Below are 43,039 nucleotides of genomic sequence, written 5' to 3'. Positions count from 1 at the left end.
ACTCGCCGACCGCATCGCCGTGCTCCACAACGGCACCCTCGCCGCCGAAGGCACCGCCGAGGAACTCAAGCGGATCGTCCCCGGCGGACACGTCCGGCTCCGCTTCACCGACCCCGCCACCTACCGGTACGCCGCCGGCGCCCTCGGCGACATCACCCGCGACGACGAAGCCCTCGCCCTCCAACTCCCCAGCGACGGCAGCCAGCGCGCACTGCGCGCCATCCTCGACCGTCTCGACGCCGCAGGTGTCGAAGCGGACGAACTGACCGTGCACACCCCCGACCTCGACGACGTGTTCTTCGCCCTGACGGGCAACACGGACCAGCCCAAGGAGACGGCCCGATGACCTCCCTCTCGTTCGCCGTGCGCGACTCGGCCACCATGCTGCGCCGCAACCTGCTGCACGCCCGGCGCTACCCGTCCCTCACCCTGAACCTGCTGCTCACGCCGATCATGCTGTTGCTGCTCTTCGTCTACATCTTCGGCGACACCATGAGTGCCGGTATCGGGGGCGCCGGCCCGGACCGCGCCGCATACATCGCCTTCGTCGTCCCCGGCCTGCTGCTGATGACCATCGGCAGCACCACGATCGGCACCGCGGTCTCCGTCTCCAACGACATGACCGAGGGCATCATCGCCCGCTTCCGGACCATGGCGATCCATCGCGGCTCGGTGCTCATCGGGCACGTGATCGGCAGTGTGCTGCAGGCGGTCATCAGCGTGGTGCTCGTCGGCGCCGTCGGTGTGGCCATCGGCTTCCGCTCCACCGACGCCACCGTCCTGGAGTGGCTCGCGGCCTTCGGACTGCTCGTGCTGTTCGCGACCGCGCTCACCTGGATCGCGGTCGGCATGGGCCTGGTCAGCCCCAACGCCGAGGCCGCCGGCAACAACGCGATGCCCCTGATCCTGCTGCCGCTGCTGTCCAGCACCTTCGTCCCGCTCGACGCGATGCCGGGCTGGTTCCAGCCGATCGCCGAGTACCAGCCCTTCACCCCGGCCATCGAGACCCTGCGCGGCCTGCTGCTCGGCACCGGGATCGGCCACAACGGCTGGCTCGCCCTCGCCTGGTGCTTCGGCCTCGCGGTGCTCGGCTACTTCTGGTCGGCCTCGAAGTTCAACGACGACCCGAAGTAGCCCCCCCGGGGCGGTGCCCCGCGCGACAAGGCCGTAGCCCCCCGGGCCCATGCCTCGCGCGCCAAGGCCGTGGCCCCCGGGCCAAAACGCCCCGCGCGACAAGGCCGAAACGCGCCCCCCAGCGCGCTCGCGAACCCTTGACAGTGGTTCCACGCGCGTCAAATCTGGGCGCAGACCGCTCGCCCCAAGGGGAGGCGAAGATGCCTGCAGCGCGGGAATCTCTACTGGACGCCGCCTACACGGCGCTCGTGCGCCGGCCGTGGTCCGCCGTACGGATGGTGGACGTGGCCGCGGCGGCCGGAGTGTCCCGGCAGACGCTGTACAACGAGTTCGGCAGCAAGGACGGCCTCGCCCGGGCGCTCGTCAGGAGAGAGGCCGACGGATTTCTCGCCGGGGTGGACCGCGCTCTCACCGGGCACAGCGATCCCCGCGACCGGCTGACCGCCACCGCCGAGTGGACCGCTTCAGCGGCCCGGGAGAACCTCCTCGTGCGCGCCATGCTCACCGGCTGCTGGAGTGAGCGGCTGCCCGCTCCGGCCCTGACGGCCATGCCGTCCACCTCCGCCGTGCCGGCCCAGCGCCGCGCCGACGGGCCGCTGCCCTCACCCGGCGACTTCGTCGCCCTCGTCCGCGATCGGGCCGTCGGTCTCCTGGCCGCCCCCGGCACGGCCAAGTCCGACTCCGCCGACCTGGCCCGCTCCTGCGAACTCGCCGTCCGGCTGGCCCTGTCGTGCGTGGCCGCGCCACCCGGCGAGGGCGGCGTCGCCGAACTGGTCCGCAGCGCCCTTCAACGGCAGGCGGGGTGACGGAGCGTCAGTGTGCCGACCCCGACAACTGGAGCCCGATCACACCGACGATGACGAGACTGATCGACACGATCTTCAGTGTGGACACCAGGTCGCCCAGGAAGATCATGCCGTAGATGGCCGTTCCCGCCGCCCCGATGCCGGTCCACACCGCGTACGCGGGACCCACGTCGAGCCGTCTGAGCGCCAGGGTCAGCAGTCCGAAGCTGCCGAGGGCGAAGATGCAGAACGCGACCGTCGGCCACAGCCGGGTGAAGCCGTGCGACAGCTTCAGACACACCGCGAAGCCGGTCTCGAGCAACCCGGCCACGATGACCAGCAGCCACGCCATGAGTCGTCCTCCCGTATCCCACGTTCAGTGACCGCTTCGTCAGTTCCGTCGCGCTCGTCAGGCAGTGGCCAGGCTTGCGTCCGGCTTGGGTGCGATTATGCACTTACCGTCCGCACGCCAGGACAAACAACGCGGAGGTCAGTCGCCTTCCTTGCGCTCGCGCGTGGCCAGCAGACGGCGCAGCGAGTACAACCGCGCCGGATCCGCGTGCCCCTCGGCCACCCACGCGTCGAGCGCGCAGTCCGGCTCGTCGTGGCTGCACGCGCGCGGGCAGCCCTCGGTGCCCGGCTCCAGGTCGGGGAAGGCGTGGATGACCTGGGACGGGTCCACGTGGTGCAGCCCGAAGGACCGCAGGCCCGGTGTGTCGATGACCCAGCCATCGCTGCCCGCCAGCGGCAGCGCCAACGCCGAGGTGGTGGTGTGGCGCCCGCGGCCCGTCACCGCGTTCACGTGCCCGGTCGTACGCCGCTGCTCCTCCGGAACCAGCGAGTTGACCAGAGTCGTCTTGCCGACGCCGGAGTGGCCGACGAACGCGGTGATCTTGCCGTCGAGCTGCTCGCGCACGCGGGCGAGGGCTGTGCCGTTCTGCAGTTCCTCGCGGCTGGTCACGACGTAGGGGATGTCGAGGTGGCCGTACAGCTCCAGCAGCTTGTCGGGCGGGGCGAGGTCCGACTTGGTCAGGACCAGCAGCGGCTCCAGGCCGCCGGCGTAGGCGGCGACCAGGCAGCGGTCGATCAGGCGAGGGCGGGGCTCCGGGTCGGCCAGGGCGGTGACGACCGCCAGCTGGTCGGCGTTGGCCACGACCACGCGCTCGTAGGGATCGTCGTCGTCCGCCGTGCGGCGCAGGACGGAGGTGCGCTCCTCGATGCGCACGATCCTCGCGAGTGAGTCCTTCTTGCCCGTCAGGTCGCCCACGATGGCCACCCGGTCGCCGACGACCGCGGCCTTGCGGCCGAGCTCGCGGGCCTTCATCGCCAGGACCACACGGTCCTCGACGAGGCAGGTCAGACGGCCCCGGTCGACGGTGAGCACGAGGCCCTCGGAGGCGTCCTCGTGCTTGGGGCGGATGTTCGTCCGGGGCCGGGTGTTCCGGCGGCCCGGACGGGTGCGGATGTCGTCCTCGTCGGTGTGCTTGCCGTAGCGGCGCATGACGTGATCCCCGCGTCCTACGCCCCGAGCATCCCGGTCCACAGATCGGGGAAGTCGGGCAGGGTTTTGGCCGTCGTCGCCACGTTCTCGATCTGCACGCCCTCCACCGCGAGTCCGATGATCGCGCCGGCCGTGGCCATGCGGTGGTCGTCGTAGGTGTGGAAGATCCCGCCGTGCAGCCGGCGCGGGCGGATGTGCAGACCGTCGGCGGTCTCCGTGACGTCGCCGCCGAGTTCGTTGATCTCCTTGGTCAGCGCCGCCAGCCGGTCCGTCTCGTGCAGCCGCAGGTGGGCCACGCCGCGCAGGGTCGACGGGGAGTCCGCGAGGGCGGCGACCGCCGCGATGCCCGGCGTCAGCTCGCCGACCTCGCCCAGGTCGACGTCGATGCCGTGGATCGAGCCGGAGCCGGTGAACACCAGCCCGAACTCGGTCAGTTCGCAGGAGCCGCCCATCTCGGTGAAGATCTCGCGCAGCCGGTCACCGGGCTGCGTGGTGCGGGAGGGCCAGTCCGGGACGACGACCTTGCCGCCGGTCACCAGTGCCGCCGCGAGGAACGGCTGGGCGTTGGACAGATCCGGCTCGATGACCAGGTCCCGGCCGAGCAGGGCGCCCGGCGAGACCCGCCAGACGTTCGGCTCGCCACCCGACTCGGGCGTGTCCACCTGGGCGCCGACCGCGCGCAGCATGTCCACGGTCATGCGGATGTGCGGCATGGAGGGCAGCGTGGCGCCGGTGTGGCGGACCTCGACGCCCTGGTTGAAGCGCGGCCCGGACAGCAGCAGGGCGCTCACGAACTGGGACGAGGAGGAGGCGTCCACGGTGACCGTGCCGCCTTCGAGGGCGCCGCTGCCGTGCACGGTCATCGGCAGGGCGCCGCGGCCGTCGTCGTCGATGCGGGCGCCGAGCTGACGCAGCGCGTCGATGACGCCGTTCAGCGGACGCTCGTAGGAACGGGGGTCCCCGTCGAACCGGACGGGGCCGTCGGCGAGCGCGGAGACCGGCGGCAGGAACCGCATCACCGTGCCGGCGTTGCCGACGTCGACCGTGGCCGGGCCGCGCAGGCCCGTGGGGATCACCCGCCAGGCCTCGCCGGTGCCGTCGGGGCCCACGCCTTCCTCGATCTCGATGCCCATCGCGCGCAGCGCCCCGGCCATCAGCAGGGTGTCCCGGGAGCGCAGGGGGCGGCGCAGCCAGCCGGGCTCGGAGGCGAGGGAGGCGAGGACCAGGGCACGGTTGGTGACCGACTTGGACCCGGGCACGTGGACCGTCGCGTCGACGGCTCCGCTCGCGTGCGGGGCGGGCCAGAGGGCGGTGTCTGCGGTGTTCGGGGCCATGGCCCCACTTTATAAGCCAGCCGACTTCCGAGTGCGGCGCCGTCGGCGCCGGTCGCGCCCGCGTGGTGGAGCCGCACACGCCGGGGGCCACGTGCCCCTCGGGTCGGCCGTCACATCTCCAGCAGCCAGCGCCCGCCGCCGATCAGCGAGCACAACGACACCGCGTGGAAGAGGAAGAACCACAGCCCCGCCGGTACGTGCGTCAGCCGCGACAGCTGGTCCGCGTCCGAGTCGCCCGCCCCGCCCCGCGCCCGCTTCGCCTGGAGTTCGAAGGCCGGGCGGACTCCGCCGATCAGCAGGAACCACACCACCGCGTACGCGAACGCCGCCTGGACCTGGGGCCCGGCCAGCCAGGACACCAGCACGAACAGGCCGCCGGTGACGAGCATGGTCAGGGCGCCGTAGGCGTTGCGGATCATCACGAGCATGGCGAGGAGCAGGGCCGTGGCCAGCCACAGCAGGAGCGTGATCCGGCCCGAGCCCAGCAGGGAAGCCCCGCCGAGGCCCAGCAGGGGCGGGGCCGTGTACCCCGCGGCCGCGGTGAGGATCATGCCGATGCCGTGCGGCTTGCCGCGGCTGACGGTCAGGCCGCTGGTGTCCGAGTGCAGGCGTATGCCGGTGAGGGTGCGGCCGGTGAGCAGGGCCACGAGCCCGTGGCCGCCCTCGTGGGCGATGGTGATGGCGTTGCGGGAGATGCGCCACAGGCCGTGCGGGACCACCACGGCGAGCGCGGCGCCCAGGGTCGCGAGCACCACCCACAGGTCGGGATCGGGCTGCGTGCCGGACACCTCGTCCCAGAGGGAGGCGAGCGAGGCGGTTGCGGTGCTGTCCATGTGCGGCGTTGGCTCCCTGCGGTCGGATGGAATCTGGCAGTGTGGCACGTATGTGCGGACGGTATTCAGCGAGTCGTAGGCCAGAGGATCTCGCAGGAATCTTTGAGATCGAGAAGTGGGAGCCCGAGGAGACCCTCGCGCCGGACTACAACGTGGCGCCCACCAAAGAGGTCTACGCCGTCCTGGACCGCCCCCTGAAAGACGCGGACGACCCGCGGCCGGTTCGGCAGCTGCGCACGCTGAAGTGGGGGCTCGTCCCGTCCTGGTCGAAGACGCCCGAGGGCGGCGCCCGGATGATCAACGCCCGCGCGGAGACCGTCCACGAGAAGCCGTCCTACCGACGCGCCTTCACCTCCCGGCGCTGCATCCTGCCCGCGGACGGCTACTACGAGTGGGTCACCGGTACCCAGGAGCGCGAGCTGGAGGTCGAGGGCAAGAAGAAGCGGCCCCGCAAGCAGCCGTACTTCGTGACACCGGCCGACGGCTCGGTCTTCGCGATGGCCGGGCTGTACGAGTTCTGGCGTGACAAGACGCTGCCGGACGACCACCCGCAGGCGTGGTGGGTGACGTGCTCGGTCCTCACCACGGAGGCCGAGCAGAGCCCTCTCGCGGTGTCCCCGGCCGACGGCCCCCGGGCACTCGCCGAGATCCACCCCCGGATGCCGCTGATGCTGACGCCCGACCGCTGGAACGCCTGGCTGGACCCGTCCCGCACGGACGCCGACGACCTGCGCGAGCTGCTCGCCCCGCCGCCCGCCGGGCTGATGCGGGCCTACCCCGTCGCCACGGCCGTCAGTAACGTCCGCAACAACGGGCCGGAGCTGCTGAAGGAGCTGGAAGGGCCCGAAGAGGGCACACTCTTCTGACGTGACGCATGTGACGAAGACGGCCCGCACGACCACCGAGACCGTCGAGACCGAGGCCGGAACCGCCCGTATCACCTGGCACGAGGCGAAGAAGGCCCGGTTGGTCCTCGCCGTGAGCCACGGCGCGGGCGGCGGCATCGAGGCCCGCGACCTGACGGCTCTGGCCGAGGTCCTGCCCGCCCACGGCGTGACCGTCGCCCGGGTGGAGCAGCCCTGGCGGGTGGCCGGGAAGAAGCTGGCACCCGCGCCGAAGACCCTGGACGCCGGCTGGCGCGGCATCTGGCCCGCGCTGGCGAAGTCCGGGCTGCCGGTGATCTCCGGCGGGCGCAGCGCCGGGGCCCGGGTGGCCTGCCGCACCGCGACCGAGCTGGGCGCCCACGCCGTGCTCGCGCTCGGCTTCCCGCTCCACCCCCCGGGCAAGCCGGAGAAGTCCCGCGCCGACGAGCTGCTGGGCTCCGGGGTGCCCACCCTGGTCGTGCAGGGCGGCAACGACCCGTTCGGGAAGCCGGCGGAGTTCCCCGAGGGGACGTACGCGCTCGTGGAGATCCCGTACGGGGATCATGGCTTCGCCGTGCCGAAACGGGCGGACCTCTCGCAGGACGAAGCCGTGGCGGTCATCACGGACGCGGTCGTGGAGTGGACCGGGTCACTCGGGTAAAGCTTCGGGAATGCCGGGGCGGCGGTCACTGTTGTGCGGGACGTACGTGCTGGAGACCAGCGCCGACGTCTTAGGAGAGGGAGTCCGCCGCATGGGTTCGACCATCTGCCCGACCCGCAGCAGCCGCGCCGACCTGGACTGGACGGTGCTGCACGCGGCCAGGACCGCCCCTATTCGGGCGGCGGGCGGACCGGATCGTCGTCTATCCTCCGATTCGGGTGAGACCGGTCTCGGTCTCACGAGAACACTCGAGGAGGTGGGTCCGGTCACTGGGACCGACGCAGGGACCGAAAACGGCCGGTCGGAGCAGCCCGAGGGCCAGGGCGGCACGGGCGCGGAGACGGCCGCGGAGCGCAGCGCGCGCTTCGAGCGGGACGCGCTCGAGTTCCTCGACCAGATGTACTCGGCCGCGCTGCGCATGACGCGCAACCCGGCCGACGCCGAGGACCTGGTGCAGGAGACGTACGCCAAGGCGTACGCGTCCTTCCACCAGTTCCGCGAGGGCACCAACCTCAAGGCGTGGCTGTACCGGATCCTCACCAACACCTTCATCAACTCGTACCGCAAGAAGCAGCGCGAACCTCAGCGCTCCGCGGCCGAGGAGATCGAGGACTGGCAGCTCGCCCGCGCCGAGTCGCACATGTCGACGGGCTTGCGCTCCGCGGAGTCGCAGGCGCTCGACCACCTGCCCGACTCGGACGTGAAGCAGGCGCTCCAGGCCATCCCCGAGGAGTTCCGCATCGCCGTCTATCTCGCGGACGTCGAGGGGTTTGCCTACAAGGAGATCGCCGACATCATGGGGACACCCATCGGTACGGTGATGTCCCGGCTGCACCGGGGCCGCCGTCAGCTGCGCGGCATGCTGGAGGACTACGCCCGTGACCGCGGGATGGTCCCGGCCGGTGCCGGAGAGTCGAACGAAGCGAAAGGCTCGGGGTCATGAGCTGCGGAGAGCCGCACGAGACGGATTGCAGCGAAATCCTCGATCATCTCTACGAGTTCCTCGACCGTGAGATGCCGGACTCGGACTGCGTGAAGTTCGAGCACCACTTCGAGGAGTGCTCGCCCTGCCTCGAGAAGTACGGGCTCGAGCAGGCCGTGAAGAAGCTCGTCAAGCGCTGCTGCGGGCACGACGACGTGCCGGGCGACCTGCGGGACAAGGTCATGGGGCGGATCGACCTGATCCGCTCCGGCCAGGCCGTCCCCGAGCAGGACGTCACGGCCTCGCCCGCCACGCCACAGGAGTCCTGACCCTCCTGCGCGTTTCAACTACCCCGCCTCTGCAGGGGTAGTCACCCTCGAACACGTCACTCGAACGTGCTAATTCGCGGGTTATCGCCCCACGAACCCCCCTGCCGCCGCCCTAGGCTCCGATGCCTGACGGACATGGCCGGGGGAGGGGCTCATGGAAGCGGTACCGGCACGGGCACGTGTCTACATCGCCTGTGCCGCCATGGCCGCGCTGCTCTGCCTGCTGCCACTGCCGGGCGTCCGCACGCCCTGGTGGGCGGCCGCGCTGCTCGCGGCGCTGTACGCGGGGTGCGAGCGCGTGGCCCGGTCCCGGTTCGTGGGGATCTCCCACCCGGCCGGGACCTTCTACCCCGTACTGCTCGCCGGCGCCTTCCTGTTGCCTGCGCCCGCCGCGGCGCTGGTGGTCGTGCCCGGCGCACTGCTCTCGCAGGTCGCGCAGCGGCCCGTGGCGCTGCGGCGGGTATGGCGGGCCGCACAGCTCGTCCTCGGGGTGTGGGCCGCGGCCGAGGTGCACCGGCGGCTCGGTGGGCGGGACGCGGTCGCGGCGGGCGACGTCCCGTACGCCCTCGGTCCGGCCGGAGCGGCCGTGCTGGCGTTCTGCCTGGTGCTCGCGCTGCTCGACGGCGGCATCCTGGCCGTGGCGGAGCGGGTGCCGGTACGGCGGGCCTGGCGCGGCCTGGTGGCCCGCTCGCTCGCCCCGATCGCCGTGCACGGCCTCGCCGGGCTGATGATGGCCGTCCTGTGGCGCAGCCCCTACGGGCCCGTCTCCGCGCTGCTCGTCCTGCTGCCCATGTGCGTCTCGTGGTGGGCGTTCGCGCAGTACCACCGGGAACGCGCCGCCCATCAGGCGACCATCCGGGCGCTGGTGCAGGCCGTCGACATCAAGGACGGGTACACCCGCGGGCACAGCGAGCGCGTCGGGCAGGCCTCGATGATGATCGCGCGCGAGCTGGGCATGGCCGACGAACGCGTGGAGGTGCTCCGCTTCGCCGGGATCCTGCACGACGTGGGCAAGCTGGGCGTGCCCACCCGGCTGCTCAGGAAGGACGGGCCGCTGACACCCGAGGAGCGGCGGGTGATCGAGCTGCACCCGGAGTACGGGCACGAGATGGTGCGCGGCATCGGCTTCCTCGGCGAGGCCCGCGCCGCCGTGCTGCACCATCACGAGCGGCTCGACGGCAGCGGCTACCCCTACGGCCTGGTGGGCCGTCAGATCCCCGAGTCCGCACGGGTCGTGGCCGTCGCGGACGCCTTCGACGCCATGACCTCCACCCGCAGCTACAGCAGGGCCCGGCCCGTCTCCGTGGCCCTGGCGGAGCTGGAGCGGTGCGCGGGCAGCCAGTTCGACCCGGTGATGGTCGCGGCGCTCGTCGAGGCCGTCGGGCGTACGGGATGGCACCCCGCCGTGACCGCCGACGACGAGGAGACCCGCCCGTCCCGCGTGCCCCCGCCCGGCACCCGTCTGGCCGGCCGTCCGGGAGCGCACCGATGAGCGCGTACCGGCCGCCACCGCTCCTCACCCTTGTCCACGCCTGCGCCGCCCTCTTCGCGACCGGCTCCCTCGCCGTCACCTCCCACCACGGCCTGGACGAACCCCGGGTCGCCCTCGCCTTCGGCGTCCTCGTCACCGTCGGCGAGCTCACCCGGCGCAACGGCGCCCGGGTCCGGGAACCGGCGCCCCTCGGGGCCGCCGCGGCCCTCTCCTACGCCCTGCTCGGGGAAGCCGGCGGAATGGCCACCCACCACGGCCCCGCCCAGGTCGTCGCCGTCGTGCTGGCCGCCTCCCTGCTCGGCAGCGTCCCGCACGTCGCCCGCGGGCAGGGGCCCACCCTCGACCACCTGGCGCGCCGCGTGCTCACCGTCGGATTCGTCGCCGTGTGCTTCCAGCCCCCGTACAACCGGGGCATGTTCGACGACTGGAGCGGTCCCGCCTACGCCCTGCTGCTCCTCGCGCTGCTGTCCCTGACCGCGCTGTGCGACGCGGTGTTCGCCGCCGCCCTGTCCCACACCCGCACCGGCTGGCCCTTCGGGCCGGTGCTGCGGGACGAGCTGCGGGCCGTGTACGGCATCGGGTCCGCCGTCATCGCGACCGGGGCGGTGATGGCGCTGGCGGTCGCCGTGGTGGGGCTGTGGGCGCTGCCCGTCTTCTCCGTACCGCTGCTGCTCGCCCAGATGGCGTTCCGCCGGTACGCCGCCGTCCGGGCGACCTACCGGCAGACCATCGCCTCCCTCGCCCGGGCCACCGAGGTCGCCGGATACACCCCGGCCGGGCACGCCCGGCGCGTCGCCGTGGTCAGCAAGGCGGTGGGGCGTGACCTGGGGCTGACCGAGCCCGAGCTCGCCGTGCTGGAGTACGCCGCGCTCATGCACGACATCGGCCAGCTGAGCCTCGTCGACCCCGTTCCGTCGGGCGCCACCGCCGCGCTGCCCGCCGCGGAGCAGCGGCGGATCGCCCTGCTCGGCGGAGCCGTCGTACGGCAGACGGGCGTCGACGAGGCGGTGGCCGTGGTCGTGGAACGGCAGGCCGACCCCTACGCCGAGCAGCCGCTCGCCGCGCGAATCGTCCGGGCCGTGAACGCGTACGAGGAGAAGTCCCGGGAAGGAGGGCCCGGCGGGCCGCTGACGGCGCTGGAGGAACTCCGGCTCGCCACCGCCGGGACGTACGCCCCGGAGGTGGTGGAATCACTGGCCCGCGTACTGGCAAGGAGCAGTCTGACCCTGCCCGTGGCTGGGTAACCCATGGGTAATGAGCGCCCTCGAGGCCGTACGTGGTTGGATGCGAAGGAGAAGGTGTCCGGGGGCTCGAAACACAGCTACGGCCAGCCCACCGCACGGAACTGGCAGGCGGGAATCGTGAGGATCTTCGGCAAGGGACGGCACCGGCCCTCCGCCTCCTGGCGGCAGGCCACGGACCGGGCGTTCACCCTCATCGGCGACGGCCGGTACGAGGACGCAGGCGCACTGTTGACACGTGCCGCCGATCTGGAGCCCTGGCTTTCCGAGTCCTGGTTCAACCTCGCGCTGCTGCACAAGTTCCGGCACGACTGGGAGCAGGCGCGGGCGGCCGGACTGCGGGCCGTGGCACTGCTCGACCGGGACACCGGCGCGCCCGACTGGTGGAACGTCGGCATCGCCGCGACCGCGCTTCAGGACTGGCCGCTGGCCCGGCGTGCCTGGCAGGCCTACGGACTGCGGGTGCCGGGGGCGGCCAACGACTCCGGTGAGCCCCTCGGCATGGACCTCGGCAGCGCGGCCGTGCGGCTGTCCCCGGAGGGGGAGGCCGAGGTCGTGTGGGGGCGGCGGCTGGATCCCGCGCGGATCGAGGTGCTGTCCATCCCGCTGCCGTCGTCCGGGCGGCGCTGGGGAGAGGTCGTCCTGCACGACGGGGTGCCGCACGGGGAGCGGACGACCGCCGCCGGGCACACGTACCCGGTGTTCGACGAGATCGAGCTGTGGGCTCCGTCGCCCGTGCCGACGTGGGTGGTGCTGCTGGAGGCGGCGACGGAGGCGGACCGGGACGCGCTGGAGCAGCTGGCCGCGGACGCCGGGTTCGCCGCGGAGGACTGGTCCTCGTCGGTGCGGTTGCTGTGCCGGATGTGCTCGGAGTCCCGGATGCCGTCGGACGAGGGCGACGGGGAGCATCTCGATCCGCACGATCACAGTGAGCCGGGGCATCCCGGGCCGCTGGGGCACCGGACGGACGGGCAGCTGTGGGTTCCCGAGCGGGAGTGCGGGTTGGCTGCGCCGGCTGCGCTGGTCCGGGGGTTGCTGGACGGGTGGGTGGCGGACAGCCCGGATTCTCGTGACTGGCGGGATCTGGAAGAGGTCTGTTAGCGCCGTTGTCGGGTGCGGTTGCGTCGTGGTCGTTCGCGCAGTTCCCCGCGCCCCCTGAGGGGGCGCCTTCCCCGTACCCTGTATCAGCATCCCGGGTTGGATTTGTTCAGGAAGGCGTACGGACGTCATGGCTCAGCAGGACACCGATCAGCAGCGTGCGGGCGTGCTCCCCGTCGATGACGAGGGGTACGTGATCGACACGGAGGACTGCGAGGAGCGCGAGGCTGCCTGGCGGGAGCGGGGGACCTCGCGGCCGATCACGGTCGTCGGGAACCCGGTGCTGCACAAGGAGTGCAAGGACGTCACCGACTTCGGCGACGAGTTCCAGCAGCTCGTCGCGGACATGTTCGCCAGCCAGCGCACCGCCGAGGGCGTGGGCCTCGCCGCCAACCAGATCGGCGTCGACGCGAAGGTCTTCGTCTACGACTGCCCCGACGACGAGGGCGTCCGGCACACCGGCGTCGTCTGCAACCCCAAGCTCGTCGAGCTGCCCGCCGACAAGCGCCGCCTGGACGACAGCAACGAGGGCTGCCTGTCGGTGCCCACGGCGTACGCCCCGCTCGCCCGGCCCGACTACGCCGAGGTGACCGGGCAGGACGAGAAGGGCAACCCGATCAAGGTGCGCGGCACCGGATACTTCGCTCGGTGTTTGCAGCACGAGACGGACCACCTGTACGGCTACCTGTACATCGACCGGCTCTCCAAGCGCGAACGCAAGGACGCCCTGCGGCAGATGGCCGAGAACGAGCCCCGCTACCCGGTCGTGGCCAACGACTGAGACCTCAGCCTCACCAGGCGCACGGCGTCTGTTCGGGTTTCCCACCCCGAACAGGCGCCGTTCGTCTGTGCCGTTCGCCTGTCCGTCGCACGTTCGATCGCTTCTGCTCCTCAGCGATCCGCTCGTAGTCACACAACGGGAGGTTCCCGGCACTGTGAGGTAGTGAATGAAGCAAATGCGTTCCCAGAACGGTCAGTTGTAGTGCTGAATGGGATGAGCGGGGTATGCAACGGCGCACGCCCGGCACGAAGGGAGGGGCGCCCGCGCCAACTGGCGGCTGAGAGGGGTTAGTTCGTGCATGCTTTGTCACACGGCACCACATCGACACCGGTCACGATCGCAGTTCCACCGTCGCTCTCTGTCCCGGTGATCGAGGCGGAGTTTCCCCGGCAACTCCACCCGTATTGGCCGAAGTGCCAGGAGAAGACCCGGGCCTGGCTGCTCGAAAAGCGGCTCATGCCGGCGGACAAGGTGAAGGAATATGCCGACGGCCTTTGCTACACCGACCTCATGGCCGGGTACTACATCGGCGCCTCCGACGAGGTCATGCAGGCGATCGCCGACTACAGCGCGTGGTTCTTCGTCTGGGACGACCGTCACGACCGCGACATCGTGCACGGCCGTCCTGTCGCCTGGCGGCGGCTGAGGGACCGGCTGCACGCGGCCCTCGACTCCCCCGGGGAGCACCTGCACCACGAGGACCCACTGGTCGCCGGGTTCGCGGACAGCGTGCTGCGGTTGTACGCGTTCCTGCCCCAGACGTGGAACCTCCGGTTCGCCCGGCACTTCCACGCGGTGATCGACGCGTACGACCGGGAGTTCCACAACCGCACCCGGGGAATCGTCCCGACGGTCGAGGAATACCTGCAACTGCGCCGGCTCACCTTCGCACACTGGATATGGACGGACCTGCTGGAGCCGGCCGCCGGCTGTGAACTCCCCGACGCCGTCCGGAAACACCCGGCGTATCGGAGGGCGGCGCTGCTGAGCCAGGAATTCGCCGCCTGGTACAACGACCTGTGCTCACTCCCGAAGGAAATCGCGGGCGATGAGGTGCACAATCTCGGAATCAGTCTCATCACCCATGAGGGGCTGACCCTGGAACAGGCCGTCGTGGAAGTCAGGCGCCGAGTCGAGAAAAGCATCACCGATTTCCTCGACGTCGAGCAGGAAGCCTTACGGTTCGCCGACGACCTCGCCGACGGATCCGTGCGGGGAAAGGAACTGAGCGCCGCCGTGCGGGCCTGCCTGAGCAATATGCGGAACTGGTTCAGCTCCGTCTACTGGTTCCACCACGAGTCCGGCCGGTACATGGTCGACAGCTGGGACGACCGGTCCACGCCCCCGTACGTCAACAACGAAGCGGCAGGTGAGAAATGACCGTCGAGTCTGTGCAGCCCGAAACCCCGCCGGCCGTGGAGCTGCGGGAGCCTCCCCGGGCGGGCGGAGGTGTCCCCGTGCTCGGGCACGGCTGGAAGCTGGCCCGCGACCCGCTGGCCTTCATGTCCCGGCTGCGCGAGCACGGCGACGTCGTGCGGCTGAAGCTCGGGCCGAAGACGGTGTACGCGGTCACCGCCCCGTCCCTGACCGGCGCCCTGGCGCTGAGCAACGACTTCATCATCGCCGGACCGCTGTGGGAGTCCCTGGAGGGCCTGCTCGGCAAGGAGGGCGTGGCCACGGCCAACGGCCCGCGCCACCGGCGCCAGCGGCGCACCATCCAGCCCGCCTTCCGGCTCGACGCGATCCCCGGCTACGGCCCGATCATGGAGGAGGAGGCACACGCGCTCACCGAGCGCTGGAAGCCCGGCGAGACGATCGACTGCACCTCCGAGTCCTTCCGGGTGGCCGTGCGCATCGCGGCCCGCTGTCTGCTGCGCGGCCAGTACATGGACGAGCGGGCGGAGCGGCTGTGCGTCGCCCTCGCCACCGTCTTCCGTGGCATGTACAGGCGGATGGTGATCCCGCTCGGACCGCTCTACAACCTGCCCCTCCCGGCCAATCGCGAATTCAACCGGGCATTGGCCGATTTGCATCTCCTCGTCGATGAGATCGTCGCCGAGCGCCGGGCATCCGGTCAAAAGCCGAACGATTTGCTGACGGCATTGCTGGAGGCGAAGGACGAGAATGGCGACCCGATCGGGGAACAGGAGATCCACGATCAGGTCGTCGCCATCCTCACCCCCGGCAGCGAAACCATCGCCTCCACGATCATGTGGCTCTTGCATATGCTCGCGGAGCACCCCGAACACGCCGACCGGGTGCATGACGAAGTGCAAGCCGTCACCGGTGGGAGGCCGGTGGCATTCGCAGACGTCCGAGGACTCAGGCACACCAACAATGTCGTCGTCGAGTCCATGCGTTTGAGCCCGGCCGTCTGGATTCTGACCCGTCGGGCGGTGCGGGACACGGAACTCGGTGGATACAGTATTCCGTCCGGGGCGGACATCATCTACAGCCCGTACGCGATCCAGCGCGACCCGAAGTCGTACGAGCGGCACCTGGAGTTCGACCCCGACCGCTGGCTTCCGGACCGGGTCAAGGACATCCCGAAGCACGCCATGAGCCCCTTCAGCGTCGGCAACCGCAAGTGCCCCAGCGACCACTTCTCCATGGCCCAGCTGACGCTGGTCACGGCGGCGCTGGCCACCCGGTACCGCTTCGAGCAGGTGGCGGGGTCGAAGGACGCCACGCGCGTCGGGATCACACTGCGGCCGCACGACCTGCGGGTGCGGCCGGTGGCGAGGTGAAGGCCCGCGGGCTCAGGCCGCCTCGGGACCCCTGAACGTCCGCCGGTAGGCGTTCGGGGTCGTCCCGACCGCCCGGACGAAGTGGTGGCGCAGTGTGGCCGCGTTGCCGAACCCCGTTCGGCCGGCGATCGCGTCCATGGTCTCGTCCGTCGCCTCCAGCAGCCGCTGGGCCAGCAGCACGCGCTGGCGCAGGATCCAGCGGTAGGGAGTGGTCCCGGTCTCCTGCTGGAAGCGGCGGGCGAAGGTGCGCGGGGACATGAGGGCGTGGGCGGCGAGCTGCTCGACGGTCACCTCCTCGTCGAGATGGCGCTCCATCCACGACAGCACCTCACCGATCGTGTCGCCCTCGGGCTGGGGGAGCGGGCGCTCGATGTACTGGGCCTGGCCGCCGTCGCGGTGCGGCGGCACCACCATCCGCCGGGCGATCTTGTTGGCGACCTCGGTGCCCTGCTCCTTGCGCACCAAGTGGAGGCAGGCGTCGATGCCGGCGGCCGTGCCCGCGGAGGTGATCACCGGATCCTCGTCGACGTAGAGCACGTCCGGCTCGACGACCACGTGCGGGTACTGCCGTGCGAGGTCCTTCGCGTGCTTCCAGTGCGTGGCGCACCGGCGGCCGTCCAGCAGCCCGGCCGCGGCCAGCACGAAGACACCGGAGCAGACGCTCAGCACGCGCGCTCCGCGGTCGACCGCGGAGCGCAGGGCGTCCAGCAGCTCCGGCGGGAAGTCCCGGGACGCATAGCTGTGCCCCGCCGGCACGGCGATCAGATCGGCCGTCTCCAGCCGCTCCAGGCCGTGCTCCACCTGGAGTGAGAAGCCCGAGTTCATCCGCAGCACCGGGCCCTCGGCCGAGGCGACCGCGAAATCGTAGACCGGCAGGCCTTCGTCGCTCCGGTCCGTGCCGAAGACTTCGCACACCACACCGAGTTCGAAGGGGTTCACGCCGTCGAGGAGGGCGACGGCCACGTTCTGCAACATGGATCCAGTGTGCCTCGCCGGTGGCAGTAATTCGAGGGTCTACGGCAGTACTGCCACTGACGGTAAGGAGCAATCGGCGCGACAGTGGTGTCCATGAACACGAACCAGATCGAAGCACTGATCGGACTGACCGCCACACTCGGGATCCTGGTCCTCCTGATCCTCCCGTCCGTGATCGGCCTGGTGCGCGACAGGCGCATCGACCGGCAGATCCGGGAGGCTCAGGAGGCCCGCGGAGAGCTTCCGGCTCAGAAGTCCTCGTCCAGGTCGACGGTGCCCTCCACCGCCACCTGGTACGCGGAGGGCCGCCGCTCGAAGAAGTTGGTCAACTCCTGAACCCCCTGGAGCTCCATGAAGGAGAAGGGGTTCTCCGAGCCGTAGACCGGAGCGAAGCCGAGGCGGGTGAGCCGCTGGTCGGCGACGCACTCCAGGTACTGCCGCATCGACTCGGTGTTCATGCCCGGCAGGCCGTCACCGCACAGGTCGCGCGCGAACTGCAGCTCGGCCTCGACGGCCTCCCGGAGCATGTCCGTCACCTCCTGCTGGAGCCGGTCGTCGAACAGCTCCGGCTCCTCCTTGCGGACGGTGTCGACCACGTCGAAGGCGAAGGACATGTGCATCGTCTCGTCGCGGAACACCCAGTTGGTGCCGGTGGCCAGGCCGTGCAGCAGGCCCCGGCTGCGGAACCAGTAGACGTACGCGAAGGCGCCGTAGAAGAACAGGCCCTCGATGCACGCGGCGAAGCAGATCAGGTTGAGGAGGAACCTGCGGCGGTCCGCCTTGGACTCCAGGCGGTCCAGCTTGTCGACCGAGTCGATCCACTTGAAACAGAACTCGGCCTTCTCGCGGATCGACGGGATGTTCTCCACGGCGTCGAACGCGGCCGCGCGGTCCTCCGGGTCGGGCAGATAGGTGTCGAGCAGCGTCAGGTAGAACTGGACGTGCACGGCCTCCTCGAAGAGCTGACGGCTCAGATACAGCCGCGCCTCGGGGGAGTTGATGTGCTTGTACAGCGTCAGCACCAGGTTGTTCGCGACGATCGAGTCGCCGGTGGCGAAGAAGGCGACCAGCCGGCCGATCAGGTGCTGCTCCGCCGGTGACAGCTTGGCGAGGTCGGTGACGTCCGAGTGGAGGTCGACCTCCTCCACGGTCCAGGTGTTCTTGATGGCGTCCCGGTAGCGCTCGTAGAAGTCCGGGTAGCGCATGGGGCGCAGGGTGAGCTCGAAGCCGGGGTCGAGAAGGTTCTGGGTGCTCATTACTGGCAGGCCTCGCAGGACTCGGGGTTTTCCAGGGAGCAGGCGACCGCTTCGGGATCCGGGGTGGCCTGCGCGGGGACGGTGGCCCGGGCGGCGCGGGCGATGCGGGTCGCCGGGCGCGAGCGCAGGTAGTACGTCGTCTTCAGCCCGGACTTCCAGGCGTAGGCGTACATCGAGGAGAGCTTGCCGATGGTCGGCGTCTCCAGGAACAGGTTCAGGGACTGGGACTGGTCCAGGAACGGGGTCCTGGCCGCCGCCATGTCGATCAGGCCGCGCTGCGGGATCTCCCACGCCGTGCGGTAGAGGGCGCGCACGTCCTCGGGGATCCAGGCGAAGTCCTGCACCGAGCCGCTGGCCTCGCGCAGGGCCTCCCGGCTGCGGGCGTCCCACACGCCGAGCCGCTTCAGCTCGTCCACCAGGTAGGAGTTGACCTGGAGGAACTCGCCCGACAGCGTCTCGCGCTTGAACAGGTTGGACACCTGCGGCTCGATGCACTCGTACACGCCCGCGATCGAGGCGATGGTGGCCGTGGGGGCGATCGCGAGGAGCAGGGAGTTGCGCATGCCGGTCGTGGCGATGCGCTCCCGCAGGGCCGCCCAGCGCTCCGGCCAGGTCAGCTCGGCGTCGTAGTGGTCGGGGTGCAGCACGCCCCGGGCCGTACGGGTCTTCTCCCAGGCCGGCAGCGGGCCGTTGCGCTCGGCCAGGTCGGCGGAGGCCTCGTACGAGGCGAGCATGATCCGCTCGGCGATGCGGGTGGAGAGGGCCTTGGCCTCGGGCGAGTCGAAGGGCAGGCGCAGCTTGAAGAAGACGTCCTGGAGGCCCATCGCGCCGAGGCCGACCGGACGCCAGCGGGCGTTGGAGCGGCCCGCCTGCTCGGTCGGGTAGAAGTTGATGTCGACGACCCGGTCGAGGAACGTCACGGCCGTACGGACGGTCTCGTCCAGCCGCTCCCAGTCCAGGCCGCCGGTCGATGTGTCGACAAAGGAACCCAGGTTGACCGAGCCCAGGTTGCAGACCGCCGTCTCTCCGTCGCTGGTGACCTCCAGGATCTCCGTGCAGAGGTTGGAGGAGTGGACGACGTGACCCGGCTCGGCCGTCTGGTTGGCGGTGCGGTTGGCGGCGTCCTTGAAGGTCATCCAGCCGTTGCCGGTCTGCGCGAGGGTGCGCATCATGCGGCCGTACAGCTCACGGGCGGGCAGGATCTTCCTCGCCAGGCCCTTCGCCTCGGCCGCCCGGTACGCGGCGTCGAACTCCTCGCCCCACAGGTCGACCAGCTCGGGCACGTCCGAGGGGGAGAACAGCGACCACTGCGCGTCGGCGTTCACGCGCCGCATGAACTCGTCCGGCACCCAGTGCGCCAGATTCAGGTTGTGCGTGCGGCGGGCGTCCTCGCCGGTGTTGTCGCGCAGCTCCAGGAACTCCTCGATGTCGGAGTGCCAGGTCTCCAGGTAGACCGCGGCCGCGCCCTTGCGCCGGCCGCCCTGGTTCACCGCGGCGACCGAGGCGTCGAGGGTCTTCAGGAACGGGACGATGCCGTTGGAGTGCCCGTTGGTGCCGCGGATCAGCGAACCGCGGGCACGGATGCGGGAGTAGGCGACCCCGATGCCCCCGGCGTGCTTCGACAGCCTGGCCACCTGGTGGTACCGGTCGTAGATCGAGTCCAGCTCGTCCTTGGGGGAGTCGAGGAGGTAGCAGGACGACATCTGCGGGTGCCGGGTGCCCGAGTTGAAGAGGGTGGGGGAGGAGGGGAGGTAGTCGAGGCGGCTCATGAGCCCGTAGAGCGACGCCACCTCCTCCAGTGCGCGGGTGGTGTCGTCCTCGGCGAGGCCGCTCGCCACCCGCAGCATGAAGTGCTGGGGCGTCTCGACGACCTTGCGGGTGATCGGGTGCCGGAGCAGGTAGCGGCTGTGCAGCGTGCGCAGGCCGAAGTAGCCGAAGCGGTCGTCGGCGCCGGTGTCGATCAGGGCGTCGAGCCGGGCCGCGTGCAGCCGCACGAACTCCGCGGTGCGGTCGGCGATGAGGCCCTCGCGGTGGCCGACCGCGACGGACTCGGTGAAGGACGTGACGCCCTGCGAGGCGGCCTCCTCGCGGATACCGATGGTCAGCAGCCGGGCGGCCAGCCGGGAGTAGGCGGGGTCCTCGGAGATCAGACCGGCCGCGGCCTCCGTCGCCAGCTCCCGCAACTCCGCTTCGTCCGCGGCGGCGGACCGGCCGCGCAGCGCGGCGGCGGCGACCCGGCCGGGGTCGGCGTCGGGGAGGTCGGCGGTCAGCTCGGTCAGGGTCCGCAGCAGCGCGGTACCGGGAGCGTCGTGCTCCTCCTCGGCGGCTGAGACCGGTTCGGCTGGCGCGATGGTCACGTGGGGCTCTCCCTCGCTCGGCACGGGGGCCTCGTCGAGGGCAGGGGGCAGCACACGAGCGCACGCGGCGTCGCGTCCACCGGCCCATTCCACGAGGCCCGGACGTCAGGGCACACCGGCCGGGTGGCCGGGTGCGCTGTCGGCAGGTCCTCGGACTGACTCCCATGCGCCTATGTGGGCATGGGTACACCGTTGCGGGACAGTTCCGGATTCCCACCGGATTCCCCTGCGGCGACAGCGAGCATGAGCATACATCTTGTGCCGGGCTCGGTTGGCACCCCCAGATGTTGTGTCGGGGTGGTGTCGGAGCGTCAGCTTTACGTGACAGCGGGCCGTCGTGACACTTGGTCACGACGGCCCGCTGCGGGGTGTTCGTTTGTGGGTCGAAACCCTGGAATCAGTGCGCGGATCCCGCGGTCGCAGGCGGAAGCTCCACCTGGACCCCCGGGTCGCCCGCGTCCGCCGTGTAGTCCTCCGGCTTGGTCTCGTCGACGCCGTCGGGGGCCTTCAGGGCCTTCAGGACGAAGGTCAGGATCACCGTCACCACCACGTTCAGGACGAACGCCGTGAGGCCGATGTAGCCGATCTCGCCGATGCCCGGGATCTCCTTCGCGGAGCCGCCGAAGTGCTTCTGGGTCGGGGAGGCGACGCCATACGCGGCGACCGTGCCGTAGATCATGCCGACCGCCCAGCCCGCGAGCAGCGCCCAGCGGTGGAACCAGCGGGTGAACAGGCCGCCGACCAGGGCCGGGAAGGTCTGCAGGATCCAGATGCCGCCCAGCAGCTGGAAGTTGATGGCGACCGTCTTGTCCATGGTGAGGACGAAGGCCAGCGCGCCGACCTTCACCAGCAGGGAGACCAGCTTGGAGACCTTGGTCTCCTGCGCCGGAGTGGCGTCCGGCTTGATGAAGTCCTTGTAGATGTTGCGGGTGAAGAGATTCGCGGCCGCGATGGACATGATGGCCGCGGGCACCAGCGCGCCGATGCCGATCGCCGCGAACGCCACGCCCGCGAACCAGTCCGGGAACATCGTCTCGAACAGCTGCGGGATCGCCAGCTGCCCGTTCTGCACCTTGATGCCGGCCGCGATCGCCATGAACCCGAGCAGCGCCAGCAGACCCAGCATCAGCGAGTACAGCGGCAGGATCGTGGTGTTGCGGCGGATCACCTCACGGCTCTTCGAGGACAGCGTCGCCGTGATCGAGTGCGGGTACATGAACAGCGCCAGGGCGGAGCCCAACGCCAGCGTGGCGTAGGTCCACTGGCCCGGCTCGGCCGGTGTCAGGGCACCGCGCGGCGCGCCGGTCGCCGGGTTGGTCTGGCTGTACGCCTCACCGGCCTTGGCGAAGATCTCGTCGAAGCCGCCCAGCTTGATCGGGATGTAGATGATCGCCACCGCGATGACGATGTAGATCAGCGTGTCCTTCACGAACGCGATGAGCGCGGGGGCCCGCAGACCCGACGAGTACGTGTACGCCGCCAGCACGCCGAAAGCGATCAGCAGCGGCAGGTCCTTGATGAACCAGTTGGTGTTCTCACCGCCGCCGACGCCCATCACGTCCAGCACGGCCTGGATGCCGACCAGCTGGAGCGCGATGTACGGCATCGTCGCCAGGATGCCCGTCACGGCCACCGCCAGCGACAGGCCCTTCGAGCCGAAGCGGCCGCGGACGAAGTCGGACGTCGTGACGTAGCCGTGCTTGTGGGACACCGACCACAGGCGGGGCAGGAAGGTGAAGATCAGCGGGTAGACCAGGATCGTGTACGGCACGGCGAAGAAGCCGGCCGCGCCCGCCGCGTAGATCGCCGCCGGGACGGCGACGAAGGTGTACGCCGTGTACAGGTCGCCGCCGAGCAGGAACCAGGTGATCCAGGTACCGAACGAGCGGCCGCCCAGGCCCCATTCGTCCAGGCTCTGCTCGTTCTCGGCCTTGCGCCAGCGCGCGGCCAGGAAGCCCATGACCGTCACGGCCAGGAAGAAGAAGATGAAGACGCCGAGCGCGACTCCGTTCACGCCGTCCTTCACTGCGACGCACCGCCCTTCGCGGCCGAGCGGGCGCGCTGGTCACGCTGCCACAGCTTGTAGGCGATCATCGTCAGGACGGTGGAGATGAGCACCCACGCCATCTGGTACCAGTAGAAGAACGGGATCCCGATGAAGGCCGGGTCGGTCTTGGCGTACGAGCCGACCCACAGCATGGCCACGAACGGCGCTATGAGGCAGACGGCGATGACGACGCGCATGGGCGTCACCACCGGCCCTCCACTGGCTTCTGGGGCTTGCGACATCAGGCGGCTCCGTCCCCTTGGTGATCACCTGTGTAATGCGCAGGCAATCTAGGTCAGGGCGCGCCCATAGCGGAACCCCTCGTCCGCAATGCGGTACCCAACCGAAACCAGGCCTCAGCAGTGACGCAGGGGCCGCGGGGTGCCGTTAGTCGGCGGGCCGCTTCAGTCGCGCCACGAACTTGTACCGGTCGCCCCGGTAGACCGACCGCACCCACTCCACCGGCTGGCCGCCCCGGTCCAGCGAGTGCCGGGAGAGCATCAGCATCGGCAGCCCCACGTCCGTGCCGAGCAGACCGGCCTCGCGCGGCGTGGCCAGGGACGTCTCGATGGTCTCCTCGGCCTCCGCGAGATGGACGTCGTAGACCTCGGCCAGCGCCGTGTAGAGGGACGTGTACTTCACCAGCGAGCGCCGCAGCGCCGGGAAGCGCTTCGCGCTGAGGTGCGTGGTCTCGATGGCCATCGGCTCGCCGTTGGCCATGCGCAGCCGCTCGATGCGCAGCACGCGTCCGCCGGGCGTGATGTCGAGCAGCCCGGCCAGGCGGTCGTCGGCGGTGATGTAGCCGATGTCCAGCAGCTGTGAGGTGGGTTCGAGGCCCTGGGCGCGCATGTCCTCGGTGTACGAGGTCAGTTGCAGCGCCTGCGAGACCTTGGGCTTGGCGACGAACGTGCCCTTGCCCTGGATGCGCTCCAGCCGGCCCTCGACGACCAGTTCCTGCAGCGCCTGGCGCACGGTGGTGCGCGAGGTGTCGAACTCCGCCGCCAGGGTGCGCTCGGGCGGGACCGGCGTGCCGGGTGCCTGGGTCTCCGTCATGTCGAGCAGGTGCTTCTTCAGGCGGTAGTACTTGGGCACGCGCGCGGTACGGACGGGCACCCCGTTCTCGTTCTCCGCACTGCTGACGTCGGTGCTCATGCTCCGCCTTCCCGGCTGGGTCTGCCGACACGATCCCACTTGTATACCGTCGGCGCCTCTTTTGGTCTAGTCCACCAATCACTGTGGTCTACCCGCAGTATGCCGTGCCCACCCGGGTTTTCGCTGGCTTCTTACTTAAAGGTTCCTGCATATGTAGGTCGCATAACGGCTGGTCAGGGCTGTAACGCGACCCTTGACAGGCTTTCTGGTCTGGTCCAAGCTCCCCGTACTGGTCTACACCATTGGTCCAGGCCCGGCCCCACGTTCACTGCGGGGAGCCAGGGGGGTTGTGGGATCCCTGAGGAGGGTGGCGTGAAGCGCAAGCTGACAGCCGCGATCGGTATCGCGGGCATGATGGTCTCCATCGCGGCGTGCGGCGGCGAGGGCGGCGGGGGTTCCGACAAGGGCGCGGACGCCAAGGAGCTGACCGTCTGGCTCACCGTCGACGCGCAGAACAACTGGCCGGAGCTGGTGAAGGCCGCCGACGCCGCAGTGAAGAAGAAGCACCCCGGCGTCAAGATCAACCACGAGTACTACGGCTGGCCCGACAAGAACGCCAAGCTCGACGCCGTCCTCGCCACGGACAAGGCCCCCGACGTGGTCGAGATGGGCAACACCGAGATGCTCGGCTACATGGTCAAGGGCGCCTTCGCCCCCCTCGACCAGGCCAAGTTCGACAACTCCGACGCCTGGCTGGACGGCCTCAAGGCCTCCGTCACCTACGAGGGCAAGACCTACGGCGTCCCGTACTACGCCGGCGGCCGCGTCGCCAACTGGCGCAAAGACGTGGCGGCTTCCGTCGGGGTGAAGTCGGCGCCCAAGACGTACAAGGAGCTCACCGCCGCCCTGGACAAGATCCAGAAGAAGCAGGGCGACAAGTACAACGCCTGGTACCAGCCCACCCGCGACTGGTACGCGGCCATGTCCTTCGTCTACGACGCCGGCGGCGCCATCGCCACCGAGTCCGGCGGCCAGTGGAAGGCCTCCCTCTCCTCGCCCGAGTCCCTCAAGGGCCTCACCGAGTTCAAGAACGTCGTCGACTCGTACATGCACGGCGACAAGACCAAGGACGAGTCCGACCGTTACATCGTCTACGGCCAGGGCAAGTCCGCCATGATCTTCGCGGCGGCCTGGGAGGGCGCGACCGCCGAGGACCCGAAGAACGACAAGACCGGCAAGCTCAAGGGCAACCTCGAGAACTTCGTGATGCCCGGCCCCTCCGGCAAGAACATGCCCGTCTTCCTGGGCGGCTCCGACCTCGCCGTGCCGGTGAAGTCCGACGCGCAGGCCCTGGCCGCCGAGTGGATCAACGCGCTCACCGGCTCCTCCGGGCAGAAGGGCCTGATGGCCAAGGGCAACCTGCCCAACAACAAGACCGACCTCGCGACGCTCAAGAACGACCCGAAGACGGCGGTCCCCGCCACCGCGGCCGAGTCCAACTGGTTCGTCCCGATGGCCCCCGGCTGGGGCCAGGTCGAAAAGGCGCAGATCCTGCAGACCATGCTGCAGAGCATCGGCACCGGCAAGAAGTCCGTCGAGGCCGCCGCCAAGGACGCGGACGCCGCGATCGACAAGGTCATCAACACCAAGTGACCTGCGCGCGGGGCTCCCTGGCCTGCGGAGCCCCGCCGCCGTCAAGACCTGAGGGACCGCCGAGGAGCGCGCGATGAGTGCCGCAGACACCACCACCCCCGCCAAGGTGCCGCCACCGCGGCAGGCACCACCGCCGCCCCCGAAGGACCGGCGGCCCCGCGGGCAGCGCACGTCGGGCGGGGCCTCCGCGCCCTGGCTGCTGCTCGCGCCCTGCCTGCTGATCCTCGCCCTGGTCATGGGCTATCCGCTGGCCCGCCTGGTCACCCTGTCCTTCCAGAAGTTCGGCCAGTCCCAGCTCTGGGGCTTCCAGCCGGCCGAGACGGTCGGGTTCGACAACTTCGCCAAGGTGCTGGGCGACGGCGAGTTCTGGGCCGTCGTCCTGCGCACGGTCGTCTTCGCCGCCGGCGCCGTCGTCTTCACGATGGTGATCGGCATGGCCCTCGCCCTGCTGCTCCAGCGGGTCTCCGGCTGGCTGAAGATGCTCATCAACATCGTGCTGGTGGCCAGCTGGGGCATGCCGGTGATCGTCGCCACCACGGTCTTCAAGTGGCTCTTCGACTCCGACTACGGCGTCTTCAACGCGCTGCTCAGCAAGCTGCCCGGCGTCGAGATGATCGGCCACAACTGGTTCGCGAGCGGCCCCGAGGGGCTGGCCGTGATCATGCTGCTGGTGATCTGGGGAGCCGTGCCGTTCGTGGTGATCACCCTCAGCGCCGGTCTCACCCAGGTCCCCAAGGAGCTGGAGGAGGCCGCCCGCCTGGACGGCGCCGGCTCCTGGGGCGTCTTCCGCTATGTCACCCTGCCCGTCCTCAAGCCGATCATCGTGATGCTCACGACCCTGTCGGTCATCTGGGACATGGGCGTCTTCCCCCAGGTGTTCGTCATGCGCAACGGTCACCCCGAGCCGGAGTTCCAGGTCCTCAACACCTACTCCTACGACCGGGCGTTCGTGGTCAACGACTACGCCCAGGGCTCGGCCATCGCGCTGATCACCGTCCTGCTGCTGCTCGGCGTGGTCGCCGTCTACATGCGGCAGATGCTGAAGATCGGAGAGGTCGAATGAGCACGCTCGCCGGAGCCGGCCGCCGTAAGTCGCGGCTCGGCTGGAACCTCCTCGGCCTCCTCGTCTTCGTCGTCGCCGGCTTCCCGCTCTACTGGATGCTCAACACGGCGTTCAAGCCCGCCAAGGACGCGATCGACTCGGATCCGAGCCTGCTGCCGACCGGCATCACCTTCGACAACTTCGGCCGGGCGCTGGACATCGCCGACTTCTGGGGCCCGGTGGGCCGCAGCCTGGTGGTGTCGCTGGCCGTGGTCGTCATCGGCATGGTCGTCGGGCTGCTGGCCGCGCTCGCCATCTCCCGGTTCGCCTTCCGCGGCCGCAAAATCGTGATCGTGGGCATCCTCGCGGTCCAGATGGTCCCGCTGGTCGCCATGATCATCCCGGTGTTCCTGCTGCTCAACGACCTGGGCCAGTACGACCGGCTGACCGGCCTCATCATCACGTACCTGACGTTCATCCTCCCGTTCACCGTGTGGACGCTGAGGGGCTTCATCGTCAACATCCCGAAGGAGCTGGAGGAGGCGGCCATGGTCGACGGCTGCTCCCGCACGGGCGCCTTCCTCCGGGTCGTCTTCCCCCTCCTGGCACCCGGCATGGTCGCCACCTCGGTCTACGGCTTCATCCAGGCCTGGAACGAGTACCTCTACGCCCTGATGCTGCTCAGCCAGAAGAACCAGACCGCGACCGTCTGGCTCGGCAACTTCACCACCAAACACGGCACCGAATACGCCCCGATGATGGCCGGCGCCACGATGATGGCCGTGCCGATCGTCGCCCTCTTCCTCCTCGTCCAGCGCAAGATGGCCGCGGGCCTGACCGCGGGCGCAGTGAAGGGATGACCTCACCCGATGACGACACTCGCCAGCGGCACCGACACGCTCACCCGCGACGCCCTGACGGTCCTCCAGCCCGGCTTCACCGGCACCACCGCCCCCGACTGGCTGCTGCGCAGGCTCGGTGAGGGCCTCGCCTCCGTCGGACTGTTCGGCCGCAACATCGCCTCCCCCGGCCAACTGGCCGCGCTGACCGCCCAGCTGCGCGCCGAGCGCGACGACGTCCTCGTCGCGATCGACGAGGAGGGCGGCGACGTGACCCGCCTGGAGGTGCGCAGCGGCTCCTCCTTCCCGGGCAACCACGCGCTCGGCGCGGTCGACGACGTGGAGCTCACCCACCAGGTCGCCCACGAACTGGGCCGACGCCTCGCCTCCTGCGGCGTCAACCTCAACTGGGCCCCGTCCGCCGACGTGAACTCCGACCCGCGCAACCCGGTCATCGGCGTCCGCTCCTTCGGCGCCGACACCGAACTGGCCGCCCGGCACACCGCCGCCTATGTGACCGGCCTGCAGTCCGCCGGGGTCGCCGCCTGCACCAAGCACTTCCCGGGCCACGGCGACACCGCCGTCGACTCCCACCACGCCCTGCCGCGCATCGACGTCTCCGCCGACGTGCTGGCCGAACGCGAACTCGCCCCCTTCCGCGCCGCCATCGCCGCCGGCACCCGGGCCGTCATGAGCGCCCACATCCTGGTCCCGGCCCTGGACCCGGACCGCCCCGCCACCCTCTCCCGCCGCATCCTCACCGGCCTGCTCCGCGACGAGCTCGGCTACGACGGCCTCATCGTCACCGACGGCATGGAGATGCGGGCCATCGCCGGCACCTACGGCATCGAACGCGGCAGCGTCCTCGCCATCGCCGCGGGCGCCGACGCGATCTGTGTGGGCGGCGGCCTCGCCGACGACGCGACCGTCCTGCGCCTGCGGGACGCCCTGGTCGGAGCCGTGCGGGCGGGTGAACTCCCCGAGGAACGCCTCGCGGAGGCCGCCGACCGGGTCCGGGCACTGGCCCGCTGGGCGGGCACGGCGGGCCGCCCGGCCGAGAGCACCCACGGCACCGAGATCGGCCTGCACGCCGCTCGCCGCGCCCTCACCGTGACCGCCGCGCCGGGCCTCGGCAGCCCCGACACCTTCGAGCCCCTCACCGAACCGCCGTACGTCGCCGCCCTCACCCCCGTCGCCAACATCGCCGTGGGTGACGAGACCCCGTGGGGCGTCGCCGCCGAGCTCATTCACCTCCTGCCGGGCACGGTGACGGGCAGCTTCTCCGCCGGGGACGGCCCGGAGAGCGAGGCCGGGGAGAGCGCGGGCCGGGCCGCCCTCCAGGCGGCCGGCCCCCGCCGCATCGTCGCCGTCGTCCGCGACGAACACCGCCACCCCTGGATGGCCGCGGCCCTCGACGCCCTGCTGGCGGCCCGCCCCGACACGATCGTTGTCGAGATGGGCGTCCCGCAGGCCGCCCCCCGCGGCGCCCTGCACATCGCCACCCACGGCGCGGCCCGCGTCTGCGGCCGGGCCGCGGCCGAGGTGGTCACCGGGGTTCCGGGGCTGTGAGAGCAGGGGGGTGAACCGAGGCCCGGGAGGGCGATCACGCGGACCGTCCCGACGGGCGCGACGCGCGCCGGCCCCGGCGCTCGGACCCCTCCGGGAACGCAACCGGGGGCCCGACCAGCCGCCCCGTACCCCAGTGGACCCGCCCCGGCGCGACCCTCGTGGAGACTCTCGGCCGGAAGGGCCACCACCGCTGACCCGACCCCGACGGCGGCCGCAACTCCCTCATCCTGGTTGTAAGCCTGCACCCGAATGTAGTACTTCTTATACATGAGTGAGCAGGTGCACAACAGGTTGGCCGTGGTGCGCGCCGAGCGCAAGGTGTCGCGCCAGGCCCTGGCCGAGGCAGTGGGAGCCCACTACCAGACCATCGGCTACATCGAGCGGGGGCAGTACAACCCGAGCCTCGACCTGGCGCTGAAGATCTCCGAGTTCTTCGGCCTGCCGGTCGAGGCCCTGTTCTCCCTCGAACCGTTCCGCCCGCTCACGGACGAGGTCTACGGGAGGAACCAGCCATGACGACGACACGCCTGACCCGCTACGACCGGAGCATGCTGCGGCTGATGAACGACCGCCGCGCAGCGACCTGGTACGCCACGGCGGCACGCCGCCGCCTGGCCGTCGCCGCCCACGTCACCCTCACCGTGGCCATCGGCGGTCTGATGACCCACTTCTTCCTCGCCGAGGGCGAGCCTCTGTGGAGCATGGCCGTGACGGCGGTGCTGCTACTGCCCTGGATGGTCGCCACCGGCGTGATCAACGGTGCCACCCGAGGCCTGCTGGAACTGCGCGAGCGCGCACTGGACGAGCGTCAGTCGGCGGAACGCAGCCGCGTCCTGGCCCGGTCCCACCGCGTGACGACCCTGCTCCTGGCCGCGGCGGCGGTCAGCCTGCTGATCACGGGCGGGACCGCCGGCGACGCCCCCAAGGCCTACGCCGCACCCCTGCTCATCGCCGTCCTCGTCGTCCACTGGGTGATGCCCCTGTGGGTGGCGGGCCTGCGCGCCCAGGACGAGCCGGCCGATGACGACGATGTGCTGGAGCCGGGGGTCCTCGGCCGCTAGGGCTCTCGGCGGCCAGGTCTCTGGGCGGCCGGGCCCCTTGGCGGACGGCCTCTCGTCCGGATCAGGCGGCGGGGAAGCGGCGCCGCTGTCGGGTGCCGGTCGGCGAGCATCGCGCCGGCACCCACCACGCCCGGGGCGCGGGAGCTCGCGGCGGGTCCGGCGGCCTGTGAGAGGCCTCAGATCCCCTGCCACTCCGGCTTGTTGAGGTACGTGTGCCGGAAGTAGTCCGCCAGCTTCAGCTTCGACGCGGCGGCCTCGTCGACGACGACGGTCGCGTGCGGGTGGAGCTGGAGCGCGGACGCGGGGCACACTGCGGCGATCGGCCCTTCCACCGTCGCCGCGACGGCGTCCGCCTTGCCCTCACCCGTGGCGAGCAGCACCAGATGCCGGGCCTCCAGGATGGTGCCGATGCCCTGCGTGATCACGTGGTGCGGCACCTGGTCGATGTCGCCGTCGAAGAAGCGCGCGTTGTCGATCCGGGTCTGCTCGGTCAGTGTCTTGATCCGCGTCCGTGAGGCCAGCGAGGAGCACGGCTCGTTGAAGCCTATGTGCCCGTCCGTCCCGATCCCGAGCAGCTGAAGGTCCACACCCCCGGCGTCCGACAGCGCCTTGTCGTAGGCCTCGCACGCCCCCTGAACGTCATCCGCCGTGCCGTCCGGGCCCGTGAACTGGTCCATCCCCATCCCGAGCGGCTCCAGCACCTCACGTCGCAGCACCGAACGGTAGGACTCCGGGTGTTCGGCCGGCAGTCCCACGTACTCGTCGAGCTGCGCGATCCGAGCCCGCCCGACGTCCGCGGCACCGGAGCGCACCTTCGCCGCCAGCGCCTCGTACACGGGAAGCGGCGTCGAGCCGGTGGCCACGCCGAGCAGGGCGCCCGGCTTCCGCCGGAGCAGCTTGGCCATGGCCTCGGCAATGAGCTCGCCGCCCGCCTTGGCGTCCGGAACGATGACAACTTCCACGCTGGGCCTGCCGATCTGAGAGGAGTGCTCAACTAGGACTGGACCCGGGAGGGGTCGTGTGGTGGTTTAGACCAATCTAACAGAGCGGCTCTGTCCCTCCCAGGGTGAACACCGCTGCTTCCACGCCGGCAGCGCTGCCGTGCCGACCGGGCCACCACACGGTGACCAGCGGCGCTCCGCACGGAACACGGAGGGATGCGGAAGCAGGATGACGGCCTCCCGGGCGGGCGCCGCGCGGCCCGGGGGAGTGGAATGGGGTCTGCAGCCGCCTTGCCCCGGAAGGAACCCGCCATGACAGCCGCCGCCACACCGGACCCCCTCAGCGAACTTCCGGGCCGGACCATGGCCCGTGAGATGGCGGAGCAGCCCGCCGTCCTGCGACGGATCCTGTCCGAGGGCGCCCCCGCCATCCAGGACGTGGCCCGGCGGATCGCCGCCCGCGCACCCCGCTTCGTCCTGTTGACCGCCCGCGGCACCTCCGACAACGCCGCCCTGTACGCCAAGTACCTCCTGGAGATCCGGCTCGGCCTGCCCTGCGGGCTCACCTCGATGTCGACCACCACGGCCTACGGCGCCCGGCCGGACCTCACCGACGTCCTCGTCGTCACCGTCAGCCAGTCCGGCGGCTCCCCGGACCTGGTCGCCTCGACCCGGGCGGCCCGAGAGGCCGGGGCGATCACGCTGGCCGTCACCAACAACCCGGACTCACCGCTCGCCGGCGTCTCCGAGCACCACATCGACATCATGGCCGGACCGGAGAAGGCCCTCCCCGCGACCAAGACCTACACCGCCTCCCTTCTCGCGCTCTACCTCTTCGTCGAGGGCCTGCGTGGCGGCGACGGCGCGCCCGCGCAGGTGCTGCCGGACCTCGCCGAGCAGTTGCTCGCCCGGCAGGACGAGGTGCGCACCCTCGCCGCCCGCTACCGCTTCGCCGAGCGCATGGTGATCACGTCCCGAGGCTACGGCTACCCCACGGCCAAGGAGGCTGCTCTCAAACTGATGGAGACCAGCTACATCCCCGCCCTCTCCTACTCCGGCGCGGACCTGCTGCACGGACCGCTCGCCATGGTCGACAACGTCTCCCCGGTCATCGCCGTGGTCACCGACGGCAAGGGCGGCGAAGCGCTCCAGCCCGTCCTGGACCGGCTGCGCGACCGTGGCGCCGACCTCGTCGTCATCGGCCCCGGGCACCAGGTCGAGCAGGCGTCGGCCGGCTTCGTCATGCCCACCGGCGACGTGGCCGAGGAGGTCCAGCCCGTGCTGGAGATCATCCCCCTCCAGCTCCTGGCCTACGAGGTCACCATCGCCCGGGGGCAGGATCCGGACGCGCCGCGGGCGTTGGCGAAGGTGACGGAGACCCGCTGAAAGCGGGGAGTCCGCGAACGTCATCGCGGTCGGCGGGGGAGACCTGGCCGGCCACGTGCAGGGCGGTCAGGTCACCGCGGCCAGTGAGGCCCATGCATTCCCCCCACCCCACCCGCCCCCACCCCACCGCCCGGCCGACCGCCCCGGCTACGTAAGCGATCCCCCCGTCACATCCACCCAACTGCCCGTCACCCACCGCCCCCCGTCCGACACCAGGAACGCCACCACGTCGGCGACCTCGGCGGGCTCGCCCACCCCGCCCAGCGCCGATAGCGCCGAGGCCTTCGCCCAGCCGTCGGGGGTGCCGCGCAGCAGCTCCGCCGTGTTGTCCGTGTCGATGATCCCCGGGGCCACCGAGTTGACCGTGATGCCCCGGGGCCCCAGCACCTTGGACAGGTCCCGGGAGAAGACGTCCAGCGCGCCCTTCGTCATCGCGTAGGCCACGTTGTCCGGCATAGCCGCCGTGCGGGCCAGGCCCGACGAGATGTTGACGACCCGGCCGCCGTCCCGCAGGCGCGTCATGCCCTCCTTGAGGATGAAGAACGGCGCCTTCACGTTCACCGCGAAGACCTCGTCGAACTCCCGCTCCTCCAGCTGCCCGATCGGCCGCGTGTTGCCGATCGCCGCGTTGTTCACCAGGATGTCCAGCCCATCCGCGTGGCGGTCGAACTCCGCCCACAGCGCCTCGGCATCACCCGGCACTCCCAGCTCCACACCCACCGCGAACGCCGAGCCCCCGGCCCTCTCGATCGCCGAGACCGTCTCCTTCGCCGCCGTCTCGTTCCTGCCGTAGTGCACCGCGACCCGCGCGCCGTCGCGTCCCAGCCGCTCGGCGATGCCGCGTCCGATGCCCCTGCTCGCCCCCGTGACGAGTGCGGTCCTGCCCGTGAGCACGCCCATGGTGGCGCCCCCCTTCTCATTTCTCTAGCGGTCGCTACACAAATGACCGTACAGCAGCCCGCAGACATTTCTCTAGTGCCCGCTATAAAATGCATCCCATGGTGAACGACGACGGAACCGCCGAGGCCTCGAAGGGGCCTGAGGCCGCGAGCGTGAGAGCCGCCGGGGACGGTAAGGCCAGGACCAGGCCTCGCGGCCGCCCCCGCTCCTTCGATCGCGAGACCGCGCTGGAGAAGGCCCTCCTCGCCTTCTGGGAGCACGGCTACGAGGCCACGTCCGTCTCCGATCTCACCCGCGTCATGGACATCGGCGCCCCCAGCCTCTACGCGGCCTTCGGTGACAAGCGGTCCCTCTTCGAAGAGGTCGTCCGCGTGTACGGCACGAGATACGGATCCTTCACCGACCGTGCCCTCGCCGAGGAGCCCACCGCACGGGCCGCCGTCGAGCGCACCCTGCGCGAGGCCGCCACCGCGTACACCGAACCCGGCCACCCGCACGGCTGCCTCGTCGTCCACGCGGCGGCGAACTGCTCGAACCTCGAGGTGGAGCAGTCGCTGCGGGACCGCCGCAACGCCAACATCGCGGCGTTCGAGAGCCGCATCAGGGCCGACGTCGCCGCCGGCGTGCTGCCGCCGGCCACCGATGCCGCCGCCCTGGCCCGTCACACCGGAGCGATGATCCAGGGCATGTCACAACAGGCACGCGACGGGGCGAGCCGGGAGGAACTGGAGGCCGTCGCGGAAATTGCCCTCTCGATCTGGCCCCGCACAGGAACCCACACGGGATAGGCTGCCTGCTGGACGCCGGTGCGTCCGACGTGTCGCGGAAATGACAACAACGAACAGCCTCCCACGCATGGACACCTGCAAGTGGTCTAGTCCACAATGCGTGACGAGAGCGCGTGTGCAACGCGCACAAGCCTCCGTCTTCCCCGCACAGGAGGACGGACCGAGGAACCGAGGCTCTCTGCCCTGACTGCCCCGGCTCCTCATCCTTCGGCCGACCGGGACCGCACACCCCACGGCCGATGCTGCTCCGGGCTGCGGTGCCGGGAGGGTTGAGGGTCCCTCTCAGGCGCCGCGGCCCGCGGGTGTTTCAGGGCCGTACGAACCCCCGGGTACGCTCGCAGACGTGCCCTCCATGAACGAACTCGTACGCCAGCACACCGCACTCGACGACACCGACCTCGAGTGGCTGCACCTGCTGGTCTCGGAGTGGCAGCTGCTCTCCGACCTCTCCTTCGCCGACCTGGTCCTGTGGGTCCCCACCAGCGACGGCACCCGGTACGTCTCGGTCGCCCAGATGCGGCCCAACACCGGCCCGACCTCGTACCAGGACGACATGGTGGGCCACCTCGTGCCGCGCGGCCGGCGGCCGATGCTGGACGCCGCCCTCGACGAGGGACGCATCGTGCGCGAGGGGGACCCCGAGTGGCGCGAGGAGGTTCCCGTCCGGGTCGAGTCGATCCCCGTACGGCGAGAAGGGCGTGTCCTCGGCGTCATCGCCCGCAACACCAACCTCCTCACCGTGCGGACCCCGAGCCGCCTGGAACTGACCTATCTGCAGAGCGCCTCCGACCTGGCGCAGATGATCGCCGCGGGGTCCTTCCCGTTCGCGAACCAGCAGCTCGACATGGACGCCTCGCCCCGGGTGGGCGACGGCCTGATCCGGCTCGACGCCGACGCCATCGTCCAGTACGCATCCCCGAACGCCCTCTCCGCCTACCACCGGATGGGCCTCGCGTCCGACCTCGTCGGACAGCACCTGGGCAGGACCACCGCCGAACTCGCCCCGACCCGGGGCCCGGTCGACGAGGCGCTCGCCAAGGTCGCCAGCGGCTGGGCTCCGCGCGAGTTCGAGATCGAGGCCAGTGACGGGGTCATCCAGTTCCGTGCGATCCCGCTCAAGCCGAAGGGCACCCGCATCGGTTCCCTCGTGCTGCTCCGTGACGTGACCGAACTGCGTCGGCGTGAGCGCGAGTTGATCACCAAGGACGCGACGATCCGGGAGATCCACCACCGCGTCAAGAACAACCTTCAGACGGTGGCGGCGCTGCTCCGCCTCCAGGCCCGGCGTATCGAGTCCGACCGCGGGCGCGAGGCCCTCGAAGAGGCGGTGCGGCGCGTCGGGTCGATTGCGATCGTGCACGAGACGCTCTCCCAGAACCTGGACGAGCGGGTGGAGTTCGACGACATCGCCGACCGTGTGCTGGCCATGGTCGCGGAGATCTCCCCGGGCAAGGTCGCGGGCCGGCGCACCGGCCGCTTCGGCATTCTCGACGCCGAGGTGGCCACCCCGCTGTCGATGGTGCTGACCGAGGTGCTGCAGAACGCACTGGAGCACGGCTTCCGTGAGGGCGACACCGGCACGGTCGAGGTCTCGGCGGTCCGAGGGGGCACCGCCAAGGAGGCCCGGCTGCTGGTCACGGTCCAGGACGACGGGGTCGGTCTGCCCGAAGGGTTCGATCCGCACACCGCCGGCAATCTCGGCCTGCAGATCGTGCGGACCCTGGTGGAGGGCGAGTTGGGCGGCACCTTCGACATGGTTCCGGCCCCGGAGCGCGGCACCCGCGTGATCCTCGACATCCCGGTGCCGTCGCCGAAGTAGCGGAATCGCGGAAGCAACGGAATCCGGAGTCTTTGCAAAGGGGCCCGGTAAAGCGATGAGCCCCGGGCCACTTGGTGGCCCGGGGCTAAAGCTCGTTGCTGCTTAACTAAGCGCATCGGGGGAACTGCGCGCTGCGGCTCGGGGGCGGGAGATGCGTACTCGCTGTACGCGCCGCCAAGCTCAGGCTGTCAGCAGGGGTGGGATGTCAGGCGGAGGCCTGACGGGCCCGGTTGCGGGCGGCGCGGCGCTTCATGGCGCGACGCTCGTCCTCGCTGAGACCACCCCAGACGCCGGAGTCCTGGCCGGACTCGAGCGCCCACTGCAGGCACTGCTCCATAACCGGGCAGCGACGGCAGACGGCCTTGGCTTCCTCGATCTGCAGCAGCGCAGGACCGGTGTTGCCGATGGGGAAGAAGAGCTCGGGGTCTTCCTCGCGGCAAACGGCGTTGTGACGCCAGTCCATGGCTGCTACCTCTCCTTGGTATTACGTGCAGGGTTGCTTGTGAATGTGAACGCTTTCACGAATCCCTCAACAAGTGAAGGGCCGACTGCCAGGTTCCCCGGCGAAGGTCCTGTGAGTTGAAGAGGGGTTCTGGTGATCAGTGGAGGCCGGTGTTGCGGGCCGTCTCGATCGCCACGTAGAGACTCGCAAACCTCAGCGGCGGATACAACCCCTTCTGGAAAGTTTTTTTTGATTCTTCGGTGTCGACTAGGTCACAGCCGTACTTCCATGGGGTGGATCCTGGCCTAAACGTTCGAGTGAAAGGACTTTAGCCAGTTCTGCTCACACAATCACACGCAGTGCACGGCGTACGCCTGTGAACGTCACGCTTGTTCGCAGCCCCAGGTGGTCGCCGTCCATCTGGAGGGGGAGCGGGACCTTCGAATGCAAGGTGAACTCTGTCAAGTCGTGCAGAGAGGTGGCGTGCTTGCCATGGGGTCCACGCTCGGGGGACGAAGTGAGCAACTGGGTGCCATACCGGGCAACCGCCGCGGTCGACAGGCGGCTGAGACCGAAGAGATCGAGCCCGGTATCGAACGAGGCTTTAGGTGCCGCGTAGATCGGGCGATTGCCCAGAAACGTCCATGGCGAGGTGTTCGAGACTATGGACAGCACCAGATCGGTGATCGGGTCCGCGCCGGCCCGCTCCAGTGTGATCGTGCCGTTGCGGCGGTTCGGCTCGCCCAGGAGCTGACGCATCACCTGGCGCACGTAGAGAGCGTGTGTGGATTTCCTGCCGCGCTCGCGATGCTGCTCCACACGGCCCACCACACCGGCGTCGAAGCCGAGCCCCGCGTTGAAGGTGAACCAGCGGGACGGCACCGCCTCGTCCTCCGTGCCCGGCGTGCCCGAGGTCAGGCCCAGGCCGACGGTTCGCTCGCTGCCGTCGCGCAGGGCGTCCAGCAGGGCGCCGGTGGCTTCCACGGCGTCGTTGGGCAAGCCCAGGGCGCGGGCGAAGACATTGGTGGAGCCTCCCGGGACCACGGCGAGACCGGGCAGACGCTCCGGAGCGGGGCCGGCGTGCAGGAGGCCGTTGACCACTTCGTTGACCGTGCCGTCGCCGCCGAGGGCCACCACCAGGTCGATGTCGTCACTGTCGGCCGCGTGCCGGCCCAGGTCGCGCGCGTGGCCGCGGTACTCCGTGGTGACCGCCTCCAGCTTCATCTCGCTGGCGAGCGCATGGATCAGCACGTCGCGTGTGCGCGCACTTGTGGTGGTTGCCGCCGGATTGACCACGAGAAGTGCACGCATGACTGGCAGCGTACCTACTGGGTGGTACCGGGCCCATACCGAGGTAGGGATCAGGTAAGAGGACCGGGGTGAACCGGGCCACGGGGGGCGTGTACGGCGGGGGCTACTCTTCAGGGGTGAGCAGTGAGCAGACCCCCACCACCGAGGAAACCACCGGCCCCCGCCCCCGGCGTCTGACGTACGCGGCGCTGCTGGCCGCGCTGGAAGGGCTCGCGTTGGTCGTCGGCGGCGTCTGGATCCTCGTCCTCGGCCTCACCGGGCATCCGGACGACCGGCAGCAGGCCGTGACCGGAGGCGTCACGCTGGTCGTGCTCGCACTGCTTCCGCTGCTCGCCGCCCGCGGGCTGCTCGGCTGCCGCAGCTGGAGCCGCGGCCCTGCCGTCATCACCCAGCTCATGGCGCTGCCGGTGGCCTACAACCTGCTGCAGGCCGACAGCATGGCCATTCCGGCCGGGATCGCCCTCGCGGTCGTGGCGGTCGCGTCGCTCGTGCTGCTGGTGAACCCCGAGACGACCCGGGCCCTCGGGATCCGCGGGCCCGGCAACCCCGGCAACCTGGAGAAGTAGGCCGTCACTCCTCGACGAGGAGCTTCTCCCGCAGCTGCGCGAGCGTGCGCGCCAGCAGCCTGGAGACGTGCATCTGGGAGATGCCGACCTCCTGCGCGATCTGCGACTGGGTCATGTTGCCGAAGAACCGCAGCAGCAGGATCCGCTTCTCGCGCGGCGGGAGATCCTCCAGCAGCGGCTTGAGCGACTCCCGGTACTCCACGCCCTCCAGCGCCTCGTCCTCCGCGCCGAGTGTGTCGGCGACCGCCGGGGACTCGTCGTCGGTGTCGGGGACGTCCAGGGACAGCGTGGAGTACGCGTTGGCGGACTCCAGGCCCTCCAGGACCTCCTCCTCGGAGATCGCCAGCTTCTCGGCGAGCTCGTGGACCGTGGGGGAGCGGCCGTGCAGCTGCGAGAGCTCGGCCGTGGCCGTGGTCAGCGCCAGGCGCAGCTCCTGCAGCCGGCGCGGAACGCGCACCGCCCAGCCCTTGTCGCGGAAGTGCCGCTTGATCTCGCCCACGACCGTCGGGGTCGCGTACGTGGAGAACTCCACGCCGCGGTCCGGGTCGAATCGGTCGACCGACTTGATCAGGCCGATCGTGGCGACCTGGGTGAGGTCGTCCAGCGGCTCGCCGCGGTTGCGGAAGCGGCGCGCGAGATGCTCCACGAGTGGCAGATGCATCCGGACCAGCTGGTTGCGCAGCTCCGCGTACTCGGGGCCGCCGCTGTCCAGCGTGCGCAGTTTGAGGAACATCTCGCGCGCACCGCTGCGGTCCGGAGAGCCGTGATGCCCACCTTGCGCGTGGTGTGCGCGCGGCGCCTGATCCTCGGAGTTCCGCTCGTGCTCGCTCATCGTCCCGCCCGTCGCCCTTCCCCGAGCGCTCGCCTCCTCCGCCACCCTCGACTTCGCGCGGGTGGGGGGACCCCCCTGGGCCGGGGATGCGGCGATCCCCCCGCCCGGAGGCGCGCTCCGCACGGCACCGTCCCGGTCCAGCCGGCCGCCGCCCGGGAGGACGGCCTCCACGGAGTCGTCCTCGGGATGCGGTCGGGCCTGCTCGGGGATGCCGTCGATGCCGTCCGCCATGCGCCGGGCACCGCTCGGGCCGCTCGTGCCCGTGCCCTCGGCCGGCAGCTCTCGTGTGCCGCGCTCTTCGTCCCGCACCGGCCCGTCCTCGCTCCTCACGCCGGCCCGGGTCCCGCGCCGCGCTGTTTGTAGAGGCTGATCGAAACGGTTTTGTCCTTGTCCACGGCAGAGGAGACCTTGCCCGCGAGGGCGGACAGGACCGTCCAGGCGAAGGTGTCCCGTGACGGGGCATGGCCATCCGTGGTCGGCGCCGAGACGGTGACCTCGAGTGAGTCGTCGACGAGGCGGAAGACACAGCTGAGCACCGAGCCGGGCACGGCCTGCTGAAGCAGGATCGCGCAGGCCTCGTCCACCGCGATGCGCAGGTCCTCGATCTCGTCGAGGGTGAAGTCCAAACGGGCCGCGAGACCGGCCGTGGCCGTACGCAGCACCGACAGGTAGGCACCCGCGGCCGGCAGCCGGACTTCCACGAAGTCCTGGGTCGCGGGCTCGCCTGCGATCTGGGACACCCTCACCTCCATGGTGGTACAAGCGTTTCAGGGCCGAGGGTCGCCCCTCGGGATAACGCGATACGTGGTTCAGCGGTGACGCTATCGCGCTCTCGACGGTCCTGTCCCCGGGACCCCAACCCCATGTCGTCACTCACAGTAAACCTGCGGATACGCTCCGTGTCTAGGGGTTGGGCGGGCCCAAATGGGAAGAGCGCGCGCCGGGTTGACGTACCCAGACGTCAGACGGTCGAACCGTCCGCCGCCGGGGTCCTGTCGCGTCACACCAGGACATGGTCGACGAAGCACCAACGCCAGGTCTCCCCGGGCTCGTGGGTCCGCATCACGGGATGGCCGGACTCCTTATGATGCTCCGCCGCGTGCCGTCCCGGCGAGGAGTCGCAGCAGCCGACGTGACCGCAGCTCAGACACAGCCGTAGTTGCACCGGATCCATGCCCTCCGCCAGGCACTCCGGACACGTCTCGCTGAGCGGGCCGGGTTCGGGGTGCGGCAGCGCGTCGGCGTGCGTGCACTGTTTCATGATTGCCAGGTTACGACGGTCGGGCGGAAGACCGCGTCGAAAAATGAGGGCGGGCGAGAACGATGGACGTGATGCCACTGCTGCTGCTCGTGGCGGGCAGCGCCGCGATCGCCGCGGCCGCGCGGCGGACCCCGGTGCCGGCGCCGCTGCTGCTGGTGGCCGTGGCACTGGCGGTCAGCTACGTCCCGGGGGTGCCCGAGTACACGCTCGACCCGCACGTCGTCCTGCCGCTCATCCTGCCCCCGCTGCTGCACACGGCGGCCACCGACAGCTCCTACCTCGACCTGCGGGCGCAGCTGCGGCCGGTCGCGATGCTGTCGGTCGGGTACGTGCTGTTCGCGACCTTCGCCGTCGGCTGGGCCCTGTACGTGATCGTGCCGGGCATGCCGCTGACCGCGGCGCTGGTCTTCGGGGCGGTGGTGGCGCCCCCGGACGCGGTCGCGGCGACGGCGGTCGCCCGCCGGGTCGGGCTGCCGTCGCGGATCACCACGATCCTCCAGGGCGAGTCCCTGCTGAACGACGCGACCGCGATCACCGCCTACCGGGTGGCCCTGGCCGCAGCCGTCGGCGAGGGCGCGACCTGGGCCGGCGGCATCGGCGAGTTCCTGCTCGCGGCGGTCGGCGGCGTCGTGGTCGGCCTGCTGCTGATGGCCCCGATCCACTGGCTGCGCACGCACCTGAAGGAGGCGCTGCTGCAGAACACGCTCTCCCTGCTGATCCCGTTCGTCGCCTACGCGGTCGCCGAGCAGGTACACGCCTCCGGTGTCCTCGCGGTCGTGGTCGTCGCGCTCTACCTGGGGCACCGCGCGTGGGAGGTCGACTTCGCGACGCGCCTGCAGGAGGAGGCGGTCTGGAAGATGGTCGCCTTCGTCCTGGAGTCGGCGGTGTTCGCGCTGATCGGACTACAGCTGCCGGTGGTCCTCAGAGGCCTCGGGGAGTACGAGGGCGTCGACGCCGCCTGGTACGCGATCGCCGTCTTCCTGGTCGTCGTCGCGACCCGCTTCGTCTGGGTGTACCCGGCCACCTTCCTGCCGCGGCTGCTGTCGGCCCGGGTGCGGGAACGCGAGGAGGACCCGACCTGGAAGGGGCCCTTCGTCATCGCGTGGGCCGGGATGCGGGGCGTGGTCTCCCTGGCCATCGCCTTCTCGATCCCGCTCACCATGCACGATGGCGAGGAGCCCTTCCCCCAGCGCAACCTCATCCTCTTCCTGACCTTCACGACGGTCATCGGGACCCTGGTCGTGCAGGGCCTGACCCTGCCCCCGCTGATCCGGCTGCTGAAGTTCCCCGGGCGGGACGCGCAGACCGAGACGCTCGCCGAGGCCAACGCCCAGGCGCAGGCCTCCCGGGCCGCCGAGCGGCGCCTGGACGAGCTCCTGGCCGACGAACGCAACGCCCTGCCCGCTCCGCTCGCCGACCGGCTGCGCACCGTCCTGGAGCGCCGCCGCAACGCCCCCTGGGAACGGCTCGGGCAGGCCAACCCGATCACCGGGGAGTCCGTCGACGACACCTACAGGCGGCTGTCACGGGAGGTCATCAGCGCCGAGCGTGAGGTGTTGGTCAAGCTCCGGGACGGCCGTTACATCGACGACGAGATGCTGCGGACCCTGCTGCGCAGGCTGGACCTGGAGGAGGCGGCGGCCTTCCGGGAGGCCGCGTGACGACGGGCGCGGCCCGCGACACGCGACCTCTCAAGGGAAGGGGCGCCCGGTGATCACCGCCGCCACCGCCGTCCCGCGCGGGAAGGCGCCTTCTCCGGCCAGGGTGACGAGCCCGTACAGCAGCTTGGCCACATACAGGCGTTCGACGGGCAGGCCGTGCCGGTGCTCGAAGTCCGCCGCGAAGGCGTCGAGCTCGGCGGGCACGCGCGCGTAGCCGCCGCAGTGGAAGCGCTCGTCCAGGTTCCAGGTGCCGCGCCTGCCACCGAAAGCCGCACGCTGCAGGGCTTCCGTCTCGGCGGTCAGGAAGCCGCCCTTGAGCACCGGGACGCCCAAGGCCCGCTCGCCGGGAGCGAGACCGGCCGCCAGCCCCGCGAGCGTGCCACCGGTACCGCAGGCCACGGCGACGACCTCGGCCCGGCCGCGCAGTTCGGCGCCGAGCGCCCGGCAGCCGCGTACGGCCTCGGCGTTGCTGCCGCCCTCGGGGACGACGTACGCCTCCTCCGCGTCCGCCGCGCGCAGGATGCCGGCCAGCGTCCGCGGCTCGGACTTGCCTCGATAAGTCGCCCTGTCGACGAAGTGCAGTCGCATGCCGTCGGCCGTGCAGCGGGCCAGCGAGGGGTTGAGGGGCCGGCCGGCCAGCTCGTCGCCGCGGACGACGCCGACGGTGGGGATGCCGAGCAGCCGGCCGGCCGCGGCCGTGGCGCGCAGGTGGTTGGACCAGGCACCGCCGAAGGTGACGACGGTACGGCCGGCCGCCGCGGTCAGATTCGGAGCGAGCTTGCGCCACTTGTTGCCGATCAGCTCCGGGTGGATGAGATCGTCCCGCTTCAGCAGCAGCCGCACGCCCCGCCGCTCGAACCGGCTGTCCACGATCTCCTGCACCGGCGACGGCAGCCGGGGGCGCAGCGCGGCGATTCGGGGAGCGGCGGGGCTGGTCACCGGCCCATTGTCACCCGGGAGTGGGGAAGCGCGAGGCTCGGGGCTGACGCCGTGCTCCTGGCCCGGGCCCCCGATCCGAGGGCCGGACACGGGCGTTTTCGAACGCCGTGACGGGCCCCCTGCCCAGCAGCGCAAAGATCCATTCCCGCTCTTTCGGGTAATAGCACCACCACGTTGAGTGAGGAAGGCTTGCCCGTGCACATCGATGCCCGAGGCATATGGGCGTCGGTCACAACCGGGAGGGCAGTTCTCTATGTCGGTAGGCGAAGAGGTCCGCACGGAGCAGACCAAGCCGCAGCAGAGTCTCGGCACGGCGGCCGCGCGGAACCTGGCCACCACGACCAAGTCCCTGCCACAGATGCAGGAGATCAGCTCCCGCTGGCTGCTGCGGATGCTGCCGTGGGTCGACATCCAGGGTGGTACATACCGGGTGAACCGGCGGCTGACGTTCGCCGTGGGCGACGGCCGTCTGACGTTCGTGAAGACCGGCGACCGTGTCGAGATCATCCCCGCGGAGCTCGGCGAGCTGCCGGCGCTGCGGTCCTACGAGGACGAGGAGGTGCTCTTCGAGATCGCCCGCC

General features: G+C 70.5%; 43 protein-coding genes, 1 pseudogene and 1 riboswitch (1 of these 45 cut by a window edge). Of the genes and pseudogenes, 26 read left to right on the top strand and 18 right to left on the bottom strand.

The window, feature by feature from the left end; all coding sequences use genetic code 11:
• The 3 genes and pseudogenes from IE153_RS31035 to IE153_RS31025 form a co-directional block, all read left to right on the top strand.
• Positions 1-346: pseudogene (locus tag IE153_RS31035) on the top strand (ABC transporter); the annotation flags it as partial.
• Entirely contained in the window at positions 343-1,134 is a 792-nt protein-coding gene (locus tag IE153_RS31030) for an ABC transporter permease (RefSeq protein WP_189593056.1), read from the top strand. The pseudogene IE153_RS31035 and the gene IE153_RS31030, both read left to right, overlap by 4 nt.
• A 200-nt stretch (positions 1,135-1,334) precedes the next feature.
• Entirely contained in the window at positions 1,335-1,940 is a 606-nt protein-coding gene (locus IE153_RS31025; RefSeq protein WP_189593055.1) for a TetR/AcrR family transcriptional regulator, read from the top strand.
• 7 nt (positions 1,941-1,947) lie between these two features.
• Here the strand turns inward: IE153_RS31025 and IE153_RS31020 are convergent, their stop codons facing one another.
• The 4 genes from IE153_RS31020 to IE153_RS31005 all read right to left on the bottom strand — a co-directional run bounded on the left by IE153_RS31020 (position 1,948) and on the right by IE153_RS31005 (position 5,587).
• On the bottom strand, positions 1,948-2,271 hold the full coding sequence (locus IE153_RS31020) for a DMT family transporter (RefSeq protein WP_189593054.1): 324 nt from the start codon (positions 2,269-2,271) through the stop codon (positions 1,948-1,950).
• A gap of 138 nt (positions 2,272-2,409) precedes the next feature.
• Positions 2,410-3,420 carry a ribosome small subunit-dependent GTPase A gene (gene rsgA / locus IE153_RS31015; RefSeq protein ID WP_189593053.1) on the bottom strand — a complete coding sequence of 337 codons (1,011 nt, stop codon included), beginning with the start codon at positions 3,418-3,420 and terminating at the stop codon, positions 2,410-2,412.
• Between the two features lie 17 nt (positions 3,421-3,437).
• Positions 3,438-4,754, bottom strand: a complete 1,317-nt coding sequence (gene aroA, locus IE153_RS31010; protein ID WP_189593052.1) for a 3-phosphoshikimate 1-carboxyvinyltransferase — start codon at positions 4,752-4,754, stop codon at positions 3,438-3,440.
• A 110-nt stretch (positions 4,755-4,864) separates the two neighbouring features.
• Positions 4,865-5,587, bottom strand: coding sequence for a M50 family metallopeptidase (locus IE153_RS31005; RefSeq protein ID WP_033314423.1), 723 nt, complete (start codon positions 5,585-5,587; stop codon positions 4,865-4,867).
• Between the two features lie 50 nt (positions 5,588-5,637).
• On the opposite strand from IE153_RS31005, the gene IE153_RS31000 reads away from it, so the two are divergent.
• From IE153_RS31000 to IE153_RS30955, 10 genes are all read left to right on the top strand, one after another.
• Positions 5,638-6,453 (top strand): SOS response-associated peptidase, encoded by an 816-nt coding sequence (locus tag IE153_RS31000; protein ID WP_189593051.1) that lies wholly within the window; start codon positions 5,638-5,640, stop codon positions 6,451-6,453.
• Position 6,454: 1 nt separating this feature from the next.
• The gene (locus IE153_RS30995) at positions 6,455-7,111 is read left to right on the top strand and encodes an alpha/beta hydrolase family protein (RefSeq protein ID WP_438817953.1); all 657 of its coding nucleotides are present in this window, start codon (positions 6,455-6,457) and stop codon (positions 7,109-7,111) included.
• 256 nt (positions 7,112-7,367) lie between these two features.
• Positions 7,368-8,054: an RNA polymerase sigma factor SigR gene (gene sigR, locus IE153_RS30990; RefSeq protein WP_031108063.1), complete on the top strand. Its 687-nt coding sequence runs from the start codon at positions 7,368-7,370 to the stop codon at positions 8,052-8,054.
• Entirely contained in the window at positions 8,051-8,362 is a 312-nt protein-coding gene (gene rsrA, locus IE153_RS30985) for a mycothiol system anti-sigma-R factor (RefSeq protein WP_031108065.1), read from the top strand. Before sigR ends, rsrA begins: the two co-directional genes overlap by 4 nt.
• Before the next feature lie 154 nt (positions 8,363-8,516).
• A complete protein-coding gene (locus tag IE153_RS30980; RefSeq protein WP_189593050.1) occupies positions 8,517-9,854 on the top strand; it encodes an HD-GYP domain-containing protein in 1,338 nt (445 codons plus the stop codon).
• Positions 9,851-11,098, top strand: coding sequence for an HD-GYP domain-containing protein (locus tag IE153_RS30975; RefSeq protein WP_189593049.1), 1,248 nt, complete (start codon positions 9,851-9,853; stop codon positions 11,096-11,098). Before IE153_RS30980 ends, IE153_RS30975 begins: the two co-directional genes overlap by 4 nt.
• 117 nt (positions 11,099-11,215) lie before the next feature.
• Positions 11,216-12,196 (top strand): tetratricopeptide repeat protein, encoded by a 981-nt coding sequence (locus tag IE153_RS30970; RefSeq protein WP_031108068.1) that lies wholly within the window; start codon positions 11,216-11,218, stop codon positions 12,194-12,196.
• 127 nt (positions 12,197-12,323) lie between these two features.
• A complete protein-coding gene (def, locus tag IE153_RS30965; protein WP_031108069.1) occupies positions 12,324-12,974 on the top strand; it encodes a peptide deformylase in 651 nt (216 codons plus the stop codon).
• Between the two features lie 294 nt (positions 12,975-13,268).
• Positions 13,269-14,354 (top strand): epi-isozizaene synthase, encoded by a 1,086-nt coding sequence (cyc1, locus tag IE153_RS30960; protein ID WP_189593048.1) that lies wholly within the window; start codon positions 13,269-13,271, stop codon positions 14,352-14,354.
• The gene (locus IE153_RS30955) at positions 14,351-15,721 is read left to right on the top strand and encodes a bifunctional albaflavenone monooxygenase/terpene synthase (protein ID WP_189593047.1); all 1,371 of its coding nucleotides are present in this window, start codon (positions 14,351-14,353) and stop codon (positions 15,719-15,721) included. Before cyc1 ends, IE153_RS30955 begins: the two co-directional genes overlap by 4 nt.
• A 12-nt stretch (positions 15,722-15,733) precedes the next feature.
• Here the strand turns inward: IE153_RS30955 and IE153_RS30950 are convergent, their stop codons facing one another.
• Positions 15,734-16,696 carry a GlxA family transcriptional regulator gene (locus IE153_RS30950; RefSeq protein WP_189593046.1) on the bottom strand — a complete coding sequence of 321 codons (963 nt, stop codon included), beginning with the start codon at positions 16,694-16,696 and terminating at the stop codon, positions 15,734-15,736.
• A gap of 93 nt (positions 16,697-16,789) precedes the next feature.
• Between IE153_RS30950 and IE153_RS30945 the strand changes: the two genes are divergently transcribed.
• Positions 16,790-17,032 carry a hypothetical protein gene (locus IE153_RS30945; RefSeq protein WP_189593045.1) on the top strand — a complete coding sequence of 81 codons (243 nt, stop codon included), beginning with the start codon at positions 16,790-16,792 and terminating at the stop codon, positions 17,030-17,032.
• Here IE153_RS30945 and IE153_RS30940 read toward each other — a convergent pair.
• The 5 genes from IE153_RS30940 to IE153_RS30920 form a co-directional block, all read right to left on the bottom strand.
• Entirely contained in the window at positions 16,945-17,952 is a 1,008-nt protein-coding gene (locus tag IE153_RS30940; protein ID WP_189593044.1) for a ribonucleotide-diphosphate reductase subunit beta, read from the bottom strand. The two genes, IE153_RS30945 and IE153_RS30940, sit on opposite strands and share 88 nt — an antisense overlap.
• Positions 17,952-20,309: a ribonucleoside-diphosphate reductase subunit alpha gene (locus IE153_RS30935; RefSeq protein WP_189593043.1), complete on the bottom strand. Its 2,358-nt coding sequence runs from the start codon at positions 20,307-20,309 to the stop codon at positions 17,952-17,954. The genes IE153_RS30940 and IE153_RS30935 overlap by 1 nt, the downstream gene beginning before the upstream one ends.
• Positions 20,310-20,433: 124 nt before the next feature.
• Positions 20,434-20,560, bottom strand: a riboswitch (cobalamin riboswitch).
• A 146-nt stretch (positions 20,561-20,706) separates the two neighbouring features.
• On the bottom strand, positions 20,707-22,335 hold the full coding sequence (mctP, locus tag IE153_RS30930; protein ID WP_189593042.1) for a monocarboxylate uptake permease MctP: 1,629 nt from the start codon (positions 22,333-22,335) through the stop codon (positions 20,707-20,709).
• Positions 22,332-22,553: a DUF3311 domain-containing protein gene (locus IE153_RS30925; RefSeq protein WP_030851632.1), complete on the bottom strand. Its 222-nt coding sequence runs from the start codon at positions 22,551-22,553 to the stop codon at positions 22,332-22,334. Before IE153_RS30925 ends, mctP begins: the two co-directional genes overlap by 4 nt.
• A 190-nt stretch (positions 22,554-22,743) precedes the next feature.
• On the bottom strand, positions 22,744-23,508 hold the full coding sequence (locus IE153_RS30920; protein WP_097220267.1) for a GntR family transcriptional regulator: 765 nt from the start codon (positions 23,506-23,508) through the stop codon (positions 22,744-22,746).
• A 312-nt stretch (positions 23,509-23,820) separates the two neighbouring features.
• Between IE153_RS30920 and IE153_RS30915 the strand changes: the two genes are divergently transcribed.
• The 6 genes from IE153_RS30915 (at position 23,821) to IE153_RS30890 (ending at position 29,612) form a co-directional block, all read left to right on the top strand.
• Positions 23,821-25,101, top strand: a complete 1,281-nt coding sequence (locus IE153_RS30915) for an extracellular solute-binding protein (protein ID WP_189593041.1) — start codon at positions 23,821-23,823, stop codon at positions 25,099-25,101.
• A gap of 73 nt (positions 25,102-25,174) precedes the next feature.
• The gene (locus tag IE153_RS30910) at positions 25,175-26,164 is read left to right on the top strand and encodes a carbohydrate ABC transporter permease (RefSeq protein WP_189593040.1); all 990 of its coding nucleotides are present in this window, start codon (positions 25,175-25,177) and stop codon (positions 26,162-26,164) included.
• A complete protein-coding gene (locus tag IE153_RS30905) occupies positions 26,161-27,003 on the top strand; it encodes a carbohydrate ABC transporter permease (RefSeq protein ID WP_189593039.1) in 843 nt (280 codons plus the stop codon). Before IE153_RS30910 ends, IE153_RS30905 begins: the two co-directional genes overlap by 4 nt.
• A gap of 9 nt (positions 27,004-27,012) precedes the next feature.
• Positions 27,013-28,551, top strand: a complete 1,539-nt coding sequence (locus IE153_RS30900) for a glycoside hydrolase family 3 protein (RefSeq protein WP_189593038.1) — start codon at positions 27,013-27,015, stop codon at positions 28,549-28,551.
• A 267-nt stretch (positions 28,552-28,818) separates the two neighbouring features.
• A complete protein-coding gene (locus IE153_RS30895; protein ID WP_189593037.1) occupies positions 28,819-29,067 on the top strand; it encodes a helix-turn-helix transcriptional regulator in 249 nt (82 codons plus the stop codon).
• Positions 29,064-29,612 (top strand): hypothetical protein, encoded by a 549-nt coding sequence (locus tag IE153_RS30890; RefSeq protein ID WP_189593036.1) that lies wholly within the window; start codon positions 29,064-29,066, stop codon positions 29,610-29,612. The genes IE153_RS30895 and IE153_RS30890 overlap by 4 nt, the downstream gene beginning before the upstream one ends.
• 176 nt (positions 29,613-29,788) lie before the next feature.
• Here the strand turns inward: IE153_RS30890 and nagB are convergent, their stop codons facing one another.
• Positions 29,789-30,574 carry a glucosamine-6-phosphate deaminase gene (nagB, locus tag IE153_RS30885; RefSeq protein ID WP_189593035.1) on the bottom strand — a complete coding sequence of 262 codons (786 nt, stop codon included), beginning with the start codon at positions 30,572-30,574 and terminating at the stop codon, positions 29,789-29,791.
• Positions 30,575-30,865: 291 nt separating this feature from the next.
• On the opposite strand from nagB, the gene IE153_RS30880 reads away from it, so the two are divergent.
• The gene (locus IE153_RS30880; RefSeq protein ID WP_189593034.1) at positions 30,866-31,939 is read left to right on the top strand and encodes an SIS domain-containing protein; all 1,074 of its coding nucleotides are present in this window, start codon (positions 30,866-30,868) and stop codon (positions 31,937-31,939) included.
• A gap of 147 nt (positions 31,940-32,086) precedes the next feature.
• Here the strand turns inward: IE153_RS30880 and IE153_RS30875 are convergent, their stop codons facing one another.
• Positions 32,087-32,839, bottom strand: coding sequence for an SDR family oxidoreductase (locus IE153_RS30875; RefSeq protein WP_189593033.1), 753 nt, complete (start codon positions 32,837-32,839; stop codon positions 32,087-32,089).
• Positions 32,840-32,928: 89 nt separating this feature from the next.
• Here IE153_RS30875 and IE153_RS30870 point away from each other — a divergent pair, with 89 nt between their 5' ends.
• Together IE153_RS30870 and IE153_RS30865 are read left to right on the top strand one after the other, a co-directional pair.
• Positions 32,929-33,627, top strand: coding sequence for a TetR/AcrR family transcriptional regulator (locus IE153_RS30870; RefSeq protein ID WP_438817951.1), 699 nt, complete (start codon positions 32,929-32,931; stop codon positions 33,625-33,627).
• A 352-nt stretch (positions 33,628-33,979) separates the two neighbouring features.
• Complete coding sequence (locus IE153_RS30865) at positions 33,980-35,446, top strand: sensor histidine kinase (protein ID WP_189593064.1); 1,467 nt, start codon at positions 33,980-33,982, stop codon at positions 35,444-35,446.
• A gap of 205 nt (positions 35,447-35,651) precedes the next feature.
• On the opposite strand, the gene IE153_RS30860 is transcribed toward IE153_RS30865, so the two are convergent.
• The gene (locus tag IE153_RS30860; RefSeq protein WP_016639615.1) at positions 35,652-35,909 is read right to left on the bottom strand and encodes a WhiB family transcriptional regulator; all 258 of its coding nucleotides are present in this window, start codon (positions 35,907-35,909) and stop codon (positions 35,652-35,654) included.
• A 321-nt stretch (positions 35,910-36,230) separates the two neighbouring features.
• Positions 36,231-37,199 carry a diacylglycerol/lipid kinase family protein gene (locus IE153_RS30855; RefSeq protein WP_189593032.1) on the bottom strand — a complete coding sequence of 323 codons (969 nt, stop codon included), beginning with the start codon at positions 37,197-37,199 and terminating at the stop codon, positions 36,231-36,233.
• A 116-nt stretch (positions 37,200-37,315) separates the two neighbouring features.
• Between IE153_RS30855 and IE153_RS30850 the strand changes: the two genes are divergently transcribed.
• On the top strand, positions 37,316-37,765 hold the full coding sequence (locus tag IE153_RS30850; protein WP_189593031.1) for a hypothetical protein: 450 nt from the start codon (positions 37,316-37,318) through the stop codon (positions 37,763-37,765).
• Positions 37,766-37,769: 4 nt separating this feature from the next.
• Here the strand turns inward: IE153_RS30850 and IE153_RS30845 are convergent, their stop codons facing one another.
• The 3 genes from IE153_RS30845 to IE153_RS30835 form a co-directional block, all read right to left on the bottom strand.
• A complete protein-coding gene (locus IE153_RS30845; protein ID WP_189593030.1) occupies positions 37,770-38,906 on the bottom strand; it encodes an RNA polymerase sigma factor SigF in 1,137 nt (378 codons plus the stop codon).
• A 17-nt stretch (positions 38,907-38,923) separates the two neighbouring features.
• Entirely contained in the window at positions 38,924-39,337 is a 414-nt protein-coding gene (locus IE153_RS30840) for an ATP-binding protein (protein ID WP_003992877.1), read from the bottom strand.
• 260 nt (positions 39,338-39,597) lie between these two features.
• Positions 39,598-39,858 carry a UBP-type zinc finger domain-containing protein gene (locus tag IE153_RS30835; RefSeq protein ID WP_053672413.1) on the bottom strand — a complete coding sequence of 87 codons (261 nt, stop codon included), beginning with the start codon at positions 39,856-39,858 and terminating at the stop codon, positions 39,598-39,600.
• 62 nt (positions 39,859-39,920) lie between these two features.
• Between IE153_RS30835 and IE153_RS30830 the strand changes: the two genes are divergently transcribed.
• Positions 39,921-41,519, top strand: a complete 1,599-nt coding sequence (locus IE153_RS30830) for a Na+/H+ antiporter (RefSeq protein ID WP_031107092.1) — start codon at positions 39,921-39,923, stop codon at positions 41,517-41,519.
• Between the two features lie 30 nt (positions 41,520-41,549).
• On the opposite strand, the gene IE153_RS30825 is transcribed toward IE153_RS30830, so the two are convergent.
• Positions 41,550-42,458, bottom strand: coding sequence for a 1-aminocyclopropane-1-carboxylate deaminase/D-cysteine desulfhydrase (locus IE153_RS30825; RefSeq protein ID WP_189593029.1), 909 nt, complete (start codon positions 42,456-42,458; stop codon positions 41,550-41,552).
• Positions 42,459-42,711: 253 nt separating this feature from the next.
• Here IE153_RS30825 and IE153_RS30820 point away from each other — a divergent pair, with 253 nt between their 5' ends.
• Positions 42,712-43,039, top strand: the beginning of a protein-coding gene (locus IE153_RS30820; RefSeq protein WP_189593028.1) for a family 2B encapsulin nanocompartment shell protein. The gene runs 1,079 nt beyond the window's last position; the window shows 328 of its 1,407 coding nt (coding positions 1-328); its start codon is at positions 42,712-42,714; its stop codon lies off the right edge, out of view.

The sequence above is a fragment of the Streptomyces massasporeus genome (assembly GCF_014648995.1).
Lineage (GTDB): Bacteria > Actinomycetota > Actinomycetes > Streptomycetales > Streptomycetaceae > Streptomyces > Streptomyces massasporeus.
Note: the sequence above shows the minus strand (reverse complement) of the source record. Positions and strands in the feature narration are given on the sequence as shown.

Bases quoted from the DNA above. Each gene is read 5' to 3' on its own strand.
- IE153_RS30905 (WP_189593039.1), top strand. From the start codon at position 26,161: ATGAGCACGCTCGCCGGAGCCGGCCGCCGTAAGTCGCGGCTCGGCTGG.
- IE153_RS31000 (WP_189593051.1), top strand. From the start codon at position 5,638: ATGTGCGGACGGTATTCAGCGAGTCGTAGGCCAGAGGATCTCGCAGGA.
- IE153_RS30945 (WP_189593045.1), top strand. From the start codon at position 16,790: ATGAACACGAACCAGATCGAAGCACTGATCGGACTGACCGCCACACTC.
- rsrA (WP_031108065.1), top strand. From the start codon at position 8,051: ATGAGCTGCGGAGAGCCGCACGAGACGGATTGCAGCGAAATCCTCGAT.
- IE153_RS31030 (WP_189593056.1), top strand. From the start codon at position 343: ATGACCTCCCTCTCGTTCGCCGTGCGCGACTCGGCCACCATGCTGCGC.
- IE153_RS30875 (WP_189593033.1), bottom strand. From the start codon at position 32,839: ATGGGCGTGCTCACGGGCAGGACCGCACTCGTCACGGGGGCGAGCAGG.
- IE153_RS30835 (WP_053672413.1), bottom strand. From the start codon at position 39,858: ATGAAACAGTGCACGCACGCCGACGCGCTGCCGCACCCCGAACCCGGC.
- IE153_RS31005 (WP_033314423.1), bottom strand. From the start codon at position 5,587: ATGGACAGCACCGCAACCGCCTCGCTCGCCTCCCTCTGGGACGAGGTG.
- IE153_RS30860 (WP_016639615.1), bottom strand. From the start codon at position 35,909: ATGGACTGGCGTCACAACGCCGTTTGCCGCGAGGAAGACCCCGAGCTC.
- IE153_RS31020 (WP_189593054.1), bottom strand. From the start codon at position 2,271: ATGGCGTGGCTGCTGGTCATCGTGGCCGGGTTGCTCGAGACCGGCTTC.
- rsgA (WP_189593053.1), bottom strand. From the start codon at position 3,420: ATGCGCCGCTACGGCAAGCACACCGACGAGGACGACATCCGCACCCGT.
- IE153_RS30855 (WP_189593032.1), bottom strand. From the start codon at position 37,199: ATGCGTGCACTTCTCGTGGTCAATCCGGCGGCAACCACCACAAGTGCG.
- IE153_RS30910 (WP_189593040.1), top strand. From the start codon at position 25,175: ATGAGTGCCGCAGACACCACCACCCCCGCCAAGGTGCCGCCACCGCGG.
- IE153_RS30900 (WP_189593038.1), top strand. From the start codon at position 27,013: ATGACGACACTCGCCAGCGGCACCGACACGCTCACCCGCGACGCCCTG.
- IE153_RS30925 (WP_030851632.1), bottom strand. From the start codon at position 22,553: ATGCGCGTCGTCATCGCCGTCTGCCTCATAGCGCCGTTCGTGGCCATG.
- IE153_RS30865 (WP_189593064.1), top strand. From the start codon at position 33,980: ATGAACGAACTCGTACGCCAGCACACCGCACTCGACGACACCGACCTC.
- IE153_RS30890 (WP_189593036.1), top strand. From the start codon at position 29,064: ATGACGACGACACGCCTGACCCGCTACGACCGGAGCATGCTGCGGCTG.
- IE153_RS31025 (WP_189593055.1), top strand. From the start codon at position 1,335: ATGCCTGCAGCGCGGGAATCTCTACTGGACGCCGCCTACACGGCGCTC.
- IE153_RS30870 (WP_438817951.1), top strand. From the start codon at position 32,929: ATGCATCCCATGGTGAACGACGACGGAACCGCCGAGGCCTCGAAGGGG.
- IE153_RS30940 (WP_189593044.1), bottom strand. From the start codon at position 17,952: ATGAGCACCCAGAACCTTCTCGACCCCGGCTTCGAGCTCACCCTGCGC.
- aroA (WP_189593052.1), bottom strand. From the start codon at position 4,754: ATGGCCCCGAACACCGCAGACACCGCCCTCTGGCCCGCCCCGCACGCG.
- IE153_RS30975 (WP_189593049.1), top strand. From the start codon at position 9,851: ATGAGCGCGTACCGGCCGCCACCGCTCCTCACCCTTGTCCACGCCTGC.
- IE153_RS30830 (WP_031107092.1), top strand. From the start codon at position 39,921: ATGGACGTGATGCCACTGCTGCTGCTCGTGGCGGGCAGCGCCGCGATC.
- IE153_RS30980 (WP_189593050.1), top strand. From the start codon at position 8,517: ATGGAAGCGGTACCGGCACGGGCACGTGTCTACATCGCCTGTGCCGCC.
- IE153_RS30955 (WP_189593047.1), top strand. From the start codon at position 14,351: ATGACCGTCGAGTCTGTGCAGCCCGAAACCCCGCCGGCCGTGGAGCTG.
- def (WP_031108069.1), top strand. From the start codon at position 12,324: ATGGCTCAGCAGGACACCGATCAGCAGCGTGCGGGCGTGCTCCCCGTC.
- IE153_RS30895 (WP_189593037.1), top strand. From the start codon at position 28,819: ATGAGTGAGCAGGTGCACAACAGGTTGGCCGTGGTGCGCGCCGAGCGC.
- IE153_RS30950 (WP_189593046.1), bottom strand. From the start codon at position 16,696: ATGTTGCAGAACGTGGCCGTCGCCCTCCTCGACGGCGTGAACCCCTTC.
- IE153_RS30920 (WP_097220267.1), bottom strand. From the start codon at position 23,508: ATGAGCACCGACGTCAGCAGTGCGGAGAACGAGAACGGGGTGCCCGTC.
- IE153_RS30880 (WP_189593034.1), top strand. From the start codon at position 30,866: ATGACAGCCGCCGCCACACCGGACCCCCTCAGCGAACTTCCGGGCCGG.